Origin of the sequence: Actinoplanes sp. NPDC049681 (genome assembly GCF_044465265.1) — a bacterium.
Taxonomy (GTDB): Bacteria; Actinomycetota; Actinomycetes; order Mycobacteriales; family Micromonosporaceae; genus Actinoplanes.
This window is the reverse complement of the sequence record NZ_JBITLP010000001.1, coordinates 1,030,221-1,085,481: the sequence shown is the minus strand read 5'-3', so window position 1 is coordinate 1,085,481 and position 55,261 is coordinate 1,030,221. Positions and strand designations below refer to the sequence as shown.

Below are 55,261 nucleotides of genomic sequence, written 5' to 3'. Positions count from 1 at the left end.
CAGGCGCAGGGACTCGATCGCCCGGGCACCGCCGACCGAGCCGTACCCGACGAAGCCGACCGCCTTGTTGTTCCACTCGGCGAACAGGAAGTCGATCGCATTCTTCAGCGCACCCGAGGTCGCGTGGTTGTACTCGGGCGTCACCATCACGAATCCGTCGAAGGACGCGATCTTGGCAGCCCACTCCCGCGTGTGCGGCTGGCTGTACTGCCCCAGCGACGGCGGGACCGCCTCGTCGAGGTGCGGCAGCTTGCAGTCGAGGAGGTCGACGAGCTCGAACTCCGCGTCGCTGCGCTGCTGCGCCTGCGCCAGCACCCACTTGGCGACGGCTTCGCCGTTGCGGCCGGGGCGGGTGCTGCCGAGGATGATTCCGATCTTGGTCATGGGTCGGGACTCCGTCGTGTCGACTGATGATTGCTTCGTCAAGCAAATACCCATCGTCGCGCGACTGTCAAGGTCGTACGATCAAAGTCATGCCCGCCGAGTCCGCGCCTCAGCCCCTCAGCCAGGAGGAAGAGGCCGTCATGCGGGCGCTCGGCCGGATCATGCGGATGCTCCCCCGGATGCTCGACACGGACCTCGAACGCGACCAGCGGATGTCCCTGAGCGAGTATTCGGTGCTGCGCCACCTCTCGGAGACGCCCTGCCGGGTCATGCGGATGAGCGAGCTCGCCGCCGCCGCGGACATGTCCCTGAGCGGCATGACCCGCCTCGTCGCCCGGCTCGAGTCGCTGGGCTACCTGGAGCGGATCCGCTGCGAGAACGACGGGCGAGGCGCCAACGCCGTCCTGACCGATGCGGGGCTCGCCCGCCTGCGGGACGCCTGGCCCAGCCATCTCGCGAGCGTGCGCCGCCACATCTTCGACCACCTCGGCGAGCTCGACCTCAACCGGCTCGCCGCCGCGCTCACCGCGATGACCAGCGACGCCGCGTCCCCGTGCGACAGTGCGAACTGTGCCGAATGACAGCCAGCCCACCTTCACGTCCCGCAGCACGGTCGTCCGTCGCTTCCTGCACCCGGACGGCCGCATAGCCGCCGCCCAGGCCGCCTTCGTCGTCGCCGACGACGAGCGCGGGTTGTTCCTGTGGAGCGACATCGGCTCGGCCACGATGCGCCGCACCGATCTCACGGGTACGCCGACCCGCCACCTCCCCGTGGCCCAGGAGCTGGCGATGCCGACGATGCTGTCCCCTTCCGTACGCGAGACCTTCAAGTCCCTGCTGCTCCTGCCCCCGTCGGCCGGCTCCGCGATCTCGTGGAGCTGGCTGGCGGACGGCACCTTCGCGGGCTGGTACGTCAACCTCGAGTCGCCCGCCCGCCGCTGGAGCGGCGGCACCGACTCCCAGGACCGGACGCTCGACCTGCTCGTGACCGCCGACCGCCAGTGGTTCTGGAAGGACGAGGACGACTTCGCCGCCGCCCATCCCGGACCCGAGGGGGACGAGATCCGCGCCGAAGGTGAGCGGATCATCAAGCTGGTGGCCGCCGCGGAGTTCCCGTTCGACGGCTCCTGGCTGGATTTCACCTGTGACTGGGGACCGGCGCCGCTGCCGGCCTGCTGGGACGTACCGGCTTGACGTATTCCCTTATGGGTATACGATTGGCGCCATGGCACGAGCGGCGACGACGACGGACGCCTTCAACGCGGTGGCGGAGCCCCGGCGGCGGCAGATCCTCGACCTTCTCGCCCAGGGTGAACGCCCGGTCGGCGACCTCGTCGAGCTGCTGGGCCTGACCCAGCCCCAGGTCTCCAAGCACCTGCGCGTCCTGCGCGAGGTCGACCTCGTGCACGTCCGCGACGACGGCCGCCGGCGGCTCTACCGGCTCAACGCCGAACCGTTGAAGCCCATCCACGACTGGCTCCGCAAGTACGAGCAGTCCTGGAACGCACGGCTCGACCTCATGGACGACGTTCTCGAGGAACTCAAGGAAGCGGAGGCACGCGATGACGGCCACGACTAAGGGCACGGCGAAGGTCACCCTCCCCACCGACACCCAGATCCTCATCACCCGCGAGTTCAACGCGCCGGCCCGGCTGGTGTGGAAGGCGTTCACCACCCCCGAGCTGATCAAGCGCTGGTGGAGCGGGGAGCGGGGCACCGTCACCAGCGTCGAGGTCGACCTCCGCGTCGGCGGCCGGTGGCGGTACGTGATGGAGGCGGGCGGCGGCTTCGAGGTGGCGTTCCACGGCGAGTACCGCGCGATCCAGGAGCCGGAGCGGCTGGTCAACACGGAGGCGTACGAGGGCATCCCGGACCCCGACGGCAACGCGGCCCTGGTGACGACCACGTTCACCGAGAAGGACGGCCGCACCCGCATGGAGATGCTCAGCGAGCACGTCGACCGGGCCGGCCGGGACGCCGTCATCGCCTCCGGCATGGAGGGCGGCATGCAGGAGTCCATGGACGCGCTCGAGCGGGTCGCCGTCTCACTCCCCTGACGCGTACGGCAGAACCGGCGGCCCGGACCACGTCGAGAAGATGAGGTACGTGTGCACCCGCCCGACCTCCCGCCGCGCGGTGAACTCGTCGAGCACCAGCCGCTGCAGGTCGGCACTGCTGCCGCAGGCGACGTGCACCACGAAGTCGTCCGCACCGGTCACGTGGTGCAGGGCCCGGGTCTCCGGCAGGGACAGCACGTGCGCCACGAAGGGATCGACCACGCCCCGGGCGTGCGGCTGCACCTGCACCATGAGCAGCGCCTCCACGTCCCGCCCGACCGCGGCCGGATCGACCTGCGCCGCGTAGCCGGTGATCACGCCGGCCCGGCGCAGCCTCGCCACCCGGTCCAGGCAGGTCGACGGCGCGACACCGACCGCCGCGGCCAGGTCCTTGTTCGGCATCCGGCCGTCGTTCTGCAGGAGGCGCAGAATCGCGACGTCAACCGGATCGAACTGCAGATCAGCGCCCATGGTCCGAACATTATTCGGAGAATCTCCCACCGCGCCGCCGCCCGGCCGAAACTCCTACCCATGGAGCTTGCCACCCGGGCGGTGCACGCGGGGCGCGACGACCTGGTCGCGCTGGGGCTGCACGCCGTACCCCTGGACCTGTCCACCACCTACCCCGCGCGCGACACCCAAGCCGAGGCGGTCCGGCTCGAGACGCTCGCCACCGGCGAGCGCATTCCCGGTCCTCCGGTCTACGGCCGGGTGGGCAACCCCACCGTGGACCGCTTCGAGCAGGCGCTGGCCCAGCTCGAGGGCTGCGACGACGGCGTGGCCTTCGCCAGCGGAATGGCGGCGCTGACCGCCTGCCTGCTCGCGGTCGCCGCGGCCGGCAAGCCCCACGTGGTCGCCGTCCGCCCGCTCTACGGCACCACGGACCACCTGCTCGCCTCCGGCCTGCTCGGCACGTCGGTGACCTGGGCAACCCCGGATACGGTACGCGCGGCGCTGCGCCGCGACACCGGCCTGGTCATCGTCGAGACCCCCGCCAACCCGACGCTCGCCACGGTCGACCTGCGTGCACTCGCGGACGCCTGCGGTGACGTACCGCTGCTGGTGGACAACACGTTCGCCACGCCGGTGCTGCAGCGGCCCGCCGAGTCGGGCGCCACCATCGTGCTGCACAGCGCCACGAAGTTCCTCGGGGGCCACGGCGACGTGCTGGGCGGGGTGGTGGCCACGACCGAGGACTTCGCGCGGCGGCTGCGCCAGATCCGCTTCGCGACCGGCGCCATGCTCCACCCGCTGGCCGGCTACCTGCTGCTGCGGGGGTTGTCGACTCTTCCCGTACGGATGAAGGCGTCCTCGCAAACGGCCGCGACCCTGGCCACCCGGCTCGCCACGCACCCCGCCGTCTCGAAGGTGCACTACCCCGGCATGGGTGCCCTGGTCGCCTTCGAGGTCACCGGCGACCCGCGCGAGGTGGTCGCCGCGGTCCGCCTGATCACCCCGGCGGTCAGCCTCGGCAGCGTCGACAGCCTGATCCAGCACCCGGCCTCCCTCACCCACGGCGTGATCGACGCCGAGTCCCGGGCCGACGGCGGCATCAGCGACCGGCTGCTGCGCCTCTCCGTCGGCCTCGAGGATGTGGACGACCTGTGGACGGACCTCTCGAAGGCGCTTGCGATCATCGAGGGGTGACCGCCGACCGTGCCGCCCGGATCGCCTCCGAGATCTTCGCCCCGGCGGTCCTGGTCGCCGGCCTGATGCTGGTGGTCGGCTGGCACGCCGGCGCCGCGCCGGGCGTCTCCCGCTGGTGGGGACTGCCCGGCGCCCTGTTCGCGGCGGGCATCCCGCTCGCGTACGTCCTCCGCGGCGTCCGCACCGGCCGGCTGACCGATCACCACATCCCGGAACGCGAGCACCGCAGGGGCCCACTGTTGTTCGGCATCGCCTCGGTGGCCGCCGGCCTGCTGGCCCTGATCGTCCTCGGCGCCCCTCGTGAGGTGACCGCGCTGCTGGCGGCGGGCGGCACCGGGCTGCTGGTGTTCACCGCGGTGACGCACTGGTGGAAGATGTCGATCCACGCCGGCGTGGCGGCCGGCACCGCCGCCACCCTCACCGCGCTCTACGGCCCGGCCGCCCTGCTCTGCCTGCCGCTGGTGCTGGTGGCGTGCTGGGCCCGGATCCGGCTGGCGGCGCACACCCCGGCCCAGGTCGTCGCCGGGGCGCTCGTCGGTGCGGTGATCGCGGCGACGGTCTTCCCCGCCCTGCGAACCTGAGCCTTTCAGCCGAACCGGAGTGTCGTCGCCTCCGTCTACTGTGGCGCCCATGGTGAAAGGCTCTCGCGCTTGCTCCTGGGCAGCGGTGATCGCGCTGCTGGTCGTGCTCGCCCCGCTGCCCGCGGCCGCCGCGGCGACCTATTCCGTCAAGCTGAGCATCAGCGCGAGCGCCAAGCTGTCCAACCGTTTCCTGTACGTGTGGAACCGCAGCACCTGGCAATACCACGTGGTCCAGGGCGACGGTGACAGCACCACGGGTTCGGTATCGCTGCCACCCGGTGACTACCTGGCCGTGGCCCGCTACGGCTACTACCGGCAGCGCAACTATCTACTCGTGCGCACCTTCAAGGTGAGCACCGCCGGGCTGACCGTCACGCTCGACGAGCGGGCCGCCAAGGAGACCGGCATCACCGCCGACGACACCACCGCCAAGCGGGCGAACGCGGCCGCCTGGCTCACCGTGCCGGGCGGCGACACGGTGGGCTTCACCGGTGGCGGGCCTGCGAAGAATTACGTGACGCCCTTCAGCGTCACCGGCGTCTCGCTGCGGCTGCACGAGCTGCTCGCCGAGTCCGGGGCGTCGACGGCCGTGCCCAGCCCGTACCGTTACGACCTCTACAAGGTCTTCACCACGACGGTGCCCTCGACGCCGGTCGTCAAAGTGACCACCGCCCAGCTGGCCAAGACGGTGACCAGCCTGCGCGCGCAGGGCGTCACCACGCTCGGCGCGCTCGGCTCCGCGGTCAAGGGCGGGTGGAGCGGTTCCTATCTGGAGTCACCCGTGCGCCTGCCCGGCGCCGTCACCGAATACGTAACGCCCGGGCTCGCCCTGCATCGCCGGCTCACGTACGGGTCCGCGGAGAGCTACCTCACGCTGCCCGACCGCACCCTCTCGGCCGGCACCACCGCAGGCACCACCGTCGGCGCCGGACCGTTCGCACCCGGCCACGGCGCTTCCGCCCGCGCCGGCGACACCGTGCGCGTCGACGAGCCCGCCGCGTGGGGCGACGCCGCCGGAAACCCGGGATACGACGCCCGGAGCTCGGAACGCCACGAGGCCTCTCTCGACGGCGACGTGGTCCGGCTCGACCAGACCCTCACCCGCAAGGTCGCCTGGTCGCAGCTCTCCACGACGGTACGCAGCGAGTGGACGGCCACCGCCCCCGGCGACGGGCCGCTGCCCCTGATTGACGCCCGCCTGACCGTCTCGGGCCTCGACGCCACCAACCGTGCTGCCACGACCGTGCAGCTCAGCGCAGCGGCGCAGACCCGCGGCGGCGCAGCGGCCTCGGTAACCCGCATCGAATACTCGACCGACGACGGGCACACCTGGACCACGCTGGACGGTGCGGGCCTGACCGTGCCGCCCTCGGCCGCGTTCGTCTCACTGCGGCTCACCGCCGGCAACGAGCAGGGCGGGAGCTTGCGGCGTACCGTCATCCGGGCCTTCGCCGGACCGGCGAGCCCGCCCGACGAGACCGCGGGAGCAACGAAGATCACCAACGTCGTGGTCAACGGCGGCAAGGACCTGGCCTTCGGCACCTCGGGCAGCACATCCTTCACGACGACGTTCACGGCGACCGACCCCTCCGGCATCGCCGACGGCGACGCGTACCTGTACCACGGCTCCTACCAGGCACCGGACGGCCTGATCCTGGCCGCCGGGCCGGCCGACTGCGTCAAGTCCAGCGACGCCACCTCGGTGTGCACCGCGCGCTTCACCATGGACGTGCGCGTGGACGCGGCGAAGAACGCACTGTCGGGCGCCTGGAAGGTCGCCGCCTGGGCCCACGCCGCCGACGGTACCGGCTTCACCGACCGTCACGCGGCGGGAGCGGTCGGCCTCAAACGCACCACCAAGCTGACGGCCGACGCCACTCCGGAGCCGGTGAAGAAGGGCAAGACCATCACGATCACGGGCACGCTCACCCGGGCGGGTTGGGAGACGTGGACCTACCAGGGGTACGCCGGCCGCACGATCACCCTGCAGTACCTGAAGGCGAACACCACCACGTGGAAGACGGTCAAGACGGCCAAGACCGACCCGAACGGCAAGCTCAAGACCACCGTGACGGCATCGGCCGACGGCTCGTACCGGTGGACGTGGGCGGGCGACACCACCTCGACCGCGGCGACCAGCGGAGCTGACTACATCGACGTGAGGTAGACCGTGATCCCTACCGTCGGGACATGGACACCTACGTACGAGCCGTCGGAGCCGCGGCCCTGCAAGGACTACTGACCGGCGTCTGGGTGGCGGCCGGGGAGCTGCCACCGGCCAAACGCAGACTGAGCCGCGCCGGCGCGGTGATCACGCTCTCCGCGGTGGCCTCGATCGGCGACCGGACCTTCCCCGACGAGGCTCGCGCCGTTCCACCCCAGCCCCGCGACCTGTCGCCCGACCCGCGGGCGCTGGGCGGCGGGGCCGGCGAGGCGCCGCCGCGGCCGATCAGTAAGGCGCGTCTTGCTGCTACCGGGGTGGGGGTCGCCGTCTCCGTGGCCACGATGATCGGCGGGCGGCGGCTGCAGAAGCGGTGGCTGGCCGCCTTGGCGCGCGACGGGCATGCGCACCCGCACCGGGCGCTCGGCCTGCGACTGGGTCTCATCTCCTTCGCGGGCACCCTCCCGCGGCAGCTCATCCGGGTGCACGAAGCCCGTTGACCTGCACCCCGGTTGAGGTTCTAGGTTGCAGCGGTGACCGGAATCCTGCAGCGCCCGTACGCTTTGACCACGATCGGCGCCTGGAGTCTCGTCTTTCTCGCCGCGTTCGAGGCGATCGCCGTCACCACGATCATGCCGGAGGTCACCGCCGACCTGCACGGGCGCGGCCTCTACGCACTCGCGTTCTCGTCCGTGATGGCCGCCGCCGTCGTGGGCATGGTGGCCTTCGGCTCGTGGGCGGATCGGCGCGGGCCCGCCGTACCGTTGCTCGTCGCGATCCTGCTCTTCGCGGCCGGCCTGACGGTCGCGGGCACGGCCACGACGATGCCGGTGTTCGCCGCGGGGCGTTTCCTGCAAGGACTGGGGGCCGGCGGTGAGACCGTCGCCCTGTACGTGCTGATCGCCCTCGTCTTCCCCGCCGACCTGCACATCAAGATCTTCGGCGCCTTCGCGTCCGCGTGGGTGCTGCCGTCGATGGTCGGCCCGTTCGCGGCGGGGCTGGTGGCCGACGCTTTGAGCTGGCACTGGGTCTTCCTGGGCGTGGTGCTGCTCGTGGCGCTGGCCACCTCCTTGATGCTGCCGGCGTTGCGCGGCCGGGACCGTGCCCGGCCGGACCGCGTCCGGGCCTCCGCGGACGACGTCCGCCGGGTCGGCCGAGCCGCCGTCGTCGCGGTCGCCGCGGTGGCGCTGAGCTCCCTCGGCGACCTCGGCGGCAGCCTCGCGTGGCTGCTCGCAGCGGCGGCCCTCGCCGTGATCGGGGTTGCGCTGCGGGGGCTCGTACCCGTGGGCACGTACCGGATCCGTCCGGGCCTGCCGGCAGCGGTCGCTCTCTGCGCGACCGCCGGCGGGGTTTTCTTCGGTACGGAGGTCTACCTGCCCCTGCTGCTGCACGACCGGTACGGCCTGCCGACCTGGCTGTCCGGCATCACACTGACCACGGGCGCGCTGGCATGGGCGCTGGGGTCGGCGACGCAGGCACGGATGGGCGATCGGGCGGATCCCGGCCTGTGGCTGCGAATCGGCGCGGCCCTGCTCACCGGCGGCGCCGCGACCGAGCTCGTGACGGCCTGGCTGCATCTGCACCCGGCGATGGCGGCGCTGGGCTGGTTCGCCGCGGGCGCGGGAATGGGTACGTTGTATCCCCGGATCAGCACCCTCGTGCTGGCCGCTTCGGCGCCGGGCGAGCAGGGCTTCAACACGGCGGCGAAGAGCATCACGGACGCCGTCGGCGGCAGCGGCTCGCTGGCGGTGGCCGGGCTGCTGTTCGGGGTGGTGCCGTTCCTCGGCCCGTTCACGTTCACCACCGTCCTGGGTGTCCTGACGATGCTGATAGCGGCACGGGTGGCAGTGCCACAACCTGTTCCCGCCTGAAGCGGCCGCCGACGACGGACGTCGATGAATGGCACGCTCGGTCGATAGCTCGATAACGCACCGCGACGGTAACCTGCGTCGATGGTGCCCGGCTCCTACCGACCACTGCGCACGGTCCACCTCGTCTGGCACTCCGCGTGCCCCGACGGCGTGCCGCTGGGCAGGGCCCTGTTCACGGCGTTGTTCGAGGATCCGGACGATCTGACCACCCACGGCATGCGCATTCCCGTACGGCTGTGGACGGGCGACCCGGAGCCACCACCGGTCCCGGACCTCTCCAAGGCGGAACGCTCGTTCGTCGTCGTCCTCGTCGACCGGCACTTTCTGATCACTCCGGGATGGCGGGACCACCTTGCGGACCTGACAGAAGCATGTGCCGACGGCGGACACGTGCTCGTGCCGGTCGCGCTCACGAAGGCGGCGTTCGGCATGCCCGACCCGGTGGCCCAGCTCAATTGGATCCGGGCGGTCACCGTGAAGAAGGACGTGCGGGCCACGTTCATCCTCAACCGGCTCGTCCACGAGATGTACCGGGACCTGACCGACACCCCGCTGCGGGTCTTTCTGAGCCACGCCAAGCTGGACGGGCTTTCGCAGGCGAGGGAGATCCGGGACTTCCTCAACGACGGCACCGGCGTGGACAACTGGTTCGACGCGCAGGACCTGCCGCCGGGCAGCCGCTGGGAAAAGATCATCGAGAACACCGCTGCCAACGGCAACCTGATGGTGGTGGTCCGCAGCGACGCGTACGCGACCCGCGAGTGGTGCCGCATCGAGGTGCTGGAGGCGAAGCGCGCCGGCTCACCCGTGGTGGTGGTCGACGCGCTGCACGCCGAGGAGCGGCGGTCGTTCCCGTACCTGGGCAACGGCCCCGTCGTGCGCTGGGAGGCCAGATCCTCCACGAGGTTGGAGCGCCTGCTCACGGTGCTCGTCCTGGAGGCGCTGCGCTACGAGTATTTCCCCAGGCGCGTCGACCAGCTGTGCGAGCTGCACGCCTGCGGCAGCCCGCAGAACACGACGGCCCGGCCGCCGGAGCTGCTGACGCTCCTCGAGAAGAAGGGCGGCACCCTGGTATATCCCGACCCACCGCTGGGCGTCGAGGAGATGGACCTGCTCGGTCTGATGGCGCCCGGGGTACGACCGATCACCCCTACCCAGCTGCTCGCCGAGGCCTGACATGAACGACAACGACGGCCGGCTCACCGGCATGCTCGTCGGGCTCTCGGTCTCCGACAGCCCGGATCTCACCGCCCGCGGACTGCACAAGATGCACCTGGAGCACGCCTTCATCGAATTGGCGCGGCAACTGCTCGCCACGGGCGCCAACATTGCCTACGGGGGCGACCTGCGCGGCGGGGGATTCACCGAACGCCTGATGGACCTCCTGCACACGTACGGCAAGAAGAACCGCCCCCACAAGGACCGGGTGCGGGAATACCTCGCCTGGCCGCTGCGCGCCGAGGCTCTCACCAAGAAGGAGCAGGAGCAACTGAGCTGGCTCGAGAACGTCGTCACGGTGAAGCGGATGGCAGAGCCGCCCGAGCTTCCCGCTCCGGTGCCCGCAAAGCTCCGCAAGAGAATCGCCGACGCGCGGGCCTTCTCCGCCATGCGGGAGTGCATGGCAGCCGACATAGACGCGCGGATCGTGCTCGGCGGCCCGGTCAGCGGATTCAAGGGGCGATATCCCGGCGTTGCCGAGGAGGCGCTGCTGACCGCTGCGGCCGGAAAGCCGGTCTACATCATCGGTGGCTTCGGCGGCTGCGCGAAGGCCCTGGCGAACCTGGTGCGCGGCGATGAAGCGGCGGACCTGACGCTGGATACGCTGCGCTGCCGGGACGCCGGCTATGCGGAGCTGCTCCCGTACCTCGAAATGGACGAGACCTTCACCGCCCCGCTGGCCGGTCGCGGTCCGGAGGGCTTGGACAACGGCCTGTCAGGGCCGGAGAACGAGGCGCTCTTCGAGTCCGCCGACATCGACGAAGTGGTCGCCCTGATGCTGCGCGGCCTGCGGAACGTGCAGCCCCGGCTCAGAGGAAGGCCTCCGGGTCGAAACTGTCGACCGGCATGATCCGCACGCGGGGAAGAACGCTGGTGAAGCAGTGCGCGTCCGCCTCGAGGTCGAAGAGCGTCAGGCCGTCGTCCACCAGGTTGGCGAAGCCGGCGTTGAAGAACTCGGGGAAACCGACGACGCCCACCCGCCGGTCCTCGTCGCCCAGCAGCCGGCCCAGATGCGGCAGGAAATCCCCGTCGTGGCTGGCCAGCAGCACATCACCCCGCCGCCGACCGATCGCGTCGAGCGTGCGCTGGATCCCGATGTCGACCACCTTCTGCCCGGGCGCGCCCGACAGCGGGATGGGCCGGTAGTCCATCGACTGCAAGGCCCGGATGAAAGGCGTCGGCAGCTGCCCCGACGAAGCGTTGAGAAAGAACAACGCCTTGACCGGCTGCCCCCACTCCTCCGTGGCGAACGACCGCAGCCGCTCCCACCGCGGCCGCTCGTCGGAGTTGGGCCGGCGCTCCAGGATCTGCTGACCCAGGGTCGAATCGATGTTCTCGCCGTCGATGATCAGATAGGTGACGGCATCGCTCGGGTCGCCCATGGTCGCACCTCAGCCTCTCCAGGTCGTTGCGAGCAGGCTATCCAGGGGACCTCCGGCGGCCCGGAGGGCCCCTGGACCGCGCGTTCGATCAGGAATTCTCGGCCGCGGCGGCCCTGCGCCGCCGGCGGGCGTCGGAGACGGCGAAAACGCCACCGGTGAATGCGCAGATCAGCGCCGCCAGGGCCCACGCGCTGACATCCCAGTCGCGGCCACGGGCCACGAGCGCATAAAGGATGAAACCGCCCGCCGCGACCAGCAAACCTCGCCCATTGGATCGCGCATTCACCGAATTCATGACCCGCACCCTACCCTCGCCCGGCCACCGGACTCAAAATTCACTTGCACCAGGAACCCTTGGCCTTCGTCTTCCACTCCGTGATGATGCCCTGATAATTGAACTTCAGCTCCACGCACCGGTCCTTCTTGGACGCATTGTCGAACGTACCGAGAACGGAGGAACTGACGACGGCGAGAGAGGCACCGCAGGCAACCGCCAACCATCCGACGGGAATCTTGCCGCAGGCCGCCCCCATCAGCGCGGTCGCGCCGACGAACTTGCCCTTGTCCTTGAAGTCCTTGACCTCGGACCGCTGGTACCGGACGTAGATACCGATCCCGAACGACACCTTCGGGTCGGCGACCACAGGGAACGCCGCACCGGTCAGGTCGGTCGACTGGACCAGCACGTTGCCGTCCAGGGCGAAGCTGGTGGCCAGCGACTTGCCGGCCGCGTCCACCGCCCAGGGAGCATCGATCCGGCCGATCGCCTCGTCCGCACCGTCGACCAGGACGTATCCGCCGTCACCCGCAGGGGCGAGACGCGTGCCGGAGGCCAGGCCGAGCACGTACCGCTGCTGGGAGCCGGCCGACGCGTCCTGCATGACACTGAAGAACTGGGCGCCGCCCGGCACCGTACGCACCTCGGCGTCCGTCGCGGGTGCGACGTCCTCGAAGGTGGAAGAGTGCTCGGTGCCGGCCACCTTGTCGCCCTCGCCCGCCGCCAGGGCGACGGTGATGCTACGGCCGGCGTACTCGATGTCGGCCGAGGGCCGGTCGGTCCGCAGCTCAGTGACGCTGCCGGCGCCGGCGACGCCTTCGGCGTCACGAACGGCAGGCTTCACGAGCGCGATGTCCTGCACCGCGCGGTCGATGACGACCGACGTGGAGTCGGGCGCGGCGGCCGGCGATTCCGGCTCGGCGGCGACAGCGGAATGCGTGCCCGCGAGCACCACCGCGATGCCGACCGCCATGGCCGCGGTGGCGTGTTTCAAATACAGCTTCATTGCTGACGATCCCCCGTTTTTCCCCGATGAACTTTCGGTGCGAGATCCTTTCGATTTCGGCGCCCGATCGTCAAGATCACTAGGCGTGGAGGCCTGATCCACACTGCGCGATCCCGCACTTTCCGATGTGGAGCACAATGGCGCGCGAGGCGAGGCCAGGGCCCGTTCGGGCAATTCCTGTATCCCTGCCTATCAGCGAGGAGAAAGAGTTCACCTCGGGTGAAAGGTGTGGCGGTACTCACCCACGGCGTCCGCCGAACCACCGGGGCCGGAGGACGTTCTTCACGCCGGACGAGGTGCTCCTGGTTGTCGAGGTGGTTTCACTCGAGTCCGCGCACCGTGACGGGACCGTCAAGCTGCGCAAGTACGCAGAGGCCGGCATCACGAAGTACTGGCGTGTCGAGGCGGAGGACGGGGCCCCCGTCGTGCACGCGTACGAGCTCGACGGGCCGACCCGGTCGTACGTGCCGACCGCCATCCATCGCCGCGAGCTGCACAGCCCTACGCCGTTCGCGGTCGACCTCGACTTGGACAGGCTGGTGCCCGGCCGCCGGAGCTGAGCCGGGATCACCTGATGATCAGCCTCACGCGGGTCGGCAGTCGGAGGGCAAGGGTCGAGCTTCGAGGCTTTTGAACCGGGGCCTTAATCGTTGCTGCGCTAGTGGACCTCAGGGGGACGCACGCCCCTTGACGGGCCACTTGCATTTTGCAAGTATGGCCCGCATGAGCCTCTTCATCACCTGCCCGGTCGAGAGCGTCGAGCGCGCAACCGCCTTCTACACCGCCCTCGGCTGGACCCTCAACGCCGAGATGTCCGACCACAACGTGTCGTGCTTCGCGATCGCGCCCGAGCAGTACGTCATGCTCGGCAGCCGCGAGATGTACGCGAGCGTCGGCGGAGTCGAAGAGCTGATCGGCGGACCGCAGACGCCCTCGAAGGTCACGGTCTCGTTCAACCTGGGCAGCCGCGAGGCGGTCGACGAGCTCGTCGACCGCGCCGGCGCCGCCGGCGGGCGGATCGGTGACACCGACGACTACCCCTTCATGTACCAGCGCCAATTCGACGACCCCGACGGCTACCACTACTCACCGTTCTGGATGAAGACGGACGCCGATCCGGCCGCGTGAGCGACCTCGCCGCCGCCCTCGACATCGTCGGAGCACGGTGGGCCCTGCTCATCGTGGAACGGCTGCTCGACGGGCCACAACGCTACGGCGATCTGCAGCGCGACCTCGGCGTGCCGACGAACATGCTCGCGACACGCCTGCGCGAGCTCGAAGCGGCCGGCGTGCTGGTCCGCCTGCCGCTTCGACACAACACCCGGGCCTATGCGCTGACCGATCGCGGGCTCGCCTTGCGCGAGGCGATCGTCGCACTCGGCAACTGGGGCAAGAACGACGCCTAGTGCAGGACGCACTGCCCGATTTTGGTCAGACGTTGAAGCGGAACTCCACCACGTCCCCGTCCTTCATGACGTAGTCCTTGCCCTCCATGCGCACCTTGCCCGCCGCCTTCGCCGCGCTCATCGAGCCTGCCGCGATCAGGTCGTCGTAGCTGACGATCTCGGCCTTGATGAAGCCGCGCTGGAAGTCCGAATGGATGACACCCGCCGCTTCCGGGGCCGTCGCCCCGACCGGCACGACCCACGCCCGGGCTTCCTTCGGGCCCGCCGTCAGGTACGTCTGCAGCCCCAGCGTCTGGAAACCGACCCGGATGAGCTGGTTCAGCCCCGGCTCGGTCTGGCCCGTCGATTCGAGGAGCTCCATCGCCTCGTCCTCGGGCAGGTCGATCAGCTCCGACTCGATCTTCGCGTCCATGAAGATGGCCTCGGCGGGGGCGACCAGGGCGCGCAGCTCGTCGAGGAACGCGGCGTTGCCCAGCTCGGCTTCGTCGACGTTGAAGACGTACAGGAAGGGCTTGACCGTCAGGAGGTGCAGCTCGGCGAGCTGGTCCAGATCGATGCCGGCCGCCTTGGCGCCCGCGTAGAGGGTGGTGCCGTCGTTGAGCAGCTTGAAGGCCGCTTCGGCCGCGGCCACGGCCGGGGCACGGTCCTTCTTGAGTTTTGCTTCCTTCTGGAGACGCGGCAGGGCCTTCTCGACCGTCTGGAGGTCGGCCAGGATCAGCTCGGTGTTGATCGTCTCGATGTCGTCGGCCGGGGAGACCTTGCCGTCGACATGGAGGACGTTGGGGTCGGAGAAGGCCCGGACGACCTGGCAGATGGCCGAGGCGTCGCGGATGTTCGCCAGGAAGGCGTTGCCCCGGCCCTGGCCCTTCGACGCGCCGCGGACCAGGCCGGCGATGTCGACGAACGAGACCGGGGCCGGGATGATCTTCTCGCTGGTGAACAGCTCCGCCAGCTTGGTCAGCCGCTCGTCGGGGAGGCCCACGACGCCGACGTTGGGCTCGATCGTCGCGAACGGGTAGTTCGCGGCGAGCACGTCGTTCTTGGTCAGGGCGTTGAAGAGGGTGCTCTTGCCGACGTTGGGCAGGCCGACGATCCCGATGGTAAGGCTCACGACAGGCCAGTCTACGGTGCGCGCAGTCCGAGGGGATCGTCCGCCATCTTGCGCAGGTCGGCGGCCACCGGGGTGCCCGGCCGCATGGCGTCCGCGAGCCCGCGAAGCTCGGACGACGGCAGCTGGGCGGTGCCGATGCCGCGCAGCGGGATGGTCACGGTACGCCCGCTGTCCGGATCCCGGGCGATGAGCTGCGGCACGCGCTCGACGGAGGCGTACGAGGTGCCGACGTTGCGCCGCAGGGTGTAGGAGCCGCCGGAAACCTCCGCCCTGGCCAGGTCGATCTTCTTGGTGCGGAGGGCGCCGCGTACGGACACCGTCGTGCCGTCGAGCCAGGCGGCCGTGCGCAACGTCCGGAGGGCTATGTACAGGCCGAGGAAGATGAACGGCACGCCGAAGAGGGCGATCAGGCGCATCGGGCCGAAGCCGTCGTCGAACGGGAGCCAGGAGCCGTCGGACACGCAGTCGCGGATCTCCGGCGGCAGCATGGACGGCGGAATGCCGGAAACCTCGTCGGGCGACGGGCACGAATCGTCGCCGCCGAACATCCGACCGAGGAAACCGTCGAAGGCGAGCGGCAGGAGCGCGAACGCGGCCCCGCCGGCGGCGAACACCAGGCCGAAGATGACGCCGAACGCCTTGGCGGCCGGGGGTGCCCCGATGGACAGCTTCATGGCGGCAGCATAGATGCCCGACGCTCATGTCCGAATCCCGCCAGCCACGGCGGCCGGGCCGGGGGCAGACTCGTCGGCATGGAACTGGACTTCGAGCGGTGCTACCGGGCCGTCGACAGCCGTGACCAGCGCTTCGACGGCTGGTTCTACACGGCCGTGCGGACCACCGGGATCTACTGCCGCCCGTCCTGCCCGGCCGTCACGCCCAAGCGGGAGAACGTCACGTTCTTCCCGAGCGCGGCGGCCGCCCAGCGTGGCGGCTTCCGGGCCTGCCGCCGGTGCCGGCCCGACGCCGCTCCCGGCTCGCCGGAGTGGGACGTCCGCGCGGACGTGGTGGGCCGGGCCATGCGGCTCATCGGCGACGGGGTCGTCGACCGCGAAGGGGTGCCGGGGCTGGCCTCGCGCCTCGGCTACACCGAGCGGCATCTGCACCGGATGCTCACCGCCGAGCTGGGTGCCGGGCCGCTCGCCCTGGCGCGGGCCCAGCGCGCGCAGACCGCGCGCATCCTGATCGAGACGACCGGCCTCGGCCTCGCCGAGATCGCGTTCGCCTCGGGTTTCGGCAGCGTGCGGCAGTTCAACGACACCATCCAGGAGGTGTACGCGCGCTCGCCCAGCGGCCTGCGGGAACGGCGGCCGGCGCGGCACGTCGAGACGGGGACGATCTCGCTGCGGCTCGCGTACCGGGCGCCGCTGCACGCCGGAGCCCTGCTGGACTTCCTGGGCGCACGAGCCCTTCCGGGCGTCGAGGAGCGCGACGGGGCGACGTACCGGCGGGGGTTGAATCTGCCGCACGGCAGCGCGACCGTCGCGCTGACCCCGGCCGACCGCTTCGTCTCCGCGACGCTGCGGCTCGCGGACGTCCGGGACCTGGCGCCCGCGGTGGCCCGCTGCCGGCGGCTGTTCGACCTCGACGCGGATCCGGTCGCCGTCGACGGCACGCTGGGTGCCGATCCCGCGCTCACCGCTCAGATCAAGACCGAGCCGGGGGTACGGGTACCACGCGCGGTCGACGGCTTCGAGATGGCGGTACGGGCGATCGTCGGCCAGCAGGTCTCGGTCGCCGGCGCCCGCACCACGCTGAGCCGCCTGCTGGGTCCCGCCGGACCGGAGCTGCGCGGGTTCCCGGCCGCCGCGACCGTGGCCGCCCTGCCCGACGAGGCGTTCCGGATGCCCGCCGCCCGCCGGGCCACCATCCGCGCCCTGGCCGAGGCGGTCGCCGACGGCAAGCTCGACCTCGAGCCGGGCGCCGACCGCGAGGAGTCCGTCGCCCGGCTGCTCGAGCTGCCCGGCGTCGGCGCGTGGACCGCCGGGTACGTGGCGATGCGCGCGATCGGCGACCCGGACGTCTTCCTTCCCACCGATGTGGCGGTCCAGCGCGGCGCGAGCGCGCTCGGCATGCCGCACTCCCCCAAGGCGCTCGAGGCGCACGCCGAACGCTGGCGGCCCTGGCGCTCCTACGCCCTGATGCGACTCTGGAGATCAGCATGATGGAGTACACGACCCTCGACACCCCGGCCGGCCCGTTCACCTACGTCGTCAGCGACGGCGGGGCGGTACGCGCGTCCGGCTTCACGGCTGAGGTGGGTGAGCTGCTTCCCCTCGTACACGGGAAGTTGCGGGAGGAGACGCGGCCCGCGGCGTCGCCGGGTGCGGTGGGTGACGCGGTCCGGTCCTATCTCGACGGCGATCTGACCGCCATCGACGCGGTGGCGGTCGAGCAGCACACCGGCGGCCCGTTCATGGCGCACGCGTGGCGGGTCATGCGGGAGATCAAGCCGGGGGCGCCGGTGACGTACACGGGCTTCGCGGAGCTGGCGGGCCGGCCCGCCGCGATCCGCGCGGCCGCGACAGCATGCGCGCGCAACGCCGCGGCGCTGTTCGTGCCATGCCACCGGGTGCTGGGCACGGACGGGACCCTGCGCGGCTACCGGTGGGGCCTCGGCGTCAAGACCTGGCTGCTCGCGCACGAGCGGTAGCGATTCATCCTTGCGGTGTCACGAACACGACCTGTGCGACGTGACACCGCAGAACGCTGCTTGACTCTCCTCCCGATCGCCGGGTTCGTCGAGGAGCGACAGTGGACGTCATGACCGTGGAGGATCCGCCTTCCACCCCGAGGGGGCGGCGGACGCTGACCTCCATCGTGATCGCCCTGCTGGTCGTCGCCGTGGCGGCCGGCGGGTACGCGGTCCTGCACCGGGAGGACGACCACCCCGGTGCGGCCGTGCCCTGTCCGGGGCTGTCGACGACCGCCGGGGACGGCTTCACGTTGACGACAGCCGGCGCGGAGTGCGTCGGGTGGATCGTCGAACGGGACCACCCCTTCGGTTCGCGGGACGCGGCGGTCAACGGCGTCATCTCCCGGATCGTGGCGGAGAACGTCCGGGTACGGGACCAGGCGGTGGCACCGGCCGGCAAGCCGTACGTGCGGATCGCGGTGCTGATGCCGATGACCGCGGCGACCGGCAGTGCGCTGGCCGAGGACGAGGTCCTGCACTCGCTGCAGGGCGCGTACGCCGCCCAGCGGCAGGCGAACTCCGGCAAGGCCTCCGAACTGGGCGACCCCACGCCGCTGTTCCAGCTCGTGCTGGCGAACGAGGGCGCCGATCAGAGCTCCTGGTCGTCGGTGGTCGAGGAGTTGGGGAAGCTGAAGGACGGCCCGCATCCGCTGGTGGCGGTGACCGGGATGAGTATCAGCGTGCCGGAGACGCGGATGGCCGGCGAGCGGCTCAGCACCCTGGGGATCCCGGCCGTCGGCGCGGTCATCACCGCCGACGACATGGTCGCGCCGTGGCTCTTCAAGGTCTCGCCACCGAACCAGCAGTACACCGCGGCACTGGCCGCTTACCTGGGTCGCCGGCCGGAGCTCCGCGACGGTTACCTGGTCTGGGACCGCAATCCCGACGACAACTACGTGCAGAAGCTCCGGGCCAACTTCATCGCGGCGTTCGGCAGCACGTACCACCTCAACGACCACAACCAGGCGTTCAACGGCAGCAAGCCGCCGACGCCCGGCACCCCGCAGCTGTTCTCGGACATCGTGCGCAACATCTGCGCGGTCGACCCCGACGTCGTCTTCTACAGCGGACGGGACCGCGACCTGCCGGCCTTCGTCGACGCCCTCGGCACCCGGGGCCGGTGTCAGAAGAAGGTACGCCCGCTGATGATCGCCACCGGGGCGACGGGCCTCACCATCGCCCGGGAACAACTCGACGGCGCCCACGTCGGCGTGCTGGACGCCTCGTCCACCGACCCGATCACGTGGGGCGCAGGCGGGTCCGGGACACCCGAGCCGTACGCCGCCTTCCACCGGCTGTTCACCTCCGCCGAACCGGCCGGTCTGGGCTTCACCGAGGACGACCTGGCCAGCGGCTACGCGATCATGCACCGGGACGCGGTCGTGGCCGCCGTGTGGGCCGCCCGGCGCGACGCGGCGGCGAAGGCCCAGCGCAACGCTGGCCGGGGCAGCGCTCCGGCGATCTCCGAGATCCCGACGCCGGAGGACGTCCGCAACGCCCTCTTCGGTTCGAGCACCGATCGGATACCGGCGGCGTCGGGCGCGCTGTACTTCCAGGAGCAGCCCGGGAACGACCTGTGGCCGGTCGGCAAGCCCGTACCGGTGATCCGCCTGGGCAAGGCGGCGGCGGACTGGCCGGGCGGGTCCTCGTGGACGACGCCGCTCATCCCCAACGGCACGTGAGGACGGATCCGGCTGATGCTGCCTGACGCGGCCAAGTCGCGCGCCGTCATCGTGGGCTCGTCGCGCTACCGGCACCTCGACCCGCTGCCCTCGGTCGCGGCGAACCTCGAGGAGATCGGGAACCTCCTCACCGACGAGGTGTTCTGGGGCCTGCCCGAGGAGAACTGCGTACGACTGCTCGACCCGGAACACCCGTCCGTGGTGCTCGACGCGCTCGCCGACGCCGCCCGTGAGGCGTCGGACGCGCTGGTGTTCTACTACGCGGGCCACGGCGTACTGCAGCCGGACGCGTACGACCTGTATCTGGCGCTGGAGGACGTGGGGCTCGAACGGTGGTGGCACGCCGTACGGTTCGACGACATCCGCCGCATCATGACGGACCATCCGGGGCCGGCGGCCAAGGTCGTGCTGCTCGACTGCTGCTACGCCGGCATGGCGATGGTGCCGAACATGGGCGCCGTCAACGAGATCGGGGACCGGGTACGCATCGAGGGCACGTACCTCATGACCGCCGCGGCGGAGACCGCCGTGGCGCTGGCTCCGCCGACCGAGCGGCTCACCGCGTTCACCGGCGCCTTCGTGCGCGCGGTCCGCGACGGCGTGCCGGACGGCCCGGACGTCCTCGACTTCAACACGCTCTATCCCCGGATCAGAAGCGCGCTGGAGGCGGCGGGGCGGCCCACGCCGCAGCAGCGGGCCAGCAACGGCGGCGGACGGATCGCGCTGGTGCGCAACGTCCGGCTCGACGACCGCGGCAGGGCCGGTTTCGCGGACGAGATCTCGCTGAGCGACGACGAGCAACGCTCGCTGCACCTGCCACCCGTCCAGCTGCGGGCGCTGCTCGCCGAGCTCAACGGCCGGGACAGCGACGCCGCCGACCGGCTGCTGCGGGCGGTCGGCTCCACCCGGACCGAGCAGGGCGTGGCCGCCGTGGTCGACGAGGTCACCCGGGCCGGCGCCCCCGCACAGGCCCGGGCCGTGCTGGCGGCGGCCGCGCAGCGGCGACCGGCGTCGCTGGTCACGCTCGTCGAGATGCTGCGCGAGACCGGCCAGCGCGAGCAGGTCGCACACCTGCTGGCCGCCTGCGCGGAGCAGCCTGCGGACCGGGTCACCACCGTTGCCGCGCAGCTTCTCGAGAGCGACGACACCGAGGCGCTGGACGTCCTGCTCGAAGCGGCGGTCGAGGCCCGGATGGATCGGCCTCGCCCGCTGATCGCCCTGCTCGTCGCACTCCTCACCGCCGGACTGCACGACCGGGTGGGCGCCGTACTGGCCGGGCTCGGCGCCCGGCTCCCGGCCGGGCGGACGGCGGAGTTCGCCGACGCCCTGCGGGACGCGGGCCAGGAACAGGCCGCCTTCTCGCTGTACGAGGCGGTGCCGGCACTCGTGGCGGCGCGCCCGGTGGCCGTGGCGGCGCGGCTGGCCGCCGCGATGCACCGGGCCGGACGCGAACGGCAGGCCCGGGACGTGGTCGGTCTCATGGCGGCCCGACATCGCCTGCGCCGTGACCGGGTGAACCTGCTCGCGGCGCTGTGGACCGCGCAGGCACCGGCCGACCCCGCCGAGCTGCTCGAGCACCTCGACGACCGGGACCTGCTCGAGGCGACGCTGCAGCTCTACACGCTGCCGCACCAGGCGGCGGTGCGCCGGCTGATGCTCACCGAACTCGGGCGCCGGCCGCCGGGCAGCACCGTCCGGACGGTCATCGCCCTGCACGACGCCGGCCTGCCGATGGAGGCGCGCAGCCTCCTGGAGCATGCGGCCGCCCGGCCGCCCGGAGACGTCATCGCCGTCGTGGCAGGCTTCGCCGCCACCGGGAACGACTCCTACGCCCGCTTGGTGCTCGAGCGCAGCCTGTCGGTGGATGTGCTCGGCACGCTCCCGGCCGACCTGCGCCGCTACGCGTCTGCGGTTCTCGCGCAATGCCCGGCTACCAGGATCGTCGAACTCGCCGCCCGGCTGCCGGCCGCTGCGATGATCTGGGCACTGGGGACGCTGCCGGCCGACGTGGACCCGCAGGTGTTGCGGGAACCCGCGATCGCGCCGGCCCTGCGCGGACTTCCCGGCCCCGTGGTGCGGGAGCTGCAGGGCTCACTGCCGATCCCGGCCACCTCGCTCGACGCCGCCTTCTCCGGTGCGTACGGTGAGGCCGCCGCCTGCGTGAAAAGCCTGCTGGAGCTGGCCGAACCCGCCTCCCGCAAGCAGTTGCACGAGGCGCTCGCACGGCGCCCCGCCCAGGACATCGCCTGCGTCCTCGACGTCGTTCCGGGCCTGACGCCGGCGATCGCCGCCACCCAGCTGGAGCTGATGGTTCTGCTCGAGACCACCGGCCGTCACCCGGAGGCCGACCGGCTGTCAGCGGCATTACGCACCCACCTGCCGCTTCCTGACCTGTGCGCGTTGGCGGCGATGCTCGGCGAGGCCGGCCTGCGACCGCGGGCGAACGCTCTGCTCGGATTGGCCCCGCACGCCGCCGTCGAACCGGCCGACCTCGTCGTCGGCGAGCTGCTTCCCGTTTCCGAGCCGCCGAGGTGGAACACCGCGCAGGTCTGCAGCCGCGCGGGCCTCGACCCGGGCACCGCCGTACGTCATGTGGTCACCGGCAAGCGCATCGGCCGCAGCGCCGTGGCCGTCTTCACCGACACCATGCTCGCCTGCCGCCTGCGCAGCGGTCATCTCGTCACCGTTCCGTACCGGCGCTTCGGTGCGGTGACGGTCCTGCGGGACGACCGGTTCACCATCCGGCTGCAGGCCGGCGAGCGGATACAGAGCCTCGGCATCCGCAACGCCCCGCTGTACGGCCTCCTCGTGGGGATCCAGCGGGCCGTCGCCGAGTTCGACACGTTGTGCGCGCGGCTGCGGCCACCAGGGCGAAACCCGGCTGCCGGAGCGCCGCCGGAGCCGTAGCATCGCCGCATGACAGATACGGGAAGGACCGCGCGCGCCGGTCTGCCCGAGCGGCCGTCGCTGGACGGCCTCGAGGACAAGTGGGCGCGCCGCTGGCAGGAGGAGGGCACGTACGCGTTCGACCGCTCGAAGGAGCGCGCCGACGTGTACGCGATCGACACCCCTCCGCCGACCGTATCGGGCGAGCTGCACATGGGGCACGTCTTCTCGTACACGCACACCGACACCGTCGCGCGGTTCCAGCGCATGCGCGGCAAGACCGTCTTCTACCCGATGGGCTGGGACGACAACGGGCTGCCCACCGAGCGGCGGGTCCAGAACGTCCACGGCGTCTACTGCGACCCGTCCCTGCCGTACGACCCGCAGTGGCAGCCACCCGCGAAGCCACCGAAGCCGGCCGTCGCGGTGTCGCGGCGCAACTTCGTCGAGCTCTGCAACAGGCTGACCGCCGAGGACGAGAAGGCGTTCGAGGCGCTGTGGCGGCGGCTGGGGCTGTCCGTCGACTGGGCGATGACGTACACGACCATCGGGCCCAAGTCGCAGGCCGTCTCCCAGCGGGCGTTCCTCGACAACCTCGCGCGCGGGGAGGCGTACACATCGGAGGCGCCGACGCTCTGGGACGTCGGGTTCCGCACCGCCGTCGCCCAGGCGGAGATCGAGGACCGGGAACGGCCCGGCGCCTATCACCGGCTGCGCTTCCACGGCCCGGATGGGCCGGTCGAGGTCGACACCACCCGGCCGGAGCTGCTCCCCGCCTGCGTCGCGCTCGTCTGCCACCCGGACCACCCGCTGGTGGGCAAGGCCGTGCGCACCCCGTTCTTCGACGTCGAGGTTCCCGTGTACGGCCACGCCCTCGCCGACCCCGACAAGGGCACCGGCATCGCCATGGTCTGCACCTTCGGCGACCTGACCGACGTCATCTGGTGGCGTGACCTGAAGCTCGCGACGCGCGTCGTGCTCGGCCGCGACGGGCGCTTCCTGCCGGACCGCCCGGCCGGCGTCCCCGAGGCCGCGTACGCCCAGTTCGCCGGCCTGACCGTCACCGCCGCACGGCGGGAAATCGTCCGCATCCTCGGCGAGACCGGCGACCTGCTGGGCGAGCCCCGGCCGATCACCCACCCGGTCAAGTTCTACGAGCGGGGCGACTCGCCGCTGGAGATCGTCACCAGCCGGCAGTGGTTCATCCGCAACGGCGGCCGCGACGCCGACCTGCGGGACACGCTGCTGGCCCGGGGCCGCGAGCTGCGCTGGATTCCGGAGCACATGCGGCACCGCTACGAGCACTGGGTCGGCGGGCTCACCGGCGACTGGCTGATCAGCCGTCAGCGGTTCTTCGGCGTCCCGATCCCGGTCTGGTACCGGCTCGACGACGCTGGCGAGCCGGACTACGGCCAGCTTCTCATACCGGACGTTTCGGCGTTGCCCGTCGACCCATCCTCGGAGTGTCCGCCCGGCTTCGACGAGTCGCAGCGCGACGTCCCCGGCGGCTTCACGGCCGACCCGGACGTCATGGACACGTGGGCCACGTCGTCACTCACCCCGCAGATCGTCGGCGGGTGGAGCACCGACGATGACCTGTTCCAGCGGGTGTTCCCGATGGACCTGCGGCCCCAGGGCCAGGAGATCATCCGTACCTGGCTGTTCTACTCCGTCGTGCGCTCGGGCTTCGAGCACGGCCGGCTGCCGTGGCACACGACGGTGCAGTCCGGCTGGATCCTCGACCCCGACCGCAAGAAGATGTCGAAGTCCAAGGGCAACGTCGTCACGCCGATGGACCTGCTGGAACAGAGCGGCTCCGACGCGGTCCGCTACTGGGCCGCCAACGGACGGCCGGGCGCCGACCTGGCGTTCGACCCGGCCCAGATCAAGGTCGGGCGGCGGCTCGCAACCAAGCTGCTCAACGCTTCGCGTTTCGCCCTGGGGCTGGGCGCCGCCGACGCGCTGCGGCAACCCGTCACGACGGCCCTCGACCGGGCCTCGCTGGCCCGGCTCGCCACGGTGGTCGACCAGGCCACGACCGCCTTCGACGGGTACGATCACACGACCGCCCTGACCACCACCGAGGCGTACTTCTGGACGTTCTGCGACGACTACATCGAGCTCGTCAAGGACCGGGCGTACGCCGAGGGGGCGGACGGCGACTCGGCACGGGCGGCGCTCGCGGCGGGCCTGTCGGTGCTGCTGCGGTTGTTCGCGCCGTTCCTGCCGTACGCGACGGAGGAGATCTGGTCGTGGTGGCGCTACGGCTCGGTGCACCGCGCGACCTGGCCCACGAAGTACGAGCTGCTGCGCGTCGCGCCCGACGGTGACGCGGGCCTGCTCGACCTCGCCGGGGAGGCACTGCGGCAGGTCCGGCGCGCGAAGTCGGACCGCAAACTGTCGATGAAGGCGGACGTGCCGCTCGCGGAGGCCCTCGGGCCGGCGGCGCTGCTCGACCGGCTGGCGCTGGTCGAGGGCGACCTGAAGGCGGCGGGCCGGATCGGCAAGCTCGACATGCTGCCGGACCGCACGCCCGAGCTCGTCATCGCCTGCGCGTTCTGACCGCCCATGCGTCGCATTCGATTCCACTCCCACGGCGGGCCGGAGGTACTGCGCCTCGAAACGGCTCCGGACCCGGTGCCCGGTCCCGGTGAGCTGCTGGTACGCGTCGAAGCCATCGGCGTCACGCTCCCCGCGGTGCGGGCGACCCGGAACCCGGAGACGCCCCTGCCCGGCGTGCTCGGCGGGGAGGTGGCGGGGGCCGTCGTCGCGTCCGGCCCCGGCGTCGACGGCTTCGCACCCGGCGACCGGGTCGTCGGGCTGTCCTTCACCGGCTCGTACACGGATCTGGCGACCGTCCCGGCGGCGATGTCCTCCCGGATCCCGCCCGGCGCGACAGCGGTCGAGGCGGTCGCCCTGATCCGCAGCGGGCACGTCGCGCTCGCCGCCCTCGCCACGGCGGACCTCCGGCCGCACGAGTCCGTGCTGATCACCGGGGCCGCGAGCGGGGTCGGTCACCTGCTGGTCCAGCTGTCCCGGGGGAGGCGGCGCGTGGTCGCCGCCGCCGGAACCCCGTCGAAGGCAGCCTTCCTGCGGAGCCTCGGCGCGGACGAAGTCGTCACGTACGACGCGCTGCCGGAGCTGGACGAGGGCGTGGACGTGGTGCTCGACGCCGTCGGCGGGGACCTGCTCCCCGGCTTCGTCGGCGCGCTCGTGCCCGGCGGACGCCTGGTGTTCTTCAACTCGGGCGGCGGGACCGTTCCCGCGTACGAGCTGCTCGCCGGGTCGAAGACCATCACCGGGATGACGATGCGCCGCTTCGCCGCGACCCACCCGGACCGGTACGCGGACCACGAGGCCCAGCTGTGGCGCATGCTGGCCGCCGGGGAGCTGCGACCCGCCGTGCACGCCGAGTTCGGCCTCGAGGACGCCGCCGCGGCCCACGCGGTCATCGAAGCGCGGGCCAACCTGGGAAAGGTCGTCCTGCGGCCGAACTGAGCCACGCGGTCCGGCGCACCCGAGACCGGACGGGACGGTCACTATCGCCGTTCCGGCCTGGCGGCCTCCCCGGTGGTGGCACGCTGGGCATCATGCGCCTGCTGCACGATTTCCTGCGCTCGCCGGGGCGGCGCCGATGACGACGATCAGCACGCTGGCTGCCGGCCTCGAGCGCCAGCTCAACAACAACGCCAGCTTCATGGCCATCTCGACCCGGGTCCTCCTGCGGACGGGAGTGAGCCTCCGCGAGCCGAAACCGACGCAGAACTCGGACGCCGGCGCGGTGACGAAGGTCCGGGCGGCGCTCGCCGACATGGGCTACAGCTTCTAGGCCGGGAAGGTATCCGATGACCGACATGGCATTGGCGAGCGAGGCACGCAGCGGCCACTCCGCCGCGACCGACACCGCCACGGCTGTCCGGGACGTGCTCGACCAGCTGGGCGACATCGACGCGGCAGCGGTGGCGTTCTTCGCCGCGCCGACCCACGACGGCGCGGCGATCGCCGCACGGTTCGCCGAGCGGTTCCCCGGGGTGCCGACCATCGGGTGCACCACCGCCGGAGAATTCCATCAGGACGCCCTGAGCGACGGCGGGCTCTCCGCGGTGGCACTGCCCGGATCCGTCGTACGCCGCGCCGTGGCGACCGTCGCGGAGCTGAACGGCGACCCCAAGGCGGGGATCCGGGCCGGGGTCGCCGTCCTCGAGGAGAAGCTGGGCAGTTCCCTGCGCGACCTCGACCCGCAGCGGTACGTCGGCCTCGTGCTCATCGACGGTACGCACGCCGTCGAGGAACGGGTGAACGAGGCGCTCGGCGATGCGGCGCCGCTGCTCTCGTTCGTCGGTGGCACCGCGGCCGACGACCTGAAGTTCGTCGAGACCCAGGTGTTCAGCGGCACCACCATGTCGACCAACGGCGTCGCCCTGCTCGTCCTCGAGCTGTCGGTGCCGTACACGATCGTCAAGACGTCCAGCTTCGAGCCGGCGGGCCGTACCTTCGCCATCACGAAGGCCGACAACGAGCGCCGCATCGTCTGGGAGATGGACGGGCGCCCGGCGGCCGAGGTCTTCGCCGAGGCGGTGGGCGCGAGCATCGACGAGCTGGACTTCGCCCGGTTCGCGGGGAACCCCCTCGGGTTGATGATCGACGGCAGTCCGTGGATCCGGTGCGCCCAGGAAGTGGTGGAGGGCAACGGGCTCAAGTTCGCCTGCGAGATCCTCGAAGGCATGGACGTGGAGCTCATGAAGCACACGGATCTGGTCCGCGACACCACCGCCGCGCTGCGGGACGCGGTGGACCAGGTCGGCGGCCAGGCCTCCGGCGCCGTGCTCTTCAACTGCGTCTACCGCAAGCTGCAGATCGGCGCCCAGCAGCTGGAGGACCAGTTCATCACCAGCCTCGGCACCGTCCCGGCCGCCGGCTTCCACACGTACGGCGAGAGCTGGCTGGGCAACATGAACTACACCCTCACCGGCGTGGTGTTCGGCCGGTCGGCAAGCTCCTGAGGGTGGGGGCATGTCGATCCCTCCCGAGGAGGTCGAGGCGCCCGCCGGCGATGCCGTGCTGTTCCGGTCCTCGCCGTGGCGGACGTTCGCGGCCCTGTTCGCGGTGCTGCTCGTCGCGTACGTGGCCGTTTCGCCACTGGTCGCACTGATGCTGGGAGCGCCGGACGATCCGTGGTGGGCGACGGTGGCGCAGGGCGCGGTGATCGCCACACTGGTGGCCGGCGGTTACGCCCTGTCCTCGCGCTCGGCGCTGCGGACATGGGTCCGGGCCTCCTCCGCGGGCCTGGAGCTCGCCGCCGAGGGCAGCGACCCGGTGCTGCTGGCCTGGCCGGACATCGAGCACGTGGCGGTACGCCGCACCGGCCTGCGTACCGTCCTGGACGTGACGCCGGTCGACCTCGATCGGGTCCACCCGGTCGCCGAGGGCGACGAGGGCTGGCCGGCGCTGCACGACGAGGAGGACGGCGCCCCCGCATTCACCGCCGACCTCACGCAGGTCTGGCCCGGCCCGCGGGCGCTACGCCGGGAACTCGACCGCCACCTGCGCTAGCGGCAGTGCTTCGTGATGCGACAGCTCCCACGGCGGCGTAGGCGCTGGCTCACCTGATCCGGACGTTGCCGGTGTTGCGCCGAGACGGCGCGGAAACGTTGCTACGCCCTTGCGATTCTCCGCAACGTTCCGACCTGGGCAAACGCAACATGCAGACCTTGCCGGCAGGGGCAGCGCGCTGGGCAGGATGGGTGCACACCCGCCACCCGTGCTTCGTTGCCGGGGCGGTGCGGGGAGTGGTCCGGGCCCGGGACCGTTCGTCATGCACCCATGTCTGATCTGGAAGGAGACCGCTGTGCTGATGTTCTCTCGAACAGCACCAGCGTCATCGCCGCCGACCGTGGGACGTCACCGGGCAGAACCCGATTCACCCCCGCTGATCTCGTCGGCTCCCCCGCTGCCGGTGTCGCACCGGCGGCCACCGCACCGGTGGGCGCGCCGGGCCGCCGGCTTGGCCGTCGCCCTGTGCGCGGCCACCGGGCTGAGCGCCGTGGCGGCGCCGTCCTCACCGGCACACGCCGCCATCGAGGACCGCACTGCGATCGGTTACAACATGCAGGGCTCGACCGGCAAGCTCAGCAACGACGTCTTCCAGCTGACGCAGCGCGCCCCGGTGGTCGCCCTGCAGGAGGCCGGCACGCTGGACCACCTGCACGGCGAGGTGGACTACACCTGGGGTACTCCCATCAACCACGCACCGTACGAACTGCCACCGGTCAGTGCCCCGCCCGGAGTCGAGGCGACGCAGGTGCACGAGTTCACTTGGCAGCCGTTCACCGCAGCTCAGGCGGGCCGTCTGCAGCCGCCGGGGCAGCGCACGCGGCTGGTCTACTTCATGGAGGTCGCTCCTGGCCCGGACGCGAAGAACCTGGCAATGGTGACCTGGGAGCGGGCCGACGAGGTGGTGTTCTTCGAGGACACCGGACACCGGCCGGCCTTCGGTCTGCGCTTCGGCGACACGTTGTACGTCACCGTGCACGCCGCCTCCGGTAGCGGCTTCGACCTGCCCTCGATGACGCAGCAGGTCGCCGACTACGCCGCACCGCGGGGATGGCAGTGGATCGTCATCGGCGACGGCAACCGTGACCCCCGAGGGGGGTTCCGCATCCCCGACGGCTCGCACATCTACTACCCCGACCGGGCCACCCAGCAGAGCGGCAACACCCTGGACTACGCCATCGCCTCACGCGAGATCGTCGGCTACAGCGCCGAGGTGCAGAACGGCATCTCCTCCGATCACTGGCCGGTCATGTTCGGCGTCAACCTGACCGCCGGAGGAGAACCGCCCACCGTCGCACCCCCGCCGCTCGACCCGGGGCCGATCGGCCCCGGCCCGCAGCTTCCGCCGCCCCTGCCGGGCGAAGGAGGGGACCTGCCCATCGGCCCCGGCCCCCAACTGCCCTGCGAGCCCATGGCACCGCTGTGCGAAGTCATCGGGTGACAGCCACCCGCTCACGGCCGCATTAGCCACCCGCACAGACGCCCCGCCCGCCGTAAGCCCCCACGCCCCGGCGGGCGGGGCACCGCCCCCGGCGCCGCCGGTGCCACGGCTCTGTCACGACCTTCCTCCGGTTCTTCTTCAGGGCAAGGAAAACGTCATGCTGATCTTCCCGAGGCCTAACTCGTCCGCATCCCCGCCCACTCTCGGAGCGCATCGCGCGAGCCGACGCTCGGTTCCATCAACGCCGGTTTCGTCCGCGCGCCCGCTGCCTGTGTCGCACCGGCCGGCACCGACCCGGTGGGGCCGCCGGGCCGCCGGCTGGGCTCTGGCCCTCAGCGTTCCCGGCCTGGCCGGCGCGGTGGCCATGCTCCCGGCGGACGCCGCCACCACGGCACCCACCGTGATCACCTACAACCTGCACGACACCGCCACGGCGCTCCCACCGTCGTCGCAGCCCGGCCCGTCACGGCCGACCCCCACTCCGTCGACGCCGAGCCCCGACCCGGCGAAGCCGAGCGCCGCGGCGTCCGGACAGGCAGCGCCGAGCACGTCAGCGCCGGCACAGGCAGCACCAAGCACGTCAGCGCCGGCACAGGCAGCACCAAGCACGTCAGCGCCGGCACAGGCAGCACCAAGCACGTCGACGCCCGGTCAAGCAGGGCCCGGCGGGGAGATCGCCGCGCTGTTGCGCCGGCACGACCCGGGCGGCGCCCCGGTGGTCATGGCGTTGCAGGAGGCAGGCGACATCGCCGCCCTGACGGGCACGGCCGGGGACGCGACCACCATCGCGGCGGCCGACGGCGGCGACGCCTACACCTACCGCACGCACACCTGGACGGTGGACGACGTCGGTTACCGCATCCACTGGTTGCCGGCCGACGCGGACGCCCGCCCGGTGAACCTGGCCCTGCTGCTGCCATCCGCCCAGCCCACGGGCGGGTTCATGGTGGTCACCAACCCGTACGGCCGGGGCTCGCTGCCGGCGTTCGGCGTCCGGCTGGGCGACACCTGGTACTTCACCCTCCACGCCACGGCAGGAGGCAGGGACATGCCGGCGCTGATGCAGGCGATCGCCGACGCCACCGCAGGGGCGCCGTGGCAGGCCTTCGGCACGTTCAACGTGGCGCCGCAGGTGTGGAACGACCCCGGTCATCCGCGGTTCGTCCTGCCCGACGACGCGACCGTGCAGGCCAGCGACCACGTCACCCACATCACCCGGGCCGGTACCGCCCGGGAAGTGGACTATGGCATCACCTCCACAGCCCCCGTGGCACTCGCCGTCGTCTCACCCTGGGTGCCTTCCGCCGGCGGCAGTCACGCACCTGTCGTGTTCCCCGCCGCCACATCACCCGATGAGGAACACGGGCATCCCACTGCCGTGCCGTCCACGTCCGTACCCTGCATCGAACCGGTCCCGCTGCCCGGGCCCAGTTCCGGACCCGTCATCCTGCCGGGACCGGATCGGCCCGCCAGCGCTGCGCCGGAGCCCGTCCCGTCCCGTCCCGATCCCAGCGCCGACACCGAGCAGTCACCGCGCCCTGTGTGCCGGCCGGAGCCGTGTGCGAGTCCGGACACCGACCGAGCCGCTGCCCCTCCGGGGCCTAGCTGCGATCCGGTCCCGCCGCCGCGACCGTCCGCATCGGCAGCCGCACCGGACGGGGACGAGTTCGTCCCCGCCGACGAATCCAGCGGCTGACCCGTCGGAGGCCTCGCCCGCAGCCCGGTGCCGCGGGCGGGGCCACCGAAACGCCGGCAAAGTCTCCTGCCTGCCCACGATCCAGAACATTCAGTATCTTGAATGGCTGGTGTCTACAGTGGTCGACAGCGGACGGAAGGTCAGGTATGGAATCGTCAGGGCGGGCAACCACCCGGCGCAGTCTCAAACCGATCACCGACGGGCTCACCGATGAGCACCGGAACCTGGTCGTGCGGCTACGCACCCTGCGCGAGGCATGCGGGACCAGTTCGGCGCAGATCGGCCGGCAGGTGCATTGCTCGGCCGCGACGCTGAGCCGGTGGCTCAGCGGTGAGTCCTTCCCCGACCGTCGAGCAGTACAGCGCTTCGCGCAAGCGTGCGGTGACAACGACCCGCAGAGCGTGGAACACCTGTGGGACCTGGCAGCCGCCGCGCGCGCCCAACTCCCTGCGGAGACCCCCATCGTGAACGAGCCGTCCACGAGCCGACCGGACCACCCGCCGGCAGCCGTGTCGCCTTCGCCGGCAGTCTGGCCGCGACCCACCACCCCACCGCACCCGCCGGAGACAACCGCCTCTCCGGCGGAGACTCGGCCGCCCGCACCCTCCGGGGCACCGGCTACCACGACCACCACCACGAACGCCCCGGCGCCGACCGTCGTGCCACTGGGCCGGCACCGCCGCCCCGAGCGGGCCCAACGCACCGGCCGGGTACGCCCATGGCAGGCAGTCACGGTGAGCCTGACCGTGGCGGCGACCGGATACCTCGTGGGCACACTCAGCAGTCGCCATCAGTCCCCGCCCGACCCGGCAGCGGCAATGCCGACGGCAGCGCACTCCGCGACGCCGTCCACCACCGCATCCGCCGCGCTCCCGGCACCCGCCACCAGCAACGGCACCGCGCCCGAGCCGGCCCACCATCCCACCACCGCCACGCCACCGGGTCAGGGCACCCCGGTACGCCCGGGTCCCAGCACCGTGAAACTGGGCGCCACCGAGGCGTCCTACGCCTACGACCGCCCGTTCGTGTTCAAGAACCAGGTGACCGGCAGGGCGCTGGAAGCACCGAAAGCCAATGGCAACGTCTCCCAGCAGCCCATTACCGGCGCGGCGCAGCAGCAGTGGAAACTCCACGCAGACTCCGACGGCAGTCAGCTCATCTCCGTTGCCACCGGGCAATGCCTGCGAGTCCCCCCACGCGAGAGCGACACCGGTGTCCTGCGAATACAGGCTTGCGGCAGCGACCCCGTCGCCGACGAGCACTGGGACATCTACAACTCCCCCAACCGCGGCATCGCCCTGCGCAACAAGGCCAGCACGGGGTGCATGAGCCTGCGCAGCCCGGCGACGACCGGTGCCGCGGTCGTCCACTTCACCTGCTCCTGGAAACCCACCGACGACCAGGTCTGGCTCCTGCTCAACATCGCCCCGTAAGCACGGGACCGCGGCGTCGTCACGCCTGCGCTAGCTCCACAGTGGCGAGCCGGAGTCGTCGACCAGCTCCGGTGCTTGCGGCTGCCGCGGGGTCAGCTCGACCTGCGCCGGCACCGCCAGCTCCTCGTCGGAGACGCCCATCTCGGCGAGCTTGCGGGCGCTGACCAGCACCCGGGACTCCAGCGAGCCGACCGCGCGGTTGTACGCCGTCACCGCCCCGCCGAGCGACGCGCCGAGCTTGCCGACGTGGTCGCCGAGGGTGGCGAGGCGGCCGTACAGCTCGCGGGCCAGGCCGTGCACCGCCAGGGCGTTGCGGGCCAGCGCCTCCTGCCGCCAGGAATACGCGACCGTACGCAGCAGCGCCACCAGCGTCGCCGGGGTGGCCAGCACGACGTTGCGGGCGAACGCGTGCTCCATCAGCGTCGCGTCGCGCTGCAGGGCGGCGTCGAGGAACGGGTCGGCCGGCACGAACAGCACGACGAAGTCGGGGCTCTGGTCGAAAGCCGTCCAGTACGCCTTGCCGGCCAGCGCGTCCACATGCCCCCGCAGCACCCGGGCGTGCTGGTCGAGGTGGGTGTCACGGGTGCGCTCGTCGCGGGCCTCCATTGCCGACAGGTACGCGTCGAACGGCGCCTTGGCGTCCACCACCACCGACCGGCCGCCGTGCAGCCGCACCACCATGTCGGGGCGCACGCCCTGGTGGTCGGTGCTGGACGTGACCTGCTCGGCGAAGTCGCAGTGCTCGAGCAGCCCGGCCGCCTCGACGATGCGGCGCAGCTGGTGCTCGCCCCAGCGGCCCCGGACCTGCGGGGCACGCAGCGCGGCGACCAGCTGTTTGGTCTCGGTGCGCAGCTCGCCGGAGACCAGACCCATGGCCCGCACCTGCTCGCGCAACTCCGCATAGGCGTCCACCCGGTCACGCTCCAGCTCGGCCACCCGCTGCTCGTAGCGGCGCAGCGTTTCGTGCAGGGGCGCCACCGCGCGGGCGACCGCCTCCTGCGACTGGGCGGTGGACTCGTAGCTGAGCGCCCGCAGCGACTGCTCGAGGCGCTCCTCCCCGTCCCGGCCGGCCTGGAGGGTCGCCTCCAGCCTGGCGATGTCGGCCGCGGCCCGCAGCCGCGCGGCCAGCCAGCCGAGCGCGGCCCCGGCCGCCAGGCAGATGATCACCACGGCCAGCGTCGAGAAGCTCACCCTGCGAGCTTGCCAGAGGGGTACGACGTTGTCGGCGCGGGTACCGTCGGTGACATGAAGGTGTTTCTGCTGCTGATCCTGGCGCTGATCGTCGTGGCGGTCGTCCTGGCCTGGCGCCGGGGCAGCGCGGCCCGCGAGCAGCGGCAGCTCGACGACGCTCGCGCGGAGGCGCAGCGCTGGTACGAGCGGCTCGGCGGCCAGGTGATGAACCTGCACGCCGACGACCCCGCGGCCCGCCAGGCGCTGGCCGACGCGAGCGAGCGCTACAACGCCTCCGGCGGCCAGCTGCAGCAGGCGAAGACGGTCCGGCAGTTCGAGCTCGCCCGCGAGTCGGCGCTCGAAGGGCTCGCGTACGTGCGCGCCGCCCGTACGGCCATGGGCATCGACCCAGGCCCGGAGCTGCCGCCGCTGCACGGCGCCCAGGGGGCCGGCCGGCTGACCCGCGAGCGCGAGGTGACGGTCCAGGGCCACCAGTACCGGGCCGGGCCGCAACCGGGTGCCGACACGCCGTACTACTACCCCGGCGGCCGGGTTCAGGGACGTCCGGTGCCGGCCGGCTGGTATTCGACGCCGGTGTGGAAGACCGCGCTCGGTGCGGGCGCGGGAGTGCTCGGCGGGATGCTCATCTTCGACGCCCTGTTCTCACCCAGCTTCGGCGACATGGGCTACGGCGACGGCTACCAGGACGGGTTCCAGGACGCCGCCCAGGACTTCAACGACGGCGACTTCGGCGGCGGCGACCAGGCCGGCGACTTCGCCGGGGGCGACCAGGCCGGCGACTTCGGCGCAGGCGGGGGCGGCGACTGGGGCGGCGGCGACTTCGGCGGTGGGGATTTCGGCGGGGGCGACTTCGGCGGCGACTTCTAGGAGCGGGCGGCCGCGGCCTTCATGTCGCGGCGCAGCTCCTGCGGCAACGAGAAGGTGAGCCGCTCCTCCGCCGTCGTGTACTCGGTGACCTCGCCGAACCCGCGCTCGGCCAGATGCGCCAGCACCTCCATGACCAGCTCCTCCGGGACGCTGGCGCCCGAGCTGACGCCCACCGTGGACGCGCCCTCCAGCCACTCGTCGCGGATCTCCGACGCGTAGTCGACCAGGTGACCGGCCTTCGCGCCGGCACCGAGGGCCACCTCGACCAGGCGTACCGAATTCGAGGAATTGCGGGACCCGACCACGATGACCACGTCGCACTCGGGCGCGATCTCCTTGACCACGTGCTGGCGGTTGGACGTCGCGTAGCAGATGTCGTCGCTCGGCGGCGACTGCAGCAGCGGCAGCCGGGTCTTGAGCCGGGCCACGGTCTCCATGGTCTCGTCGACCGAGAGGGTCGTCTGGGACAGCCAGACCACCTTCGCCGGGTCGCGGACCACCACGTTCTCGACGTCGTCCGGGCCGTCGACCAGCTGGATGTGCGCCGGCGCCTCGCCCGAGGTGCCGATGACCTCCTCATGGCCCTCGTGGCCGATGAGCAGGATGTCGTAGTCCTCGGCGGCGAACCGCTTCGCCTCGTGGTGCACCTTCGTCACCAGCGGGCAGGTCGCGTCGATCGCCTTGAGGTTGCGCTCGCGGGCCTGCTCGTGCACCTCGGGGGCCACGCCGTGCGCCGAGAAGACGACGGTCGAACCCTCCGGGACCTCCTCGTTCTCCTCGACGAAGATCGCACCGCGGGCCTCGAGCGTGTTGACGACGTGCTTGTTGTGCACGATCTGCTTGCGGACGTACACCGGGGCGCCGTAGAGCTTGAGCGCCTCCTCCACGGTCTGCACCGCGCGGTCGACACCCGCGCAGTATCCCCGCGGCTTGGCGAGGAGCACACGCTTGCGGACGGGGGCACCAGCTTCGGAGGTCACCCGGCCATGGTACGTGGCCCGGCCAGGGAACTCCCGTCGTGCGATGCGCACCACAAAGCCCTGGCCTTGATCCAGGGGCGAACGGCGCCCGGCGAGGCATACTCGGCCCGTGAACGACACGGATGAGGCCACGGGTACCGGCCGGAAGATCGGCTCCGCGCTCCGGGGCCTGTTCGGGGCCCTCGCGCTGGTCCTGGGACTCACCTGGATCCTGCTCACCATGCACGGGCCGGCGCCGTTCCGCGACCTCGCGGTGGGGACGGTGCTCGCGGCCGGCGGGCTCGTGCTGCTCATGCCGCACCGCCTGCCGCTCCCCGCCCGGGTCACGACGCTCGCCGCCGCGGCCACGGCCACCGTCGGCGCTCTGGCCGGGTTGCTCACCGAGCGGACCCAGACGGGCGGGATGTTCGGGTACGTGGCGGGCCGGGGCTGGCCGTACGAGTGGCTGGCCCGGGGCGCGAGCGCGGACGACCCCCAGACCGCCCGGGCGCTGGCCGAGCAGGCCGGCTGGCAGGTCGACGCCGTGAACCTGGCGGCGAATCTCGTCTTCTGGGGCCTGCTGGGACTGGTGGTGGCCGCGCTCGTCAACAAGGCGCGTTTCCGCACGTAGCCGACGTATCCGGCGGGATACTCGAGCGATGAGCACCGCCGGCACCGTCGGCACGCCCGGCGTCTGGGACTCCGTCGGGACGGGGCTGCGCCTGATCGTCGGCTGGTTCTCCATCGTCATCGGCGCCCTGAACCTCGTCGTCGAGATGGGCGACCGGCCGGACGCCGCGTACGTGCTGTTCAACGGCATGCTGGTGGCGGGCGGAGCGGTACTGATCTCGCTGGCCGCGGTCCCCGGCCGCCCCGGGCCGGCCGGCTATCTGGCCGGCGCCGGCGTGCTGGTCGCCGGGATGGCGTTCGGCACGCTGCCCGCCAGCGGCGCGGCCTGCTGCCTGAGCGCCCTCGCGGAGCGGCACGGCTATCCGTTCACCGTCCTGGCACGCGACGCCGGGCAGGACTGGCAGCTCGACGGCGGCCGCCTCGTCGCCGACCTGATGTTCTGGGGGTACGCCGGCCTGCTCACCCTGCTGGTCGTGGTTCTCGCCCGCCGGCTCGCGAACCGCCGCGGGCGCCCACGCGGGATCGGCGGCGCGGACCGCCCGTAGGCTAGGCCGGGTGACCCAGCCGGAACCCAGGTCGACCGCCGACGAGCCGTGGCCGGTGCGCGTCGTCAGCCAGAAGCTGGGCGCGTGGGTGGCCAAGCTGGGCTGGGTCTGGGTCGACGGCCAGGTCGCCCAGATCAGCCGCCGCCCCGGCGCCGCGGTGGTCTTCCTGACGCTGCGCGACCCCTCGGCCGACCTCAGCCTCACCGTGACGGCGCACCGCGACGTGCTCGACGCCGGCGCCCCCGAGCTGGCCGAAGGCGCCCGGGTCACCCTGCATGCCAAGCCCGAGTTCTATCCGGCCCGCGGCTCGCTGAGCCTGCGCGCCGACGAGATCCGCCAGGTCGGCCTGGGCGAGCTGCTGGCCCGGCTGGAGCGGCTCAAGAAGCTGCTGGCCGCCGAGGGCCTGTTCGCCCGGGAGCGCAAACGCCGGCTCCCGTTCCTGCCGCAGCGCATCGGCCTGATCACCGGTCGCGCCTCGGCCGCCGAGCGGGACGTGCTCATGAACACCCGGCGCCGCTGGCCGGGGGTCGACTTCCGGGTGATCAACGTGCCGGTGCAGGGCCCGACCGCGGTGCCGCAGATCATCGACGCGCTCAAGGTGCTGGAGAACGACGACACGGTGGACGTGATCGTCATCGCGCGCGGCGGCGGCAGCGTCGAGGACCTGCTGCCGTTCTCCGACGAGGCGCTCTGCCGGGCCGTCTTCGGCTGCCGTACGCCGGTGGTCAGCGCGATCGGCCACGAGACCGACGCGCCGCTGCTGGACTACGTCGCCGACCTGCGCGCCTCCACCCCGACCGACGCGGCCAAGCGGATCGTGCCCGACCTGGCCGAGGAGCGCCTGATCGTCGAGCAGGCCCGGCGCCGCCTGGACCGGGCCGTGCTGACCCTGATCGACCGCGAGACGCACCGGCTGGAGGCCTGGCGGTCACGGCCATCGCTGGCGCGTCCCGAGACCCTCGTCGAGCAGCGGGCGAGCGAGGTCACCGGCCTGCGTGACCGGGCCACCCGCAGCCTCGAGCACCGGCTGCGCCGCGCCGACGACGAGCTGCGGCACACCCTCGCCCGGCTGCGCGCGTTGTCACCGGCAGCCACGCTCGAGCGCGGCTATGCGATCGTGCAACGCGCCGACGGCCACGTGGTCCGGGCGGCCGGCGAGGTCGCGACCGGAGATGTTCTACGCGTACGGCTGGCCGACGGCGAGCTGCGCACGGAGGTACAGGAGAGCACCCCATGACCGACGAGAACCTCAGCTACGAGCAGGCCCGCGGCGAGCTGGCGACGGTCGTGGAGAAGCTGGAGCAGGGCGGCGCCTCGCTGGAGGAGTCGCTGGCGCTGTGGGAGCGCGGCGAGAAGCTGGCCGACGTGTGCCAGCGCTGGCTGGACGGGGCCCGGGAGCGCATCGAGGCCTCCCGGGCGGCCCGCTCGGAGGGCTAGCCCTTGCCGTTGATCATGTCGTACGCGGACTGCGGCATCTCCTTGACCTCCGCGGCGGGCGGGGCCTCCTGCTTCGACGCCTTGCCGTAGCCGCTGACCTCCACGGTCCACTTGCCGGCCGGGGAGTCGCCGGTCTTCGGCATGTCGAGCACCAGCTTGGCGAGCCGGCCCTCGTCGTCGAGCGTGGCCTCGTACGGCACCGCCTTGGCCTGCGCCGGGTCGGCGCCCTTGACCGCCGACTCGCCGAAGAGCTGGGAGTCGCCGCTGACCTTGGTGACGTCCAGCGTCCCGGTGATCACGTCGCCCTTGCGCTCGGCGGTGGCCACCCCGCCCAGCAGGCCGGTGGCGCCGGTCAGGTCCGGGTTGTCGATGCTGACCTTCAGCTCCTCGGACTTCACCTTGGACATGTCGAGCCGGAGCCATTGCTTGCCGCTGAACAGGTCCATCATCGCCTGGAGACCCTCGGTCAGCTTGGCGGTCCGCGGGTCGTCGCCGCGGAGCGCCGACAGGCCCTCCAGCTGCTTCGCGGTCTCGCCCATGTCCATGGTCATTTTGACGTAGCGGTCGGGCTCGGCGATCCGGAACTGGACCTTGCCCTTGGTGCCGTCGTCCACCGTGTCGAGGTCGAGCGATGCGGAGTGCGACGGGATGTGCACGACGCCCTTGGCGGAGGTGTCGCCGGGCATCGACGCCGTGAAGCTGTAGTTGCCGGCCTTGAGCCCCGAGGTGGACGCCACGAGGGCGGCCTTGGGGTCGGACGGCTGGTCGTCGCCGGTGCAGGCGGCGAGCGAGATTCCGAGCAGGGGAACGAGAACGGCGGCGAACCGTCGATTCATGAGGGGAGACTCCGAAGGCAGTGCGGACGGACTGCCGGAGCCTAAGGCATCACGTCTTCAGTCCTGTCTTGGGCGGCGGGCGGGGCGGCCGGAAGGCACCGCAGGCGGCACTGTCCCGTCATGTCAGCGCCGACGCGAGCGTCTCCAGGGTCCGTTCCTCGGCCGGGCCCACCACGATGATCGTGCGGCCCTTCTCGAGCAGCACCAGCGCGTTCTCGCCCGGGCGGCCGTCGTACCGCTGCCAGGTGCGTGCCCCGGCCCGGAAGACGCCCACCGCCTCGGGGTTCTTGCCGAGCTCCGCCGGGATCAGGGTGGTGGTCGCGACGCTGCTCTCGATCAGCTGCAGCGGCTTGCCTCCCGGGTCGGCGTAGCCCAGCCGCAGGGTGGCACCGCCGGAATCATGCTTGTACGTCGCACTCTGCACGTGCCAGTCGGCGCCGAGCCCCTGGGGCGCCGCGACCTCGAAGGCCGCCGCCGTGCGGGCCTGCTGCAGCACCGGCTCGGGATCCACCGCGACCGGTTTGTCGCCGTTGAGCACCAGCCGGTAGAAGAGCAGCAGCAGCACGATCGGGACGAGCAGGACGACGAGCGACAACGCCATGTCCCGCGGCCGGCGCTGGGCACGCTCGCCCACGGTGGGGGTCTGGGGGCTGGACACCTCACCATTGTTAACCATGTCGCGCTGACGGGACTTGGCGCAGGCCCGCATGTGAGGATCGGTGACGACCACACCCCGCACCGTCGCGAGGAGGCCCCCGAAATGCCCGTTTCCGCCAACCCCCAGGACCTCGACCGCAACATCGCCCTCGATCTCGTCCGTGTCACCGAAGCCGCCGCGATGGCCGCCGGCCGCTGGGTCGGTCGCGGCGACAAGAACGGGGGCGACGGCGCCGCCGTGGACGCCATGCGCAAGCTCATCAACTCGATCCCGATGCGCGGCGTCGTGGTGATCGGCGAGGGTGAGAAGGACGAGGCGCCCATGCTCTTCAACGGCGAGCTGGTGGGCGACGGCACCGGGCCGGAGGTGGACGTGGCCGTCGACCCCGTCGACGGCACGACGCTGATGAGCAAGGGCATGCCGGGCGCGGTCGCCGTGCTGGCGGTCGCCGAGCGCGGCGCGATGTTCGACCCGAGCGCCGTCTTCTACATGGAGAAGATCGCGGTCGGCCCGGACTGCGCCGACGTGATCGACATCAACGCCGGCGCGACCGAGAACCTGCGCCGCATCGCCAAGGCGAAGCACTCCTCGGTCTCCGACGTCACCGTCTGCATCCTCGACCGGCCGCGGCACGAGAAGCTGGTCGAGGAGGTACGCGCGGCCGGCGCCAACATCAAGTTCATCTCCGACGGCGACATCGCGGGCGCCATCTCGGCGGCCCGCAGCGAGTCCGACGTCGACGTGCTGATGGGCATCGGCGGCACCCCGGAAGGCATCACCGCGGCGTGCGCGATCAAGTGCCTCGGCGGCGAGATCCAGGCCAAGCTGTGGCCGCGGGACGACGCGGAGCGGGAGAAGGCGATCGGCGGCGGCCACGACCTCGACCGGGTGCTCACCACGAACGACCTCGTCACCGGCGACAACTGCTTCTTCGTGGCCACCGGCGTCACCTCGGGCGATCTGCTCAAGGGCGTGCGCTACCGCGCCGGCGGGGCGCACACCCAGTCGATCGTCATGCGGTCCAAGAGCGGCACGATCCGGGTCATCGACTCGTACCACCGGCTGGAGAAGCTGAAGCTGTACTCGGCGGTCGACTTCGACGGTCATCTGCCCACGGTGCACGGGTGACCCAGACGGCCACGGCGCCACCGGCGGTGTCCGCCGGTCGGCGCCTGGCCGGCGTCGTGCTCGCGGTGACGTCGGGCGTCGCGCTGGCCGTCCAGTCGAGGATCAACGGCGAGCTTTCCGTACGACTCGACGACCCGATCGGCGCCGCCCTCATCTCCTTCGGTTCCGGCCTGCTGGTGCTGGCGGTGCTCGTGCCGCTGTTGCCGGCGGGCCGGGCCGGCCTGCGACACCTGCGCGACGGCCTGCGTGACCGCCGGATCCGCCCGTGGCAGTGCATCGGCGGCATGTGCGGCGGTTTCCTGGTCGCCACCCAGGGCCTGACCGTGCCCACGCTCGGGGTCGCGGTGTTCATCGTGGCGGTGGTCGCGGGCCAGTCGTCGAGCAGCCTGATGGTGGACCGGGCCGGCGCGGGCCCGGCCGGCCCGCAACCGGTGACGGTTCCGCGCCTGGCGGGGGCGGTCCTGACGGTGTGCGCCGTGCTGCTCGCCGTCGGCGACCGCATCGGCCACCCGAGCGCCCTGGCCCTGGCCGCCCTGCCGCTGCTGGCGGGCCTCGGTATCGCCTGGCAGCAGGCGGTCAACGGCCACGTCCGCGTGGTCGCGGGCAGCGCGCTGGTGGCCGGTCTGGTCAACTTCGTCACGGGTACGGCCGTCCTGCTCCTGGCCTTCGCCGTGTCTGCCCTGCTGCGCGGCGTCCCGTCCCACCTCCCCGCCGGCCCCTGGTGGCTGTACGTCGGCGGCACGCTGGGCATCGTCTTCATCGCCGTCGGCGCCGCCGTGGTACGCACCATCGGCGTCCTGCTGCTGGGGCTCGGCATGATCGCGGGTCAGGTCACCGGCGCCCTGCTGATCGACGCCCTGATCCCGGCCGCGGCCGGCACCCCCGGCTGGAACACGGTGCTGGGCGCCGCCCTCACGCTGCTGGCGGTGGGCGTAGCGGTGGCACCGGCCCGGCGCCCGTGACGCCTCAGAAGTCGGTCAGCGTCGCGTCGGGATCGTAGAAGGCGGCCGCGGGCTTCGGCCGGCGACGGCGAAACGCGATCGCGGCGATCACCCCGCCGAGCAGGCCGAGCAGATGGCCCTGCCAGGAGACCGGCTGGTCGGTGGGGAGGATGTTGTAGATCTGGTACCAGTACAGCAGCCCGATGAACGCGGCCACGCCGAGGTTCCACCAGCTGCGCTCGACGAAACCGCGGGCGAAGAGCAGCCCCAGGTAGCCGAAGACCACCCCGCTCGCCCCCACCACGACGCTGCTCGGGTCGCCGACGAGCCAGACGCCGAAGCCGCTGACCAGGATGATCACCAGGGTCGACCAGAGGAAGCGGCGGGTGCCCCCGGCCAGCGCGAACGTGCCGACGAGGATCAGCGGCACGCTGTTGCCGTACAGATGATCCCAGCCGGCGTGCAGGAACGGACTGAAGATGACGCCGTCGAGGCCGTCGAGGCGCCGGGGGATGATCCCGGCCGCCACGTCGAGCGAACCGGCACCGACGCCCTGGTCGATCGCCTCGATGAGGAAGAGCACCGGGATGACCGCGCACATCGCCACGAAGGCCCGGCCGATGGAGGCGAAGAACGCCTCGGTGCCGACCTTCGCCGCCGCGTCGTCGTGTGAACCCGGAACGCCCATTCCCCGATGGTTACCGATCGCCGCCACTGCCGCCAACCTGGTGTGTCCGATCGGGCACGGTCAGCTGAGCTCGCGGGTGGCCTTCCGGATGGTGGCGCGGAACGCCGAGATCTGCGTGTACACGCCCGGGTAGCCCTTGCGCGCGCAGCCCAGTCCCCAGCTCACGATGCCGACCTGCAGCCACTTGTCGCCGGCGCGACGCACCATCGGACCGCCCGAGTCGCCCTGGCAGGTGTCGACGCCCTTCTTACCGGCGCAGATGGATTCGTCCTGCACGAGCTCCACGCCGACCTGCCGGTACGCCTTCGCGCAGTCGCTGTCGGAGACCACCGGCACGGACGCGTACCGCAGCCGCTTCTCCTGGCGCAGCGATTGTTCGCTGGTCTGGCCCCAGCCCAGCACGGTGAGCGGTCCCGCCTCGTCCGCGCCGCCGTGGCCGAGCTGGAGAGTGGGCAGGTTCAGGGCATGGTCCAATTTGATCAGTGCCCAGTCGTCGCCGCGGGTCTCGCCGCGGAAGCCCTCCGCGCGGACGACGGCCACCGAGCGGGCCTTGACGGCGTCGGGGGACTTGAGGTTGGTCACCCCGGCCACGACGCCGATGGTGTCGTCGGGGCCGGTGCCGTTCACGCAGTGACCGGCCGTGAGCACGACCCGGGGCGCCGTGAGGGCCCCGCCGCAGCCCATGGAGAGCCGCACCATCCACGGGAACCGGCCCTCGGGAGCCAGGTCACCGCCGACGACCTCGCGGACCGGCGGAGCACCGCCGGTGGCGGGCGCGGCATCCCCCGCGTGGGCGGCTATCTGGCTCGCCGTCAGCACGGAAGCGAGGACACCGAGGGCGACGAGCGAGGCGGCTTTCCGGACCATGTGGACATTTGATCACCCACCACGACACGCAAAAGGGGTACGCGCCGAAGCACGTACCCCTTTTGTCCGATTCGCTTTAGTACCAGCCGGTGTTCTCCGAGTGCGACCACGCGCCGCACGGCGTGTCGTACCGGCCCTCGATGTAGCCGAGACCCCACTTGATCTGCGTCGCGGGGTTGTCCTCCCAGTCGTCCGCCACCGAGGCCATCTTGCTGCCGGGCAGGGCCTGCGGGATGCCGTACGCGCCGGAGCCGGAGTTGTGGGCGTGGTGGTTCCAGCCGCTCTCCCGCTTCCACAGCTTGTCCAGGCAGGGGAACTGGTCGATCTTGAAGCCGGCGTCCAGCATCAGCGCGCAGCCGGTGGCGCGGTTGCCGCTGTACTCGTCGCAGGACGACGGGATGTCGCCGGTGTAGGGCACCGTGCCGCCGGAGCTGGACTTGGCGGCCTTCTTCGCCGCCGCCGCCTTCTCCTCGGCCTTCTTCTTGTCGATCGCCTTCTTCTCGAGCGCGCGCGCCTTGCCGGCGGCGGCCTTGGCCTCGATCGCGGCCTTCGAGGCGGCTTCACCCTCCGCCTCACGCTGGTACGCACGGACGGCGGCGTGCTGGTTCTGGCGCTCCTTGAGGAGCTGCATCTCGTCCGTGTCCGCCTGCACCACCAGCTGGGTCTGGGCGCTCTGCGCCTGGACTTCCCGGTCCTTTCCGAGGTAGACCCCGCCGATCACGCCTGCCACGAGCAGGCCCACCGAGGCCACACGGATACCGACCCGGCTCCAGAGCCGATTCACGAAGATTTCCCTTCGTAGGGGGCAATGACGCGGAACGAACCCCCGGCCCCCGACCGGTGGCGACTCGCACCGCGAGCATCGTCGACCCCGCGGGCCGCGACAGCCGGCGCTTCCCGCGCCGGCCCGGGTAGCCGGCGATCGATGTCCGATCGGGGTGGCGACCCGAATGATGCTCGCCAGCCACCATGGCGCACGGTGAAGTGGATGTGAAATGGCAACGCCCATCAGTGAAATGAATCACAGGACGTTTAGGATTTATTCGGGCTAAATCAGAGCTATTACGCTCACCCGTACGGTATTACGAAGGCCACTTTCTGTAATCGACCCCGAACGCGCCGTGAGGCGGGAATCCGGCTGGATTCCCGCCTCACGATGACGCAGCGTCAGAGTGGAATTTCCTCCAGGAGATCGGTGACGACCTCTGCGATCGGGGACCTTTCCGACCTCGTCAGAGTGACATGGGCGAAGATCGGGTGACCCTTCAACGCCTCGATCACGGCCGTCACGCCGTCGTGGCGCCCCACCCGCAGGTTGTCGCGCTGGGCGACGTCGTGGGTGAGCACCACCCGCGACCCCTGACCGATCCGGGACAGCACCGTCAGCAGCACGTTGCGTTCGAGCGACTGCGCTTCGTCGACGATCACGAAGGCGTCGTGCAGGCTCCGGCCCCGGATGTGGGTCAAGGGCAGCACCTCGAGCATCCCGCGGGCCAGGACCTCCTCCATGACGTTGGCGTGCACTACCGCGCCGAGCGTGTCGAACACCGCCTGCGCCCAGGGCGACATCTTCTCCGACTCGCTGCCCGGCAGATAACCCAGCTCCTGGCCGCCGACCGCGTACAGCGGGCGGAAGACGACGACCTTCTTGTGGCGGTTGCGCTCCATCGTCGCCTCGAGGCCCGCGCACAGCGCCAGCGCCGACTTGCCGGTGCCGGCCCGTCCGCCGAGCGACACGATGCCGATGGACTCGTCGAGCAGGATGTCCAGCGCCACCCGCTGCTCGGCCGAGCGGCCGCGCAGGCCGAACGCCTCCCGGTCGCCGCGGACCAGCTTCACCGTCTTGTCCGGATTGACCCGGGCCAGCGCCGAGCCACGGGACGAGTGGACCACCAGGCCGGTGTGGCAGGGCAGGTTCTCCGTCTCCTCCAGCTCGAGCTCGTCACCGGCGTACAGGCGGTTGACGACCTCGTCGTCCAGCTTCAGGTCCGACATACCGGTCCACGTCGGGTCGCTGGCCTGGCCGTGCAGGTACTCGTCCGCCGTGAGACCCACCGAGGCCGCCTTGACCCGCAGCGGCATGTCCTTGCTGACCAGCGTGACGTCCCGGCCCTCGGCGGTGAGCCCCAGCGCCACGGACAGGATCCGGGTGTCGTTGGAGTCGTTGCGGAAGCCCTGCGGCAGCACGCTCTGATCGGCGTGGTTGAGCTCCACGCGCAGCGTGCCGCCCTCGTCGTTGCAGAGCACCGGATGGTCCAGCCGCCCGTGCTTGATCCGCAGCTCGTCGAGCATGCGCAGGGCCTGGCGGGCGAACCAGCCGAGCTCGGGATGGTGCCGCTTGCCCTCCAGCTCGGAGATCACCACGAGGGGGATGATCACTTCGTGGTCGGTGAACCGGCGGAAAGCCGCCGGATCGGACAGCAGGACCGAGGTGTCCAGTACGAAGACCCGGCCGGCTGGGGCGGGCTCCGCGTCCGCGTGCCGATCCCGGGACGCACGGCGTCCCGTGGAGGCGCGACTGCTGGAGACTTTGGCGGCCGGGTCGGTGTGTACGGCCCCGGCGTCACTACGGCGAGATGTCACAGGCCTGCTCCAGCGGGCGTGCAACCCGGTCCGCCCGCGGTCCGCCACGTCCGGCGCCCGTCTCTAGCACGGGGTCGGGATGCTGGCCCCGTGGCGTACTCCGTCGCAGGTCCGGGCCGGCCGGTTGGCTCGGGAAAACCCCTTGCCATACCTAAAAGCTAGCGGTCAAGAGCCACTTGCGGTAGTACCCGCGAGTTACGCCAATTCCGGTCCGATTCGCCGGAGTGCAATGAGCCGAGTGGCCTGTACGCTGGAAATCGTGCCTGAGACACCGCTTAGTCCTGAGCCATCCCAAGGCAGGGCGCGCCCCACGCACCCCTTGAGCGTCGCGGAGGCCTGGCAGTTCACCGCCTCGCGCGCCAAGGAGACCACCTTCTTCTTCGACTTCGACGGCGTGCTGTCCCCCGTCACGGACGACCCGGACGCCTCGCAGCCGGTCGCCTCCGTCCTCGGGGTCCTCGAGCAGCTCGCCGCCAAGGTGGCCCGCGTGGCGATCGTGTCGGCCCGGCCGGTGAGCTTCCTGCGCTCGCGCTTCGAGTCGCTCGAGCACGTCGACCTCTACGGCCTGTACGGCCTGGAGGTCTGGCACGACGGCGACGTCGTGACCGAGCCCGCCGCCCTGCCCTGGGTGCCCGCCATGGCCGACCTGGCCGCGCGCGCCAAGGTCGAGCTGCCCGAAGCCATCCTGGTCGAGTACAAGCGGCTCTCCGTCGCCCTGCACTACCGCACGGCGCCGCAGCTCGCCGCCGAGGTCGAGCGCTGGGGCCACGAGCAGGCCGAGCGCCTCGGCCTGCGGGTCCAGGGCGGCCGCATGGTGGTGGAGCTGAAGCCGCCGGTCGACCAGGACAAGGGCATGGTGATCAGCGAAGGCGTCCTCAACGCCGGCTGCGCCTGGTATTTCGGCGACGACATGTCCGACATCAAGGCCTTCGACGCGCTGCGCGCCCGCGAGGCCGTGGACCCGGAGTTCTTCGGCATGTGCGTCGCCGTGGCCAACCCGGAGACCGGCGCCGACGTCTCCAGCGCGGCGGACCTCACGCTCGAGTCCCCCGAGGCCGTCGCCGGCTTCCTGGCCGAGGCGCTACCGGCCTTCCACCGCTAGCGTCTGTTCGGGCCGGTCAAGCGCCGTAGCGGCGCTGGCGGCCGGCGTACGAGCGGAGTGCCCGCAGGAAGTCGGTCCGGCGGAAGTCGGGCCAGTTGGCGTCGTGGAAGTAGAACTCCGAGTGCGCCGACTGCCACAGCAGGAACCCCGACAGCCGCTGCTCCCCGCTCGTGCGGATGACCAGGTCGGGATCCGGCTGCCCGCGGGTGTAGAGGTGCTCGGCGATGTGCTCCACGTCGAGGATCTCGGCGAGCTCCTCGAGGGTGCGCCCGGCCGCCGCGTGCTCGTGCAGCAGGGAGCGGACCGCGTCGGTGATCTCGCGGCGACCGCCGTACCCGACTGCCATGTTGACCTCGACGCCGCCGGAGCGGTTGCGCGTCTTCTCCTGGGCCGCCTTGAGGGTGGTCGCCGTGGTGGCCGGCAGCAGGTCGAGCGCGCCGACGATGCGCAGGCGCCACGGATTGCCGTCCTCGGCGAGTTCGGTGGCGAGGTCCTCGATGATTTTGACGAGCGGGTCCAGCTCGGCGGCGGGACGCTGCAGGTTGTCGGTCGCCAGCAGGTAGAGCGTGACGTGCTTGATGCCCGCCTGGTCGCACCAGCCGAGCAGCTCCTTGATGCGCACCGCACCGACCCGATGGCCGTCGTTGGGGTCGACGTAGCCCATCTCGCGGGCCCAGCGGCGGTTGCCGTCGCACATGACCCCGACGTGCTGCGGCACCGGCTTGCCGGCCAGCTTGCCGGCGAGCCGTCGCTCGTACACCGAGTAGACCAGGGACCGGATACTCATCACGCCCAGCCTATCGAGACGCCGCCCCGGCTCAAGGGGGTGGCGCGGCGAAAGGGAGCAACTCGGCCCCGATGCGTCCGATCGTGCGAAGATCGAAAACCCCGTCAGCGAGGCCCAGATCCACCATGCGGTGGAAAACCGCCCGGTCGCGACGGGCGGCGCGGACCGCGGCGTCGACCACCCTGGGCCGGCGGGTGAGCAGCGTGGCGAAGCCGGAGTGGCGCAAGTGCCGTCCCAGCCGGGCTCGCAGCGCCCGGGTGTAGCGCGGCCCGGCCCGCTCGGGTCCCTCGGCGGCCGCCGCGCCGGCCAGCGCGCCGGAGAGCACGGCGTAGAAGATGCCCTCGCCGGTGAACGGATTGATCAGCGACAACGCGTCGCCGGCCAGCAGCACCGGGCCGCGCGCCGGTGCCGGACGGCGGGTGGACAACGGCAGGTGGTGCGCCCGCAGGCCGGTCGCCTCGGTGCCGGGCAGGAGATCCGTCAAGCGCTGCAACAGGTACGCCTTCGTGAGCGGCGCCCCGCGCAGCACCTCGCCGTACCCGACGTTGGCGGTGCCGTCGCCCAGAGGGAACGACCAGGCGTACGCGGGCCAGCGCGCGCTCGTGGTGCGGATGAGCTGCTCGTCGCCGGACGCGGGGGCGTACCCGCGGATGGCGATGGCGAGGTGACCCTGCGGGTTGACGGGATGGCCGAGGGCCCGCCGCACCACCGAGCCCGCGCCGTCGGCGCCGATCAGCACCCGGGCCGCCAGCCGGTCGTCGAGGAGTACGCCGCCGGCGGCGTACCGGATCGAGCGGACCGTGTGCCGGCGCAGCGTGGCGCCGGCGCGGACGGCCGCCTCGACCAGCCGGGCGTCGAAGACCTTGCGCGGCACGGTGTGCGCCGGGCGGGGCAGCGGCCGGGCGACCTCGGTGCCGCCCGGCGCCACCAGCCGCAGGCTTCGCACGGGCGGGTAGCCGTCGGTCACGCCGGTCACCCCGAGCCCGGCGAGGACCTCGAGCGTCTCGGCGGCGATGCCGTCGCCGCACGGCTTGTCGCGGGGGAACTCCGCTCGGTCGAGCAGGACGACCGAGGCGCCGGCGCGGCAGGCCGCGAGGGCGGCGGCGGCTCCGGCAGGCCCGGCACCGACGATCGCGACGTCGTACGTCGGGGTTGCGCTGTCGTCGCTCACGCCGCGGCCGCGACGGGAGCGGGCATCCGCGCCACCCGCCACAGCGAGTAGCAGACGAGCACGGCCGCGGCCACCAGCGGGGCGCCGTCGCGGATCAGCCCGTCCGTCCCCAGCAGCAGGTAGCAGAGCGGCAGGTCGACGACCAGCACACCGACCGTGACCCAGAGCAGCAGTGTCGGCGCCCAGCGCTTGTGGCGCAGCAGGAAGAAGGTGCTCAGCATGACCGCGTAGCTCGTGGCGAAGCCGGCCGCGAACCAGAAGACCACGGCGAGGATCCACTCGGGCCGGCGACCCAGCTCGGCCACCGAGATCAGCGCCGGGACCAGCATCAGCGGGCTGTAGGTGAAGGCGGCGACCCGGGCGGTGATCGCCCACGCGGTCAGGGGCGGGCGCTTCGGCACCGCCTCGCGCACCTCGATGCCCTCGCGGGTGAGCACGATCTTCTTCGGGTGCCGGACCAGGTGCCCCTGCACGGCCGGGTGCCGGTAGAGCAGCACCACGACGGTGAGGCAGAGGGCGGTCAGCACCGCGAACCCGATCACGCCGGGGGCGGGTGGGGTGCCGGTGCGCGGCACGACGAGGCGGCCGACCGCGAAGACGGTGGTGACGGCCAGGATCAGGCCGATGGGCCGGGCCGCGGCACGACCCCGGCGCACGTGCCAGATCAGGATCAACCAGCCGACGGTACGCAGGAGCGCCCAGCCGGTGCGGACCGCGAGCCCGAAACCGTGCTCGGGCGCGTACCAGTAATTGAGGAGCTCGACCCCGGCGGTGGCCGCGGCCGTCGCGACCAGCAGCCAGCGCAGGGCGTGGACCATGCGCGGCGGGCCGTAGTCGATGGTCACGGATGCGAAGGTACCCAGGCCGCGCCCGCCTCGAACGCGAGGCGGGCGCGGGGCGTCACGCGGCGTTGAGGCGGGACTTGAGCGCGTCCAGCTCCGACCAGAGCACGGCCGGCAGCTTGTCGCCGAACTTGGCGAACCACTCCTCGACCTGCGGGATCTCGGCCAGCCACTCGTCCTTGTCCACCGCCAGGACCGCCTCGAGGTCGGCCTTGTCGAGCTCCAGACCGGTCAGGTCCAGCGCGTCCGCGGTCGGCACGTGCCCGATCGGCGTCTCGACGGCGTCCGCCTTGCCGTCCAGGCGCTCGACGACCCACTTGAGCACGCGGGAGTTCTCGCCGAAGCCGGGCCACAGGAACCGGCCGTCGTCGCCGCGGCGGAACCAGTTGACGTAGAAGACCTTCGGCAGCTTCTCCGCGTCACCGGAGGCGGCCTTGCCCATCTCGATCCAGTGGTTGAAGTAGTCGCCGGCGTGGTAGCCGATGAACGGCAGCATCGCCATCGGGTCCCGGCGCACGACGCCGACCTGCCCGACCGCCGCGGCGGTGGTCTCCGACGACAGGGTCGCGCCGAAGTAGACACCGTGCACCCAGTCGCGGGCCTCGGTCACCAGCGGCACGGTCGTCTTGCGGCGGCCGCCGAAGAGGATCGCGTCGATCGGTACGCCGCGCGGGTCGTCGTACTCGGGCGCAAGGATCGGGCACTGGTTGATGGGCGTGCAGAACCGGCTGTTCGGGTGGCTGGACGGGGCCTCCGAGTCGGGCGTCCAGTCGTTGCCCTTCCAGTCGATGAGGTGCGCGGGCGGCTCGCCCATGCCCTCCCACCAGATGTCACCGTCGTCGGTGAGCGCGACGTTGGTGAAGACCGAGTTGCCGCGCGCGAGCGTACGCATGGCGTTCGGGTTGGTGTGCTGGTCGGTGCCCGGCGCGACGCCGAACAGGCCGTACTCGGGGTTTGTGGCCCAGAGGCGGCCGTCCTCGCCGAAACGCATCCAGGCGATGTCGTCGCCGACGGTCTCGACCTTCCAGCCGGGGAGCGTGGGCTCCAGCATGGCGAGGTTGGTCTTGCCGCAGGCCGACGGGAACGCGCCGGCGATGTAGCGGACCTGGCCCTCGGGCGAGGTCAGCTTCATGATCAGCATGTGCTCGGCGAGCCAGCCCTCGTCGCGGGCCGCGACGCTGGCGATGCGCAGGGCGAAGCACTTCTTGCCGAGCAGCGAGTTGCCGCCGTAGCCCGAGCCGAACGACCAGATCTCGCGCGTCTCCGGGAAGTGCGAGATGTACTTGGTCTCGTTGCAGGGCCAGGCGACGTCCTCCTGCCCCGGCTCGAGCGGCGCACCGACCGAGTGCAGGGCCGGCACGAAGTCGGCCTCGGCGCCCATGGCCTCGAGCACCTTGGTGCCCATCCGGGTCATGATCTTCATGGACGCCACGACGTACGCACTGTCGGTCAGCTCGACACCGAACATCGGGTTCGGCGCGTCGAGCGGGCCCATGCAGAACGGGACGACGTACATGGTGCGGCCGCGCATGCAGCCGCGGTAGAGCTCCGTCATCGTCGCCTTCATCTCGGCGGGCGCCATCCAGTTGTTGGTGGGCCCGGCGTCGGCGGGATCGGCGGAGCAGATGAAGGTGCGTTCCTCGACCCGGGCGACATCCCCGGGATCGGTACGCGCCCAGAACGAGTTCGGCCGGCGCTCAGGATTGAGGCGGACGAGGGAGCCGGCGTCGACGAGCCCGTCGGTGAGCCGGGTCCACTCCTCGTCGGAGCCGTCGCACCAGACCACCCGATCGGGAGTGGTGAGGGCGGCGACCTCCTCGACCCAGCGCAGGAGGCGGGTGTGGGAGGTGGGGGGTACAGACATGTGAATCCCTTCGGTCGGCACTGACCTGTGACGAGGCAGGCCGGCGGTCCGGCCTTCATCACGGGAGTCACGTCAGCCTAAGCCGAGTGAACGTTCAGTTCATCGGGGAAACCTGTGGACAACCGCACAATCCTCAGAGTTTGTGCGCGATCACGATTGATCCTTCGCCAGAAGGAGCACGTGTGCGCAGAGAGCGCTCCCTCGGACCCTCAGCTTCCCCAAAAAGGACAAAAGTCATAAGCTTGTCCAGAATCGGGCTTTCCTCCCACTCCCGGCTTCAGGAGGCAGGAATGGCGATCCCGGCAGGCGAGGCCGACGCCGACACGGAGTTGCTGGCGGCCGTACGGGCCGGCGACACCGGCGCATACGGCGTGCTCTACGAACGGCACCGCTCCGCGGCCAGGGCCCTCGCCCACGGACTCGTCACCGACCACGCCGAGGCCGACGACCTGGTCGCCGAGACCTTCGCCAAGGTGTTCGCAACCCTCCGGGCGGGGCGCGGACCCCTCGTGGCCTTCCGGGCGTACCTGTACACGACCCTGCGGCACGTCTGCTACCACCGGGCACGCCGGGACCGGCGGCTGGAGTTCACCGACGACCTGACCCGCTACGACGAGGGCGAGCCGTTCCTCGACCCGGCGCTGGACCGGATGGAGCGCACCTTCGCCGCCCAGGCGTTCCGGGCCCTCCCCGACCGCTGGCGTGACGTGCTGTGGCGTACGGAGGTGGAAGGAGCCAGCCCCGCCGAGGTCGCCCCGCAGCTCGGACTCACGCCCAACGCGGTCGCCGTACTCGCCCACCGCGCCCGCGAGGGGCTGCGCCGCCTGTACCTCCAGCAGCACGTCGCCGTCGCCGACCCGCCCGAGTGCCGCTGGGCCGGGGAACGGCTGGGCGGCCATGTCCGCGGGAGGCTGGCACCGCGGGAGGCCGCCCGCCTGCGTACCCATCTGTCCTGGTGCGGCGACTGCCGGACCCGGCTGGCCGAGGTGACCGAAATCAACCAGGGCCATTACCGACCGTACCGGCAGCGGGATCATGCAGGCCCGCAACGTTAAGAGTCGCTCACGAAAACAGCGGGGCGTGACCTCCGCCGGTACTCTCGGATCCGTGCCTGCTGCCGATCTCCTGCCCGCCCTGCGGGCACGCTTCGGAGCAGTGGTGCGCGAGTTGGGCAAATTCGGCACCGTCGGCGGCATCGCCTTCGCCATCGACTTCGTCATCTTCAACGTGCTGCTGCAGAGCGGCGCGGAATCCCTGCTCGCCAAGACCATCTCCACCGTCGTGGCCACCACCGTGGCCTTCGCCGGCAACCGGTTCTGGACCTGGCGGCACCGCGAGCACCGCAACATGGCACACCAGTACACGATGTTCTTCCTGCTGAACGGGGTCGGCCTGTGCATCGGGCTCGCCTGCCTCGCGATCAGCCACTACGGGCTCGGCTCGGTCTGGCCCGAGTTCCAGAGCCCGCTCGCGGACAACATCTCCGGCCAGCTCGTCGGCACCGCCGTGGGCACGCTCTTCCGCTTCTGGTCGTACCGCCGTTTCGTGTTCGGCGAGCCCACGATCCCCGATCCGGCGCCCCCGGCAGCCCCGGAGACCCCGGTTCCACCCACGGGCACGACCGCACCGCAGTCCACCGAGCCGGCGGCACCACGAGCCGTCCCGCGGATGTGACGAGGGATTCAGCCCCCGGCTGCGTCCGTCGTCCCTCTCCCTTTCCCCTTTAAGGTTGTCGAATGCCTTCAGCCCGCCCGCTGACGGAACGTCTGCGCCACCTGGCCCCCGAGGCCATGGCGTTCGGTGTTATCGGCGCAGCGAACACTCTGCTCTACATGGCGATCACCTGGGCCCTGCTGCCCATCGGCGCCGTCAAGGCGAGTGTCGTCGCCACCGTCGTCACGACCACGCTGGCCTACATCGCCAACCGCTACTGGACCTACCGGCACCACACCCGCACGGCGCTGCGCCGCGAATACACGCTGTTCTTCGGGTTCAACCTCGCCGGCATGGTGATCCAGTCGGGCGCGCTGACCATCGGCAAGTACGGCTTCGGCCTCACCGAGGAGAAGGACGCCGTCCTGTTCATGGGCGTCACCCTGCTCGGCATCGTGATCGCGACGATCTTCCGCTTCTGGGCGTACCGGACCTTCGTGTTCCTCAAGCCGCCGGTCGACGGCCACGAAGCGGCGATCGCCGAGCTGGACGTCGCCGCCGGCCTCGCCGAGCTCAGCGCCGAGGCGGAGGGCCGCTTGGACGAGGAGATCGCCAAGGAGATCGACGCCCAGCGCCGCGCTGTCTAGCCGGCGGCGGCTCCGGCTCCGGCTCGTCCTCCTCGTCGTCCGGCCGCAACTCCCGGTCGGTCTCGATGAGCTGGTAGAGGGTGGTCTGCACCTGCTGCACGTGCGGCACCGAAGCCATGACCGCGGACTGCTCCCCGACCGAGTCGACCGTGAGCGTGCCGCACCCCAGCAGCCGCTCGACCAGCGACTGGCGGGTGACGTGATCGTTGACCCGGTTCAACGGCAGATCCCGCCGCTCCCGGGCGACGACGCCGTCCTGCAACAGGATCCGCTCGTCGGTGAACACGTAGTGGGTGCTGCGCCACACCAGCAGCGGCCACACCCCCCGGGTCACACCGACGAACAGCGCCACCGCACCGACCACGCAGACACCGATGAGGCCGCCCGTGGTCGGCGGAAGCATCACCCACACCAGGATCACCGCGGCCAGGGCGGCCAGCAGAACCAGGATCGGGCGTACGGCCGCCTTCGCGTGCGGGTGCAGGTGGAGGACGACCTCCTCCTCGTCGGTCAGGACGTCGTCCGGAAAAGCCACGGGCTCAGCGTACGTGCAGCACGTCACCCGCGGAGACGCGACGCTCGGCGCCGTCCGCCGTACGGATCACCAACTGCCCGTCACCATCCACGCTGGTCGCCGCGCCGGTGAGCGCACCACCCTCGGGCAGCAGCACCCGGACATCACGCCCGAGCGTGGCACACCCCCGCCGGTACGCCCCCAGCAGCCCGCACAGCTCGGCGTCGCCGCCGGTCTCCCGCCAGCCGCCGTACCACCGGGCGAAGCCCCGCAACAGCGCGCGCAGCAGCGGATCGCGATCGGTGACCTCCGCGCCGGCGACCCGCAGCGACGTCGCGGGCAACCCGGTGGTCTCGGGCAACTCCTCGGCCCGGGTGCTGACGTTCAGGCCGATCCCCACCACCACGGCGTCACCGGCGACCTCGGCGAGGATGCCGGCCGCCTTGCCCTCCCCCACCAGCAGGTCATTGGGCCACTTCAAAGATGCGTCGATCTCGGCGACGCGTTGCACGGCCTCCGCGAGCGCGACCCCGGCCAGCAACGGCAGCCACCCCCACGTCCGCTGCGGCGCGGGATTCCAGCCCCGATCGGCGTCGGCCACCCCGGGACGCAGCAGCACACTCAGCGTGAGACCGGCCCGCGGCGGGGACACCCACTGCCGGTCCCGGCGGCCCCGGCCGGCAACCTGCTGCTCAGCCACGATGACGAGCCCCTCGGCGGCGCCGTCACGGGCGGCCTGAGAGACGTCGGCGTTGGTGGAGCCGGTCTCGCCGACGACGTCGACCCGGTGCCACATCCCGCCGGGGACGACGAGGGCCCGCTGCAGGGCCCGCGCCGAGAGGGGCGGGCGGTCGAGGTTCGTGT

At 71.5% G+C, this 55,261-nt stretch carries 58 protein-coding genes and 1 pseudogene (2 of these 59 only partly in view); 38 read left to right on the top strand and 21 right to left on the bottom strand.

Annotation, left to right across the window (positions count from 1 at the left end; genetic code table 11):
* On the bottom strand, nt 1-384 hold the 5' portion of the coding sequence (locus tag ACIBO8_RS05010) for an NADPH-dependent FMN reductase (protein ID WP_396113751.1). Its footprint begins 180 nt before the window's first position; only the first 384 of its 564 coding nucleotides appear in the window; the start codon lies at nt 382-384; the stop codon falls past the left edge of the window.
* A gap of 89 nt (nt 385-473) precedes the next feature.
* Between ACIBO8_RS05010 and ACIBO8_RS05005 the strand changes: the two genes are divergently transcribed.
* From ACIBO8_RS05005 to ACIBO8_RS04990, 4 genes are read left to right on the top strand one after another with little or no spacing between them, the layout of a single operon-like run.
* Nucleotides 474-965 carry a MarR family winged helix-turn-helix transcriptional regulator gene (locus ACIBO8_RS05005; protein WP_396113750.1) on the top strand — a complete coding sequence of 164 codons (492 nt, stop codon included), beginning with the start codon at nt 474-476 and terminating at the stop codon, nt 963-965.
* The gene (locus tag ACIBO8_RS05000; protein WP_396113749.1) at nt 955-1,578 is read left to right on the top strand and encodes a DUF402 domain-containing protein; all 624 of its coding nucleotides are present in this window, start codon (nt 955-957) and stop codon (nt 1,576-1,578) included. Before ACIBO8_RS05005 ends, ACIBO8_RS05000 begins: the two co-directional genes overlap by 11 nt.
* Nucleotides 1,579-1,609: 31 nt before the next feature.
* A complete protein-coding gene (locus ACIBO8_RS04995) occupies nt 1,610-1,963 on the top strand; it encodes an ArsR/SmtB family transcription factor (RefSeq protein ID WP_396113748.1) in 354 nt (117 codons plus the stop codon).
* On the top strand, nt 1,947-2,441 hold the full coding sequence (locus ACIBO8_RS04990) for an SRPBCC family protein (RefSeq protein ID WP_396113747.1): 495 nt from the start codon (nt 1,947-1,949) through the stop codon (nt 2,439-2,441). Before ACIBO8_RS04995 ends, ACIBO8_RS04990 begins: the two co-directional genes overlap by 17 nt.
* Here ACIBO8_RS04990 and ACIBO8_RS04985 read toward each other — a convergent pair.
* Entirely contained in the window at nt 2,430-2,912 is a 483-nt protein-coding gene (locus ACIBO8_RS04985; RefSeq protein WP_366156994.1) for an Lrp/AsnC family transcriptional regulator, read from the bottom strand. The two genes, ACIBO8_RS04990 and ACIBO8_RS04985, sit on opposite strands and share 12 nt — an antisense overlap.
* A gap of 60 nt (nt 2,913-2,972) precedes the next feature.
* Between ACIBO8_RS04985 and ACIBO8_RS04980 the strand changes: the two genes are divergently transcribed.
* The 7 genes from ACIBO8_RS04980 to ACIBO8_RS04950 all read left to right on the top strand — a co-directional run bounded on the left by ACIBO8_RS04980 (nt 2,973) and on the right by ACIBO8_RS04950 (nt 10,769).
* The gene (locus ACIBO8_RS04980) at nt 2,973-4,088 is read left to right on the top strand and encodes a trans-sulfuration enzyme family protein (RefSeq protein ID WP_396113746.1); all 1,116 of its coding nucleotides are present in this window, start codon (nt 2,973-2,975) and stop codon (nt 4,086-4,088) included.
* A 65-nt stretch (nt 4,089-4,153) separates the two neighbouring features.
* A complete protein-coding gene (locus ACIBO8_RS04975) occupies nt 4,154-4,669 on the top strand; it encodes a phosphoesterase PA-phosphatase (RefSeq protein WP_396113898.1) in 516 nt (171 codons plus the stop codon).
* A 49-nt stretch (nt 4,670-4,718) separates the two neighbouring features.
* A complete protein-coding gene (locus ACIBO8_RS04970; RefSeq protein WP_396113744.1) occupies nt 4,719-6,836 on the top strand; it encodes a hypothetical protein in 2,118 nt (705 codons plus the stop codon).
* Between the two features lie 23 nt (nt 6,837-6,859).
* A complete protein-coding gene (locus ACIBO8_RS04965; protein WP_396113743.1) occupies nt 6,860-7,330 on the top strand; it encodes a hypothetical protein in 471 nt (156 codons plus the stop codon).
* Between the two features lie 33 nt (nt 7,331-7,363).
* On the top strand, nt 7,364-8,701 hold the full coding sequence (locus ACIBO8_RS04960; RefSeq protein WP_396113742.1) for an MFS transporter: 1,338 nt from the start codon (nt 7,364-7,366) through the stop codon (nt 8,699-8,701).
* A gap of 81 nt (nt 8,702-8,782) precedes the next feature.
* Nucleotides 8,783-9,877: a toll/interleukin-1 receptor domain-containing protein gene (locus tag ACIBO8_RS04955; protein ID WP_396113741.1), complete on the top strand. Its 1,095-nt coding sequence runs from the start codon at nt 8,783-8,785 to the stop codon at nt 9,875-9,877.
* Between the two features lies 1 nt (nt 9,878).
* Nucleotides 9,879-10,769, top strand: a complete 891-nt coding sequence (locus tag ACIBO8_RS04950) for a hypothetical protein (RefSeq protein ID WP_396113740.1) — start codon at nt 9,879-9,881, stop codon at nt 10,767-10,769.
* On the opposite strand, the gene ACIBO8_RS04945 is transcribed toward ACIBO8_RS04950, so the two are convergent.
* The 3 genes from ACIBO8_RS04945 to ACIBO8_RS04935 form a co-directional block, all read right to left on the bottom strand.
* On the bottom strand, nt 10,729-11,301 hold the full coding sequence (locus ACIBO8_RS04945) for an NYN domain-containing protein (protein ID WP_396113739.1): 573 nt from the start codon (nt 11,299-11,301) through the stop codon (nt 10,729-10,731). The two genes, ACIBO8_RS04950 and ACIBO8_RS04945, sit on opposite strands and share 41 nt — an antisense overlap.
* Nucleotides 11,302-11,389: 88 nt before the next feature.
* Nucleotides 11,390-11,596, bottom strand: coding sequence for a hypothetical protein (locus tag ACIBO8_RS04940; protein ID WP_396113738.1), 207 nt, complete (start codon nt 11,594-11,596; stop codon nt 11,390-11,392).
* A gap of 40 nt (nt 11,597-11,636) precedes the next feature.
* Nucleotides 11,637-12,584, bottom strand: a complete 948-nt coding sequence (locus ACIBO8_RS04935) for a hypothetical protein (protein WP_396113737.1) — start codon at nt 12,582-12,584, stop codon at nt 11,637-11,639.
* Between the two features lie 125 nt (nt 12,585-12,709).
* Between ACIBO8_RS04935 and ACIBO8_RS04930 the strand changes: the two genes are divergently transcribed.
* From ACIBO8_RS04930 to ACIBO8_RS04920, 3 genes are all read left to right on the top strand, one after another.
* Nucleotides 12,710-13,144: a Uma2 family endonuclease gene (locus ACIBO8_RS04930; RefSeq protein WP_396113736.1), complete on the top strand. Its 435-nt coding sequence runs from the start codon at nt 12,710-12,712 to the stop codon at nt 13,142-13,144.
* Between the two features lie 163 nt (nt 13,145-13,307).
* Nucleotides 13,308-13,712, top strand: a complete 405-nt coding sequence (locus tag ACIBO8_RS04925; RefSeq protein ID WP_396113735.1) for a VOC family protein — start codon at nt 13,308-13,310, stop codon at nt 13,710-13,712.
* A complete protein-coding gene (locus tag ACIBO8_RS04920) occupies nt 13,709-13,990 on the top strand; it encodes a winged helix-turn-helix transcriptional regulator (protein ID WP_396113734.1) in 282 nt (93 codons plus the stop codon). Before ACIBO8_RS04925 ends, ACIBO8_RS04920 begins: the two co-directional genes overlap by 4 nt.
* A gap of 25 nt (nt 13,991-14,015) precedes the next feature.
* On the opposite strand, the gene ychF is transcribed toward ACIBO8_RS04920, so the two are convergent.
* Both ychF and ACIBO8_RS04910 read right to left on the bottom strand, forming a co-directional pair.
* A complete protein-coding gene (gene ychF, locus ACIBO8_RS04915; protein ID WP_396113733.1) occupies nt 14,016-15,101 on the bottom strand; it encodes a redox-regulated ATPase YchF in 1,086 nt (361 codons plus the stop codon).
* 11 nt (nt 15,102-15,112) lie between these two features.
* Nucleotides 15,113-15,775 (bottom strand): hypothetical protein, encoded by a 663-nt coding sequence (locus ACIBO8_RS04910; protein ID WP_396113732.1) that lies wholly within the window; start codon nt 15,773-15,775, stop codon nt 15,113-15,115.
* Between the two features lie 78 nt (nt 15,776-15,853).
* Between ACIBO8_RS04910 and ACIBO8_RS04905 the strand changes: the two genes are divergently transcribed.
* From ACIBO8_RS04905 to ACIBO8_RS04845, 13 genes and pseudogenes are all read left to right on the top strand, one after another.
* Nucleotides 15,854-17,266, top strand: a complete 1,413-nt coding sequence (locus tag ACIBO8_RS04905) for an AlkA N-terminal domain-containing protein (protein WP_396113731.1) — start codon at nt 15,854-15,856, stop codon at nt 17,264-17,266.
* Nucleotides 17,257-17,754, top strand: a complete 498-nt coding sequence (locus ACIBO8_RS04900; RefSeq protein ID WP_396113897.1) for a methylated-DNA--[protein]-cysteine S-methyltransferase — start codon at nt 17,257-17,259, stop codon at nt 17,752-17,754. The genes ACIBO8_RS04905 and ACIBO8_RS04900 overlap by 10 nt, the downstream gene beginning before the upstream one ends.
* A gap of 101 nt (nt 17,755-17,855) precedes the next feature.
* Complete coding sequence (locus tag ACIBO8_RS04895; protein ID WP_396113730.1) at nt 17,856-19,478, top strand: ABC transporter substrate-binding protein; 1,623 nt, start codon at nt 17,856-17,858, stop codon at nt 19,476-19,478.
* 15 nt (nt 19,479-19,493) lie between these two features.
* On the top strand, nt 19,494-22,385 hold the full coding sequence (locus ACIBO8_RS04890; protein ID WP_396113729.1) for a caspase family protein: 2,892 nt from the start codon (nt 19,494-19,496) through the stop codon (nt 22,383-22,385).
* 9 nt (nt 22,386-22,394) lie between these two features.
* Nucleotides 22,395-24,926 carry a valine--tRNA ligase gene (gene valS, locus ACIBO8_RS04885; protein ID WP_396113728.1) on the top strand — a complete coding sequence of 844 codons (2,532 nt, stop codon included), beginning with the start codon at nt 22,395-22,397 and terminating at the stop codon, nt 24,924-24,926.
* A gap of 6 nt (nt 24,927-24,932) precedes the next feature.
* Nucleotides 24,933-25,862 (top strand): zinc-binding alcohol dehydrogenase family protein, encoded by a 930-nt coding sequence (locus tag ACIBO8_RS04880; RefSeq protein ID WP_396113727.1) that lies wholly within the window; start codon nt 24,933-24,935, stop codon nt 25,860-25,862.
* 136 nt (nt 25,863-25,998) lie between these two features.
* On the top strand, nt 25,999-26,193 hold the full coding sequence (locus ACIBO8_RS04875; RefSeq protein ID WP_396113726.1) for a hypothetical protein: 195 nt from the start codon (nt 25,999-26,001) through the stop codon (nt 26,191-26,193).
* A gap of 16 nt (nt 26,194-26,209) precedes the next feature.
* The gene (locus ACIBO8_RS04870) at nt 26,210-27,367 is read left to right on the top strand and encodes an FIST signal transduction protein (protein ID WP_396113725.1); all 1,158 of its coding nucleotides are present in this window, start codon (nt 26,210-26,212) and stop codon (nt 27,365-27,367) included.
* A 10-nt stretch (nt 27,368-27,377) separates the two neighbouring features.
* The gene (locus ACIBO8_RS04865; RefSeq protein WP_396113724.1) at nt 27,378-27,917 is read left to right on the top strand and encodes a hypothetical protein; all 540 of its coding nucleotides are present in this window, start codon (nt 27,378-27,380) and stop codon (nt 27,915-27,917) included.
* A gap of 340 nt (nt 27,918-28,257) precedes the next feature.
* Nucleotides 28,258-29,358, top strand: coding sequence for a hypothetical protein (locus tag ACIBO8_RS04860; protein ID WP_396113723.1), 1,101 nt, complete (start codon nt 28,258-28,260; stop codon nt 29,356-29,358).
* 271 nt (nt 29,359-29,629) lie between these two features.
* Nucleotides 29,630-31,054 (top strand): hypothetical protein, encoded by a 1,425-nt coding sequence (locus ACIBO8_RS04855; protein ID WP_396113722.1) that lies wholly within the window; start codon nt 29,630-29,632, stop codon nt 31,052-31,054.
* A gap of 146 nt (nt 31,055-31,200) precedes the next feature.
* Nucleotides 31,201-31,428 (top strand): annotated as a pseudogene (locus ACIBO8_RS04850) (helix-turn-helix domain-containing protein); the annotation flags it as partial.
* Nucleotides 31,429-31,788: 360 nt separating this feature from the next.
* On the top strand, nt 31,789-32,487 hold the full coding sequence (locus tag ACIBO8_RS04845) for an RICIN domain-containing protein (protein ID WP_396113896.1): 699 nt from the start codon (nt 31,789-31,791) through the stop codon (nt 32,485-32,487).
* Nucleotides 32,488-32,517: 30 nt separating this feature from the next.
* Here ACIBO8_RS04845 and ACIBO8_RS04840 read toward each other — a convergent pair whose 3' ends face one another.
* Nucleotides 32,518-33,678 carry a DNA recombination protein RmuC gene (locus ACIBO8_RS04840; protein ID WP_396113721.1) on the bottom strand — a complete coding sequence of 387 codons (1,161 nt, stop codon included), beginning with the start codon at nt 33,676-33,678 and terminating at the stop codon, nt 32,518-32,520.
* 54 nt (nt 33,679-33,732) lie between these two features.
* On the opposite strand from ACIBO8_RS04840, the gene ACIBO8_RS04835 reads away from it, so the two are divergent.
* Entirely contained in the window at nt 33,733-34,545 is an 813-nt protein-coding gene (locus ACIBO8_RS04835) for a hypothetical protein (RefSeq protein ID WP_396113720.1), read from the top strand.
* Here ACIBO8_RS04835 and ACIBO8_RS04830 read toward each other — a convergent pair.
* A complete protein-coding gene (locus ACIBO8_RS04830; RefSeq protein WP_396113719.1) occupies nt 34,542-35,525 on the bottom strand; it encodes a 4-hydroxy-3-methylbut-2-enyl diphosphate reductase in 984 nt (327 codons plus the stop codon). The genes ACIBO8_RS04835 and ACIBO8_RS04830 overlap by 4 nt on opposite strands.
* A 109-nt stretch (nt 35,526-35,634) precedes the next feature.
* Between ACIBO8_RS04830 and ACIBO8_RS04825 the strand changes: the two genes are divergently transcribed.
* Genes ACIBO8_RS04825 through ACIBO8_RS04810 form a run of 4 tightly spaced genes read left to right on the top strand, consistent with a single transcriptional unit; the run spans nt 35,635 to nt 38,116 of the window.
* The gene (locus ACIBO8_RS04825; protein WP_396113718.1) at nt 35,635-36,135 is read left to right on the top strand and encodes a hypothetical protein; all 501 of its coding nucleotides are present in this window, start codon (nt 35,635-35,637) and stop codon (nt 36,133-36,135) included.
* Between the two features lie 28 nt (nt 36,136-36,163).
* Nucleotides 36,164-36,679, top strand: coding sequence for a hypothetical protein (locus ACIBO8_RS04820; RefSeq protein WP_396113717.1), 516 nt, complete (start codon nt 36,164-36,166; stop codon nt 36,677-36,679).
* A 10-nt stretch (nt 36,680-36,689) separates the two neighbouring features.
* Nucleotides 36,690-37,916 carry an exodeoxyribonuclease VII large subunit gene (gene xseA, locus ACIBO8_RS04815; RefSeq protein WP_396113716.1) on the top strand — a complete coding sequence of 409 codons (1,227 nt, stop codon included), beginning with the start codon at nt 36,690-36,692 and terminating at the stop codon, nt 37,914-37,916.
* Nucleotides 37,913-38,116 (top strand): exodeoxyribonuclease VII small subunit, encoded by a 204-nt coding sequence (locus ACIBO8_RS04810; protein ID WP_396113715.1) that lies wholly within the window; start codon nt 37,913-37,915, stop codon nt 38,114-38,116. Before xseA ends, ACIBO8_RS04810 begins: the two co-directional genes overlap by 4 nt.
* Here ACIBO8_RS04810 and ACIBO8_RS04805 read toward each other — a convergent pair.
* Both ACIBO8_RS04805 and ACIBO8_RS04800 read right to left on the bottom strand, forming a co-directional pair.
* The gene (locus tag ACIBO8_RS04805; protein WP_396113714.1) at nt 38,113-38,952 is read right to left on the bottom strand and encodes a hypothetical protein; all 840 of its coding nucleotides are present in this window, start codon (nt 38,950-38,952) and stop codon (nt 38,113-38,115) included. The genes ACIBO8_RS04810 and ACIBO8_RS04805 overlap by 4 nt on opposite strands.
* Nucleotides 38,953-39,070: 118 nt before the next feature.
* The gene (locus ACIBO8_RS04800; protein ID WP_396113712.1) at nt 39,071-39,610 is read right to left on the bottom strand and encodes a DUF4245 domain-containing protein; all 540 of its coding nucleotides are present in this window, start codon (nt 39,608-39,610) and stop codon (nt 39,071-39,073) included.
* Between the two features lie 102 nt (nt 39,611-39,712).
* On the opposite strand from ACIBO8_RS04800, the gene glpX reads away from it, so the two are divergent.
* Both glpX and ACIBO8_RS04790 read left to right on the top strand, forming a co-directional pair.
* Nucleotides 39,713-40,738 carry a class II fructose-bisphosphatase gene (gene glpX, locus ACIBO8_RS04795; protein WP_396113711.1) on the top strand — a complete coding sequence of 342 codons (1,026 nt, stop codon included), beginning with the start codon at nt 39,713-39,715 and terminating at the stop codon, nt 40,736-40,738.
* Nucleotides 40,735-41,700 carry a DMT family transporter gene (locus ACIBO8_RS04790; protein WP_396113710.1) on the top strand — a complete coding sequence of 322 codons (966 nt, stop codon included), beginning with the start codon at nt 40,735-40,737 and terminating at the stop codon, nt 41,698-41,700. The genes glpX and ACIBO8_RS04790 overlap by 4 nt, the downstream gene beginning before the upstream one ends.
* Before the next feature lie 4 nt (nt 41,701-41,704).
* On the opposite strand, the gene ACIBO8_RS04785 is transcribed toward ACIBO8_RS04790, so the two are convergent.
* From ACIBO8_RS04785 to ACIBO8_RS04770, 4 genes are all read right to left on the bottom strand, one after another.
* Nucleotides 41,705-42,367 carry a rhomboid family intramembrane serine protease gene (locus tag ACIBO8_RS04785; RefSeq protein ID WP_396113709.1) on the bottom strand — a complete coding sequence of 221 codons (663 nt, stop codon included), beginning with the start codon at nt 42,365-42,367 and terminating at the stop codon, nt 41,705-41,707.
* 60 nt (nt 42,368-42,427) lie between these two features.
* Nucleotides 42,428-43,234: a S1 family peptidase gene (locus ACIBO8_RS04780; protein WP_396113708.1), complete on the bottom strand. Its 807-nt coding sequence runs from the start codon at nt 43,232-43,234 to the stop codon at nt 42,428-42,430.
* A 76-nt stretch (nt 43,235-43,310) separates the two neighbouring features.
* A complete protein-coding gene (locus ACIBO8_RS04775) occupies nt 43,311-44,018 on the bottom strand; it encodes a lytic transglycosylase domain-containing protein (RefSeq protein WP_396113707.1) in 708 nt (235 codons plus the stop codon).
* 383 nt (nt 44,019-44,401) lie between these two features.
* Nucleotides 44,402-45,817, bottom strand: coding sequence for a PhoH family protein (locus ACIBO8_RS04770; RefSeq protein ID WP_396113705.1), 1,416 nt, complete (start codon nt 45,815-45,817; stop codon nt 44,402-44,404).
* A 229-nt stretch (nt 45,818-46,046) separates the two neighbouring features.
* Here ACIBO8_RS04770 and otsB point away from each other — a divergent pair, with 229 nt between their 5' ends.
* Nucleotides 46,047-46,919, top strand: a complete 873-nt coding sequence (gene otsB / locus ACIBO8_RS04765) for a trehalose-phosphatase (RefSeq protein ID WP_396113704.1) — start codon at nt 46,047-46,049, stop codon at nt 46,917-46,919.
* A gap of 16 nt (nt 46,920-46,935) precedes the next feature.
* Here otsB and ACIBO8_RS04760 read toward each other — a convergent pair whose 3' ends face one another.
* The 4 genes from ACIBO8_RS04760 to ACIBO8_RS04745 all read right to left on the bottom strand — a co-directional run bounded on the left by ACIBO8_RS04760 (nt 46,936) and on the right by ACIBO8_RS04745 (nt 51,583).
* Nucleotides 46,936-47,706, bottom strand: a complete 771-nt coding sequence (locus tag ACIBO8_RS04760) for an isoprenyl transferase (RefSeq protein WP_396113703.1) — start codon at nt 47,704-47,706, stop codon at nt 46,936-46,938.
* A 31-nt stretch (nt 47,707-47,737) separates the two neighbouring features.
* Nucleotides 47,738-48,877, bottom strand: a complete 1,140-nt coding sequence (locus ACIBO8_RS04755) for an NAD(P)/FAD-dependent oxidoreductase (protein ID WP_396113702.1) — start codon at nt 48,875-48,877, stop codon at nt 47,738-47,740.
* Complete coding sequence (locus tag ACIBO8_RS04750; RefSeq protein WP_396113895.1) at nt 48,874-49,695, bottom strand: hypothetical protein; 822 nt, start codon at nt 49,693-49,695, stop codon at nt 48,874-48,876. The genes ACIBO8_RS04755 and ACIBO8_RS04750 overlap by 4 nt, the downstream gene beginning before the upstream one ends.
* Before the next feature lie 82 nt (nt 49,696-49,777).
* Nucleotides 49,778-51,583, bottom strand: coding sequence for a phosphoenolpyruvate carboxykinase (GTP) (locus ACIBO8_RS04745; protein ID WP_396113701.1), 1,806 nt, complete (start codon nt 51,581-51,583; stop codon nt 49,778-49,780).
* A gap of 290 nt (nt 51,584-51,873) precedes the next feature.
* On the opposite strand from ACIBO8_RS04745, the gene ACIBO8_RS04740 reads away from it, so the two are divergent.
* The 3 genes from ACIBO8_RS04740 (at nt 51,874) to ACIBO8_RS04730 (ending at nt 53,883) form a co-directional block, all read left to right on the top strand.
* Nucleotides 51,874-52,638: a sigma-70 family RNA polymerase sigma factor gene (locus ACIBO8_RS04740; RefSeq protein WP_396113700.1), complete on the top strand. Its 765-nt coding sequence runs from the start codon at nt 51,874-51,876 to the stop codon at nt 52,636-52,638.
* Nucleotides 52,619-53,257: a GtrA family protein gene (locus ACIBO8_RS04735; RefSeq protein WP_396113698.1), complete on the top strand. Its 639-nt coding sequence runs from the start codon at nt 52,619-52,621 to the stop codon at nt 53,255-53,257. The genes ACIBO8_RS04740 and ACIBO8_RS04735 overlap by 20 nt, the downstream gene beginning before the upstream one ends.
* Nucleotides 53,258-53,319: 62 nt before the next feature.
* On the top strand, nt 53,320-53,883 hold the full coding sequence (locus tag ACIBO8_RS04730; RefSeq protein WP_396113697.1) for a GtrA family protein: 564 nt from the start codon (nt 53,320-53,322) through the stop codon (nt 53,881-53,883).
* On the opposite strand, the gene ACIBO8_RS04725 is transcribed toward ACIBO8_RS04730, so the two are convergent.
* Both ACIBO8_RS04725 and ACIBO8_RS04720 read right to left on the bottom strand, forming a co-directional pair.
* Nucleotides 53,810-54,418, bottom strand: coding sequence for a PH domain-containing protein (locus tag ACIBO8_RS04725; RefSeq protein ID WP_396113696.1), 609 nt, complete (start codon nt 54,416-54,418; stop codon nt 53,810-53,812). The genes ACIBO8_RS04730 and ACIBO8_RS04725 overlap by 74 nt on opposite strands.
* A 4-nt stretch (nt 54,419-54,422) precedes the next feature.
* Nucleotides 54,423-55,261: the 3' portion of a biotin--[acetyl-CoA-carboxylase] ligase gene (locus ACIBO8_RS04720; RefSeq protein ID WP_396113695.1), read on the bottom strand. Its footprint extends 16 nt past the window's final position; 839 of the gene's 855 nt are visible here — the last part of the coding sequence; its start codon lies off the right edge, out of view; its stop codon occupies nt 54,423-54,425.

Bases quoted from the DNA above. Each gene is read 5' to 3' on its own strand.
- ACIBO8_RS05005 (WP_396113750.1), top strand. From the start codon at position 474: ATGCCCGCCGAGTCCGCGCCTCAGCCCCTCAGCCAGGAGGAAGAGGCC.
- ACIBO8_RS04995 (WP_396113748.1), top strand. From the start codon at position 1,610: ATGGCACGAGCGGCGACGACGACGGACGCCTTCAACGCGGTGGCGGAG.
- ACIBO8_RS04990 (WP_396113747.1), top strand. From the start codon at position 1,947: ATGACGGCCACGACTAAGGGCACGGCGAAGGTCACCCTCCCCACCGAC.
- ACIBO8_RS04985 (WP_366156994.1), bottom strand. From the start codon at position 2,912: ATGGGCGCTGATCTGCAGTTCGATCCGGTTGACGTCGCGATTCTGCGC.
- ACIBO8_RS04980 (WP_396113746.1), top strand. From the start codon at position 2,973: ATGGAGCTTGCCACCCGGGCGGTGCACGCGGGGCGCGACGACCTGGTC.
- ACIBO8_RS04975 (WP_396113898.1), top strand. From the start codon at position 4,154: ATGCTGGTGGTCGGCTGGCACGCCGGCGCCGCGCCGGGCGTCTCCCGC.
- ACIBO8_RS04970 (WP_396113744.1), top strand. From the start codon at position 4,719: ATGGTGAAAGGCTCTCGCGCTTGCTCCTGGGCAGCGGTGATCGCGCTG.
- ACIBO8_RS04965 (WP_396113743.1), top strand. From the start codon at position 6,860: ATGGACACCTACGTACGAGCCGTCGGAGCCGCGGCCCTGCAAGGACTA.
- ACIBO8_RS04955 (WP_396113741.1), top strand. From the start codon at position 8,783: ATGGTGCCCGGCTCCTACCGACCACTGCGCACGGTCCACCTCGTCTGG.
- ACIBO8_RS04950 (WP_396113740.1), top strand. From the start codon at position 9,879: ATGAACGACAACGACGGCCGGCTCACCGGCATGCTCGTCGGGCTCTCG.
- ACIBO8_RS04945 (WP_396113739.1), bottom strand. From the start codon at position 11,301: ATGGGCGACCCGAGCGATGCCGTCACCTATCTGATCATCGACGGCGAG.
- ACIBO8_RS04940 (WP_396113738.1), bottom strand. From the start codon at position 11,596: ATGAATTCGGTGAATGCGCGATCCAATGGGCGAGGTTTGCTGGTCGCG.
- ACIBO8_RS04935 (WP_396113737.1), bottom strand. From the start codon at position 12,584: ATGAAGCTGTATTTGAAACACGCCACCGCGGCCATGGCGGTCGGCATC.
- ACIBO8_RS04930 (WP_396113736.1), top strand. From the start codon at position 12,710: ATGTGGAGCACAATGGCGCGCGAGGCGAGGCCAGGGCCCGTTCGGGCA.
- ACIBO8_RS04925 (WP_396113735.1), top strand. From the start codon at position 13,308: ATGAGCCTCTTCATCACCTGCCCGGTCGAGAGCGTCGAGCGCGCAACC.
- ACIBO8_RS04910 (WP_396113732.1), bottom strand. From the start codon at position 15,775: ATGAAGCTGTCCATCGGGGCACCCCCGGCCGCCAAGGCGTTCGGCGTC.
- ACIBO8_RS04905 (WP_396113731.1), top strand. From the start codon at position 15,854: ATGGAACTGGACTTCGAGCGGTGCTACCGGGCCGTCGACAGCCGTGAC.
- ACIBO8_RS04890 (WP_396113729.1), top strand. From the start codon at position 19,494: ATGCTGCCTGACGCGGCCAAGTCGCGCGCCGTCATCGTGGGCTCGTCG.
- valS (WP_396113728.1), top strand. From the start codon at position 22,395: ATGACAGATACGGGAAGGACCGCGCGCGCCGGTCTGCCCGAGCGGCCG.
- ACIBO8_RS04880 (WP_396113727.1), top strand. From the start codon at position 24,933: ATGCGTCGCATTCGATTCCACTCCCACGGCGGGCCGGAGGTACTGCGC.
- ACIBO8_RS04875 (WP_396113726.1), top strand. From the start codon at position 25,999: ATGACGACGATCAGCACGCTGGCTGCCGGCCTCGAGCGCCAGCTCAAC.
- ACIBO8_RS04870 (WP_396113725.1), top strand. From the start codon at position 26,210: ATGACCGACATGGCATTGGCGAGCGAGGCACGCAGCGGCCACTCCGCC.
- ACIBO8_RS04865 (WP_396113724.1), top strand. From the start codon at position 27,378: ATGTCGATCCCTCCCGAGGAGGTCGAGGCGCCCGCCGGCGATGCCGTG.
- ACIBO8_RS04835 (WP_396113720.1), top strand. From the start codon at position 33,733: ATGAAGGTGTTTCTGCTGCTGATCCTGGCGCTGATCGTCGTGGCGGTC.
- ACIBO8_RS04820 (WP_396113717.1), top strand. From the start codon at position 36,164: ATGAGCACCGCCGGCACCGTCGGCACGCCCGGCGTCTGGGACTCCGTC.
- ACIBO8_RS04810 (WP_396113715.1), top strand. From the start codon at position 37,913: ATGACCGACGAGAACCTCAGCTACGAGCAGGCCCGCGGCGAGCTGGCG.
- ACIBO8_RS04805 (WP_396113714.1), bottom strand. From the start codon at position 38,952: ATGAATCGACGGTTCGCCGCCGTTCTCGTTCCCCTGCTCGGAATCTCG.
- glpX (WP_396113711.1), top strand. From the start codon at position 39,713: ATGCCCGTTTCCGCCAACCCCCAGGACCTCGACCGCAACATCGCCCTC.
- ACIBO8_RS04785 (WP_396113709.1), bottom strand. From the start codon at position 42,367: ATGGGCGTTCCGGGTTCACACGACGACGCGGCGGCGAAGGTCGGCACC.
- ACIBO8_RS04780 (WP_396113708.1), bottom strand. From the start codon at position 43,234: ATGGTCCGGAAAGCCGCCTCGCTCGTCGCCCTCGGTGTCCTCGCTTCC.
- otsB (WP_396113704.1), top strand. From the start codon at position 46,047: ATGAGCCGAGTGGCCTGTACGCTGGAAATCGTGCCTGAGACACCGCTT.
- ACIBO8_RS04760 (WP_396113703.1), bottom strand. From the start codon at position 47,706: ATGAGTATCCGGTCCCTGGTCTACTCGGTGTACGAGCGACGGCTCGCC.
- ACIBO8_RS04750 (WP_396113895.1), bottom strand. From the start codon at position 49,695: ATGGTCCACGCCCTGCGCTGGCTGCTGGTCGCGACGGCCGCGGCCACC.
- ACIBO8_RS04745 (WP_396113701.1), bottom strand. From the start codon at position 51,583: ATGTCTGTACCCCCCACCTCCCACACCCGCCTCCTGCGCTGGGTCGAG.
- ACIBO8_RS04740 (WP_396113700.1), top strand. From the start codon at position 51,874: ATGGCGATCCCGGCAGGCGAGGCCGACGCCGACACGGAGTTGCTGGCG.
- ACIBO8_RS04735 (WP_396113698.1), top strand. From the start codon at position 52,619: ATGCAGGCCCGCAACGTTAAGAGTCGCTCACGAAAACAGCGGGGCGTG.
- ACIBO8_RS04730 (WP_396113697.1), top strand. From the start codon at position 53,320: ATGCCTTCAGCCCGCCCGCTGACGGAACGTCTGCGCCACCTGGCCCCC.